Here is a 56,658-nt window from a genome sequence, read left to right on the forward strand (position 1 = left end):
TCCTGTACGGCAACGACCCGGACGCCGAGACGCTCTCGCGCGGCCACGAGGTCGTGCGGAGCTGGACCCGCGAGGCCATCGGCACCCTGCGGGCGGCCCATCCTCAGTACCGCTACACGCTGTCCGTCTGCACCGAGACCACCGGAGCCGACGGCGAGGACCTGTCCGAGCTGGATCTGCTCGAGCCGCACGTGTGGATGACCCCCCAAGCCACCACCGACTTCTACGCCCGGATCGGCTACGACCTGCACCACTCGCAGTTCGACCCGCGCGCCTACGAGCCGCTGTCAGGCCCGGCCGAGCGCCTGTACCGGGCGGAGCCCGAGCAGTGGTCCGCCGTCCTGACGGAGCACATCGGGAAGGTCGCCGAGTGGTCGCGATCGGCCGGCAAGCCGCTGGTGACCACCGAGTGCTGGGGGATCGTCAACTACAAGGACGGCCCCGGCCGCGACTGGGGCTGGGTCAAGGAGCTGTGCGAGATCGGGGTACGCGCCGCGCTCGCCACCGGCCGCTGGGAGGCGCTGGCCACCAGCAACTTCTGCGGCCCCCAGTTCACCGGCATGTGGCGCGACATCGCCTGGCACCGCCGCATGACCGACGCCATCCACGCGGGGGTAACCGAGTTCGCGCCCGTCTCCTGAGAGGAACCGGACACATGACTGCAATCCCCCGCCGAGACCTTCTGCGCGGCGCCGCCCTGCTGGGGCTGGCGAGCCCGCTGGCCGCCTGCGGATCGGGCGGCGAGCCGGTCGGCTCCAAGGAGGCCGGGCCGCAGGGCCCGGTCATCGCCTGGATGCACCATGAGGAGGCGAACGACAAGTATTTCAACGCCAAGATCGCCGAGTATCAGCGCCAGTTCCCGAAGGTGACGATCAAACCGCTGTACGTCCCGATCGCCAACCTCGACACCAAGCTCTCCACCGCGTTCACCACGGGCTCGCCGCCAGACCTCATCAAGGTCGGCGCCTGGACCCTCGCGGAGCGGGCCTCGAAGGGACAGGTCGCGCCGCTGCCGCCGGCGGAGTTCGGGGCGGGCTCCCTCGACGAGCTCAAGAGCAGGTTCGACACCAACGCCTTCGCCGCCCTGACCTACAAGGACCAGGTCTACGGAGTTCCGATCGACTTCAACTCGGTCCACCTGTGGTACCGCCGCGACCGCTTCGAACAGGCCGGGCTCGACCCCGACAAGCCCCCGGCCACCTGGGAGGAGGTCGAGGAGTACGGCCGCAAGCTCACCACGGGCTCCCAGGTCGGCCTCCAGTGGCAGCTCGCCGACAACATCTGGGCGATGCTGAACTTCATCCCGCTGATCAACGGCCTGGGCGGGCGGATCGTCGACGAGACCTCGGGACGTGGCGGCCTGAACACCCCGGAGGGCATCCAGGCCCTGGAGTACTACGGCCGCCAGGGCAACCCGAGGCTGAGCGACCCGGTCGGCGCGTTCGGCCTGTTCGCCAAGGGCACCTCGGCCATGCTGGTGTCCGGCCGGTTCACCTCCAGCCTCATCCCGGAGCTCAATCCCAAGGCCAAGCTGGGCGAGACCTTCGACAGCGCCGTGGTGCCCTCCTGGGCGGGCAAGGAGAAGGTGGCCTCCGGCTACTCGTGGGGATGGATGGTCGCCAAAAAGGCGAAAAATCCGTACACGGCTTGGCATTTCGTCAACTGGTTGTCCAGCTCCGCCAACGTCGATCAGCAGCTCGCCACCACCGGCCTGGTCACACCGACGGCCGGCTGGCAGAAGCTGCCCAGCGCCCGTGACCAGGCCAGCCAGCAGCTGGAGGAGCAGCTCGCGTACACCGACTTCGGCCCGGTGCTGCCGCAGTGGACCGAGACGATCAAGGCGCTGCTCGACGCGCTCGAGTCCGTGATCCACAAGCAGCGGCCGGCCAGGGACGCCGCGGCCGCCTTCGACGCCGCCGTGGGGCGGATACTCAAATGACTCGCACTGGGGCCCGCACCATGGCCGGGAGCGAGGCCCGCGCGGGCGCGGGCCTCGCCGCCCCGGCGATCGTGTACTTCGTCCTGTTCTGGGCGCTGCCCGCGCTGGCCGCGCTCTACCTGAGCTTCACCTCGTACGACCTGTCGGGCACCCCGCAGTGGGTGGGCATGGAGAACTACCGCCAGATGTGGGCGAACGACGAGTTCTGGGCCAGCGTGCGGGTGACCCTGCTCTACACGGTCTTCGCCGTGGGCCCGACGATCATGATCGCCCTGGTCGTGGCCGTGCCGCTGGCCAAGCCAGGGCGGCTCCGCGCCTGGCTGCGCGCCCTCGTCTTCATCCCCGCGGTGATGCCGCTGGTCGGCGCCACGGTGCTGTGGCAGGTCATCTACTCGACCGGCGGTCTCGCCGACACCCTGGCCGGGGCCCACCCGTGGCTCACCGACTCCGGCTACGCCATCTGGGCGCTGCTCGTGATGGTCATCTGGAAGTACGTCGGCCTCTACGTGATCATCTTCGTGGCCGGGCTGCAGGCTCTGCCGGCGAACGTGTTCGAGGCCGCGGCCATCGACGGCGCCCGCGCGCTGCGTACGTTCTTCCTCGTCACCGTGCCGCTGCTGCGCCGCACGTTCACCTTCGTGATCGTGGTGGCCGTCACCGGGGCCATGCAGTCCTTCGTCCCCGCCTACCTGCTGACCAAGGGCGGGCCGGTCAACGCCACCCAGGTGCTGCCCCTCTACCTGTACAACAACGCGTTCTCCTACTCCCGGTTCGGCTACGCGTCGGCGATCGCGATCGTCCTGCTGGTGGCGCTGCTGGTCTTCGCCTTCACCCAGTTCAAGCTGATCAGGAGTGACGAGGAATGAGAATCAGCCGCGCGCTCACCACCGTGGCCCTCATCGGCTTCGTGGCGCTGATGTTGCTGCCGCTCTACTCCATGATCGTGCTCGCGTCGGCGCCGGACGACAGCGACCTGTCCGGGCTGCGTCTCCACGGGTTCGCGCTGTTCGACAACATCGGCCAGATCATGACCGACGGCCGGTTCCCGCGCTACCTGCTGAACAGCATCCTGATCGCCTCCGCGGTCTCGGTGCTCGACGTGGCGATCTCGGCCGCCGCCGGGTACGCGCTGGCCCGGCTGCGCTTCCTCGGCAGGGCAGCCCTGCTCAACCTGGTGGTCATCGCGCTGTCCCTCACCCCGGCGGTCGTCATGATCCCGGTGTTCGTGGCGCTCAGCGAGATCGGCTGGCTCAACAGCTATCAGGGCCTCATCGCGCCGTTCCTGGCCAGCGCGCTCGGTGTCTTCCTGGTCCGCCAGTTCGCGCTGGGCATCCCGGCGCAGATGCTGCACGCCGCGCGCGTGGACGGCGCGGGCGAGCTGCGCATCTTCTTCCTCATCGCGGTCCCGCTGCTGCGCCCCGCCCTGCTCACCGTGCTGCTGCTGCAGTTCCTGGCGCAGTGGGACAACCTGATCTGGCCGCTGATCGCCGCCAGCGAGCAGGAGCTGTGGACGTTGCCGCTCGCGCTGTCGTCGTTCGAGGGCGAGCACGGGATCGTCTACCACCTGCAGACCGCGGCCGCGCTGCTGTCGATCCTGCCGCCGCTGGCCCTGTTCGCTCTGCTGCAGCGCTACTACGTCTCGGGCCTCACCCTCGGAGGAATCAAGCGATGACCGACGGCATCCGCATCGAGCGGGTCACCAAGCGTTACGGCAGCCAGGTGCTGTTCACCGACATCGACCTGCACGTGCGCGACGGGGAGTTCCTGGTGATCGTCGGCCCGTCCGGGTGCGGGAAGTCCACGCTGATGCGCATCGTCGCCGGGATCGAGCCGGTCAGCGCCGGGCGGGTGACGGTCGGCGGCCGTGACGTCACCCACGCCCACCCGGGCGACCGCGGAATCGGCATGGTGTTCCAGGACTACGCCCTCTACCCGCACCTCAGCGTCGAGGGCAACCTGGCGTTCGGGCTTCGCGCCCACCGCGTGCCGAAGGACGTCATCCGGCAGCGGATCGCCGACACCAGCCGCGCGCTCGGGCTCGCCGACCAGCTCAGGAAGAAGCCGGGACAGCTCTCCGGCGGCCAGCGCCAGCGGGTCGCGCTGGGCCGGGCCATGATCCGGGAGCCGGCCGCGTACCTCATGGACGAGCCGCTGTCCAACCTGGACGCGGCGCTGCGCGTGCAGATGCGTGCCGAGCTGATCGAGTTCCACCGCCGCACCGAGGGGACCGTCCTGTACGTGACCCATGACCAGGTCGAGGCCATGACCATGGGTCACCGGGTCGCGGTGCTCAATGAGGGTGAGTTCGCGCAGATCGGCACCCCGGCCGAGATCTACGAGCAGCCGGCCGACGAGTTCGTCGCCACGTTCCTCGGCAGCCCGCGGATGAACCTGCTCGACGCCACCGCGCGTGCGGACGCGGACCGGTTCGAGCTGTCCAGCGGCGACGTGCGCTGGCTGCTGCCGCGCGAGGTGTTGCCGGACGACCTGCCCGAGTCGGTGCGGATCGGCTTCAGGCCCGAGTCTGTACGTGTGCGTGCCGACGCCGCATCGCCGTCCTTCGAGCTCGAGGCGACGGTGTCGTACGGGGAGAATCTCGGCAACGAGCGCATACTCCATCTCCGCGACCGCAGCGGACGGGCGCTCGTCGCCCGCGTCCCGCCGCGGACCGGGCCGCGGGACGGGGAGCACGCGACCTTCCACGTGCCGCTCACCGATCTCCATCTCTTCGGGCCGGACGGGCGGGCGTGCTGGCACGGCACCGGGCTCGTCACCGGCGACGAGCCGCTACCGTGGTCGGCATGACCGCTGATGGCGGGAAGAAGCCGTCGCCCGAGAGCATGACCGCCGATGCCGGGAAGAGACCGTCACCCGAGAGCATGACCGCGGAGACTGGTAAGACCACGCCGGGAGCGTTGATCGCCGTCCTGGAGAACCGGATCCTGATGGGCCACTGGGCCGCCGGCGTGCGGCTGCCATCCGAGCGCGACCTGGCGACCGAGTTCGCGGTCAGCCGCCCGGTCATCAGGGAGGTGCTCCGGGCTCTGCAGGAGCGGGGGCTGATCGAGGTCTCGCCGCAGCGCGGCAGCTTCGTGCGCCGCTACACGGCGGAGAATTTGATGCGGCCGATGTACCTCGCGGCCCGCGCCGCCGGTGTGACCGCCCGACAGCTCATGCGGGCGCGCGTCATGCTGGAGACCGAGGCCGCGGGCCTGGCCGCCGTCAACGCCACCAAGCGGGACCGCACCGATCTGCTCCGCGTCCACCAGCTCTTCGCCCTGTCGGGCGACGTGCACGCCAGGGCGCGGGTGGACCTCACCTTCCACGAGACCATCGCCAGGGCCTCGGGCAACCCGGTCATCCACATGATGTTCACCTCGATCCAAGACCTCACGTACGGGCTGATGCTGCGCAGCCTCAGCGACCGCGAGGTGCGGGAGGCCGGCGAGCCCCTGCACACCGTGATCCTGGAGCACATCCTCGACCGCGACCCCGACGGGGCGCGCGAGGCGATGCGACGCCACCTCGGCCTCGCCGAGGAGTTCTACGGGCCCGATATGGACGCCAACCTCGCCGAGGTCATCGAGCACCGGCTCGCCTCGCCCGCCACGCCGTCCGCCGACGACCTCATGGCGGATCTGCGCTCCCCCTCGTGATGCCGCACGGCCCTGCTCGGGGCCGGTCGGCACCAGCATGACGGCGGTCAGCCGGCGGCGCGGGAGGTGTCCTCCCAGTCGGCCCAGGTCTGCAGCCGCTGGGCGTACACGCCCTTGGCGATGTCGAAGGCGGTGCCCGACAGCAGCAGGCGCAGCGGCGGCTCGGCGGCGTCGGCGGCGGCGAGCACGGCCGGGACGGTGACATCCGGCCCCGGCGCGGTCATGCCGGCGCGCGCCCTGGCCCTGGCCTCGCGGATGGGCTCGTAGACGGGGTTGGGCTCGGAGCGGACGGCCGAGTCGCCGGCCCAGTCGGTGGCGTACCCGCCCGGCTCGATGATGGTCACCTTGATCCCGGCGGGGGCGACCTCCTGGGCGAGCGATTCGGAGAAGGCCTCCAGCGCCCACTTGGAGGCGTGGTAGATGCCCAGCCCGGCGAACGCGGCGACGCCGCCGATGCTGGAGACCTGCATGATGTGCCCGCCACCCTGCTCGCGCAGCAGCGGGATGGCCGCCTGGGTGACCCACAGCGCGCCGAACACGTTGGTCTCGAGCTGGGCGCGGGCCTCGGCCTCGGTGAGCTCCTCGACCATGCCGAAGTGGCCGTAGCCCGCGTTGTTGACGACGACGTCCAGGCGGCCGAAGTGGTCGTGGGCCTGCCGTACGGCGGCGAAGGCGGCCTCGCGGTCGGTGACGTCCAGGGCGATCGGCAGGATCGCCTCGCCGTGCTTCTCGACGAGGTCCTTGAGGGTCGCGGTGTCACGGGCCGTGGCGGCGACCTTGTCGCCGCGCTCCAGCGCGGCGATGGCCCAGCTGCGGCCGAAGCCGCGCGAGGTGCCGGTGATGAACCAGACCTTGCTCATGGTGAATTGTCCTTCTGATGATCAGTGGGATTGGTCCGGGGCCAGTCCTCGGCCGGCCCGGTCGAAGCATTCGCGGGCGAGCTGCATGAACCGCTCGAATCCGTCCTCGGGCGACCAGGCGCCGTACGCGGTCCTCAGCACGGCGAGCGCGGTGTTGGTCTGCAGGGCGGCCTGCATCTCCGCGCCGGGCGGCGTACGGGAGGCGACCCACTCGCCAAGCTCGGCGTGGAACCGGTCGGAGTAGTCACGCTTGGACTCCGCCAGGGCCGGCGAGGCGGCCTTGAGCCGCTTCTGCACCGCCAGGCGGTCGGCCAGCAGCGACATGTAACCCAGCTGGATCTCCTGCAGCGAGACCCACAGCGGCTCGTCGTCCGGCCGGTCGTTCATGAGCTTGCGCCACGCGTCCGTCTCCATGGGGTCGGGGTCGAACACGGTGGCTTCCTTGGTGACGAAGTAGTTGAAGAAGGTGCTGCGCGAGACGTTGGCCGCGGCGGCGATGTCGTCGACGTTGACCGCCTCGTAGCCCCGCTCGTTGATCAGCCTTAGCGCGGCGGCCCTGATGGACCGCCAGGTCTCCAGCTTCTTGCGCTCGCGCAGCCCCAGCTTCTGTTCCTCGGTCACACCTTGACCATAGAACAAACTTGGACGGAGTTCAACTTTAACCACCGTCCAAGTCAGCCCTCACCACACCTCAAGCGTGCCCAGTTCGTCGCTGACGAGTTCGCCGAGCGTGGCGAAGAAGGCGGCGATGCCAGGAAGATTGGCGCCCTTGGCGCGCGAGGCGGCGAAGTCCTCCGGGGATCGCCACTCCACCACGTCCAGCCATTCGTCGCCGGGCAACCGCACCAACCGGGCATCCAGGAAGCCCTCCCGGTCAGCGCGGAAATCCGCCACCATCCCGGGCCGGGCGGCCAACATCTCATCGACCTTGTCCGGCGCCACCCTGAACCGGGTCAACTCCACCGCGGTCATCTCTACCTCCATTGCCTCGCGCTCCAACACGGGCAACCATATAGTCACCAATTAATACAGTCAAATCTAGTGACTATCCCTGACGTTCATAAGAGCCGCCGTGACGGCGGTGGCGACGATGAGGGCCGCGGCGGTCCAGAACGCCACCTCGGCCCCGTCGAGGGCCGCCACCCCCGGCGTGATGCCCGCACGACTGAAGAAGTGCAAGAACGCCGTGCCGAGCAGAGCGGTGCCGAGCGTGCCGCCGAACTGCTGCACGGCGTTGAGCAGACCCGCTGCCGAGCCTGTCTCGTGAAGGCGGACCCGCGACAGGGCCGTGGTGAAGAACGGGACGGTGAACAGCCCGTTCCCGAGCCCGCCCAGCGCCAGCGCAACCGGCAGGCCCCAGCCGTGGGAGCCGGTACGGGCGGCGTGGTAGGCGGCGATGGCGCAGATCACCCCGGCCAGCAGGGCGGCCAGTCCCGCGAACATGACCCTGGCTCCGTACCTGGGGAACAGGCGGGTGCCGCAGACCCAGGAGCCGGCGGCCATCGCGGCCGACCACGGCAGCAGGGTCAGGCCCGCCGCGAGGACGTCGGCGCCCAGGCCGAGCTGCACCTGCAGGACGATCACCACCGTCAGGCCGTTCATCGCCGCGAAGAAGAGCGTGGAGGTCGCCAGCGCGGCGGGAAAGGCCCGGCCGCGGAACAGGCTCGGCTCGATCAGCGCACTGCGGCCCCGGCCGGCACGGCGGCGCTGCTGGTGGCCGAACGCCACCAGGGCCACGACGCCGGCGCCCAGCGCGGCCCAGCTCCAGGCCGGCCAGCCGGCCGTGTTGCCCTGGATGAGGGGGTAGACGACCAGGCCGGTCCCGAGCATGGCCAGGGCGGTGCCGCTCAGGTCCAGGCGTACCGGCCGGGACGATCTGCTCTCCCGCAGCGCCGGAACGACGGCCAGGACGACGGCGGCGAGCGGGACGTTGACCAGGAACGCCGCCCGCCACGACGCGCCGAACAGGTCGGCGTGGGTGAGCACCGCCCCCAGCACCGGCCCGCAGATGGCGGCCAGGCCCATCACCGGCCCTATGCTGCCCATCGCCTTGGCCAGCTCGGCCCCGTCGAACATGGACCGGATCAGTCCGATGGTCTGCGGAATGATCAGCGCGGCCGCGGCGCCCTGGATCGCGCGCGTGCCGATCAGCATCCCCGGCCCGGTGGCGCACGCGCACGCCACGGATGCCAGCGCGAAGGCCGCGACTCCCGCCGCGAACATCCGCCTGCGACCGGCCAGGTCCCCGAGACGCCCGCCGGGGATCAGCAGGACGGCGAACGGAAGCGTGTAGGCGGCGCTGAACCACTGGATATCGGATCCGGCGCCGCCGAAATCGTTGTGGATCACCGGTGCGGCCACCGTCACGATCGTGGCGTCCAGCAGGTTCATCGCCTCGGCGATCAACAGCGCGACCAGGGCGAGCCACCGCCACCGATACGCCACCGCGGTCGCGGCTGCCTCTTGTACGAGCATCGCTGACTCCTTTGCCGGCTCGTGTTTTCAGGCAGCAGCGTGCGGCCGGGAGGCACCGGCGTTCCAGCCACCGGGCTCTGTTGGAGGATTTCTTCCATCGGAGCCCGTCAGACGAGAGAATGCGACCATGCTCGATGATCTGGACCGGGGTCTGGTCCATGCCCTGCACATCGACGGGCGGGCCCCGTTCAGCCGGATCGCGGAGGTGCTCGGCGTGTCCACGCAGACCGTGGCGCGCCGCTACCGGCGGCTGCGCGCCGAGGCCGGGCTGCGCGTCGTCGGCCTCCCCGCACAGGACCACACCGGCCAGGCGCAATGGGCGGTCCGGCTCACCGCCGCACCCGCCGCCGCGCAGACACTGGCCCACGCGCTGGCCCGGCGGCCCGACACCTCCTGGGTCAAGCTGGCCTCCGGAGGCACGGAGATCTTCGCGATCGTCCAGGCGCCGCACGACAGCCGGCCGTCACGGTCGCTGCTGCTGCACGACATCCCCCGTACGTCCGGGATCACCGCGGTCTCCGCGCAGCTGCTGCTCCACACGTACCTGGGTGGACCGACCGCGTGGCACGGACGCCTCCAGGCACTCGACGAGCGGCAGAGAGAGCAGCTGGCCCCACAGGCTCACACCGCGGCCGGCCCCACCTCACTCACCGCCGCGGACCACGGCCTCATCGACGCCCTGCGCCACGACGGCCGGGCCGGCTACGCCGAGCTGGCCGCCGCGACCGGCTGGTCCCAGGCCACCGTGGCCCGCCGCCTGGCCGACCTGCGCGCCCGGGAGCTGGTCTTCTTCGACGTGGAGGTCCACGTCGCCGCGTACGGCGTCACCACCCAGGCCCTGCTGTGGATGACCGTCGCACCGGCGCACCTCGACGAGGTCGCGACCGCCCTCGCCACCCACCACGAGCTCGCCGTCGTCGCCGCCACGACCGGCCAGACCAACCTGCTCGCCAACGCGCTCTGCTCCACCCCCGCCGGCCTGCACCGCTATCTCACCCGCCGGCTCGGCGCGCTGGACCGGATCAGCGCCCTGGAGACCGCGCCCGTCCTGCACACCCTCAAGGCGGCCGGCCACTCGCCCCGGCACCCCACGCCGTACTGAGGCCCCGGCTGCTTTCAGTCGCGGCGGAACGCCCGTACGGCCAGCACGAACGGAATCGGCCGGCGCTCGGGCTGGGGCTCGTACACGCGCTCGATGGCCAGCCCCGCGTCGATGAAGGCGTTGATCAGGTCGGCCAGCGGCACATGACTCATCCCGACCCGGTCCCGGACCCCGCCCTTGCGCCACCACGGCGAGCTCTTGTGCCAGCCCTTGATCCGGTACGTGGGGTGGATGATCACCGCCTCGTCCGCGCGGGTCTCGATGTGCGGGCCGTTGAAGCACGGGTGCACGCCGTAGAACAGCAGCAGCCCGCCCGGGCGCAGGACTCGCGCCGCCTCCTTCAGCAGCCCGGCGAAGTCGCCGATGTCGGTGGAGATCCAGAGCGCGGTGACGGCGTCGAACGTGGCGCCGGCGAAGGGCAACTCCGTCGCGTCGCCCTGGAGGAGGGGGGCGCCGTCCCTGCTGCGGGCGAGACGCAGCTGGTCGCCGGAGCGGTCCAGGCCGACCACGGTCCGGCCGGTGGCGCGGATGGCCTCGAGGTAGAGGCCGGTGCCGCAGCCCAGGTCCAGACAGAGCCCTTCTCCGGCGCCGAGAAGGTCGCCCAGGTCGGCGATGGTGGCGCCGGCGTTGGACCCGATGTACTCGTCGTACCACTCGGCCTGGCCGTCATACCGTGCGGTCATGATCTATTCATACCCGCTGATTCCGCGGCGTGAGGCGCCGCTGTCCGGATCTAGACAGGAACCGCCAGCACCCAGGTGCGGTCCTCGGTGACGAAGCGCTCCAGCCTCAGCCCCTCGGCGGCCAGGTCGGCTGACAGGTCGTCGTCGGTGAGCCGTTTGGAGGCGAACGACTGCGTCCACACCTTGTCGTCACCGTACGTGTAGCGCATCGTGGCGTGGAAGAGGCCGGGGGCGACCTCGTCCACGGCCGCCATCGTGATCGTGATGTCGCCGTCCTGCCTGCCCCTGCCCACCTGCCACCGGTCGTGCGCCTCGGCGGGCATCCACTGGATCAGCACCGCGCCGCCGGGCCTGACGTGCCGCGCGCAGGCCGCGATCAGCTCGCGCCTGGCCGCGTCGTCCACCGTGTTGACGAGCTGGGAGGCCAGCGTGACCGTGTCGAACCGCCGGTCCAGCCGGAGCTCCTGCACCCGCGCCAGGACCGTCGTGGCCCCGCGCACGTGGGCGAGCATCTCGGCGGACTCGTCCACGGCCACGACCTCGAAGCCGAGCCCGATGAGCGGGTGCGTCACCCTGCCGACGCCCGCGCCCAGCTCCAGCACGGATCCGCCGGGCGGTGTCACCTGGGCGACGATCTCGGCCTCGCGGCCGGGGCTCAGGAGCGTGTAGAACTCGACCGGGGATCCGTCGGGGGTGATGGGGCCGGGGCCCGTGCCGGAATTTTCCATGATCCGAAGCTACCTCGCGGCAGCCGGGGCCGTGCTGCCCGAGGGTTCCCGATCAGCGCCCATAGGCACGATCCGTCGTCTATGTGGTACGTGATACGCCGCTCTTCACCGCCGGCCCCGCGGCGGCACGCTCGAAGGACGGCTTCGGCGGGGCCAGCTCAGGCGCGCCCGAGTCCGTCACGGCCGGCCGCTCCTCCGGCTTCCGCTCCGAGGGACCGGCGGCCTGCTCACCGGCCTGGGCGGCCCCTCCTGAACGTTCGAAGAAGCGCAGCAGCTCCACGGGCAGCGGCATGACCAGCGTGGACGTCTTCTCCGCCGCCACCTCCACCACGGTCTGCAGCAGGCGCAGCTGGAGCGCGCCAGGAGTCTCGGTCATGATGGCCGAGGCGTCGGCGAGCTTCCGCGCCGCCTGGAACTCTCCCTCCGCGGTGATCACCCGGGCCCTGCGCTCCCGTTCGGCCTCGGCCTGGCGGGCGATGGATCGCTTCATGGGGTCGGGAAGATGGACATCCTTGATCTCCACGCGGTCGATGTGGATGCCCCAGCCCAGCGCGGGGCTGTCGATCATCAGGGCCAGGCCCCTGTTCAGCTCCTCGCGGTTGGAGAGCAGGTCGTCCAGATCGCTCTTGCCGATGATCGAGCGCAGTGAGGTCTGCGCCACCTGTTCGATCGCGAACAGATAGTTCTGCACCGCGATGGCCGCCCGCAGCGGCTCCTCGACCCGGAAGTAGGCGACGGCGTCGACCTGTACGGAGACGTTGTCGCGGGTGATGCCCTCCTGCGTGGGCACCGGCATAGTGATGATCTGCACGTTCACCTTCTTCATCCGGTCCACGACCGGGATGAGGAAGGTGAGCCCTGGCTGACGGATCTCCCGCTGGACCTTGCCGAAGCGGAAGACCACGCCACGTTCGACCTGGTTGACGACCCTGACGCTGGCGACCGCCAGCCAGATGGTGATCAAGACGATCAGTCCGAGCACGATATTGATGATCATGGTCTTGTCCCTCCATTCAAGGCTAGATCCGGGTCCGCACGGGCGTCGGTAAGGAACTGGTCAAGTCCTGACCAGCAGGCGGGCGGCTTCCCATCTGTCTAGATCCAGCCGCGTTCCCGGGCGGCCAACCCCGCCTGGAAGCGGGTGACGGCGTTCAGGTCGTGCATGACGGCGTGGATGCGGCGCTGCACCGTACGCAGCCCGAGCCCCAGCGCCCGCGCGATTGCCTCGTCCGTCAGGCCGCCCGCGAGCAGCACCAGCAGATCCCTGGTCAGCTCGTCGGGCTCATCGGGGGCGGCGGCGGGCCGGGCTGCCGCGCGTAACGGGAACCCCCGCCGCCACTCCAGCTCGAACAGCGCGATCAGCGCGTCGAGCAGGGCGGACTGGTGCAGGATGAACGCCGCGTCGATGGAGTACGCCCCGTTGCGAATGGGGATCAGCGCGAGCGAGTCGTCGGCGATCCACATCTTGGCCGCCGCCCCGGCGACCACGCGGGCCTTCTCGCCGCGTGCCATGGCGTCCTGGATGAGCCGCATCTTGCCGGGGATCGCCAGGGACTCGAGGTCGTACACGCTGCGGTAGTCGATGCCCGACTTGAGCATCCGCCGCTCGCGCTCGACGTTGTCGGCGTGACCGTGCATGACGTACGGGGGCTTGTCGATGTTGCGGAACATGGTCTGCGCGCTGTCCTGCAGCGCGTACGCCCTGCTGATGATGTTGTCCGTCCCCGTGACGACCTCGACCTGCTCGGCCGGATGCGTCGCGTAGCGGGAGGCCAGGTGGAACGACGTGGTGAGCTCGTGGATCGCCTGCCGCACCTGGTGGAGCTCCTCCTCCTGGCGGGTGAGCAGCGGCCTGATGGCGATGTCGGGGGCGACGGCGACGTAACGGGCGCGGCGGCCCGGCAGCCTGCTGGCCAGTCCGCGCCGCGCGAAGGCCGCGAGCGTGCGGGCCGCCAGGAGCGCGGAGACGCCGCAGTGCGTGGCGAGTTCGGCGGCGGACGAGCGCGGGTTCTCGACGAGCGTCGCATACAGACGGCTCTCGGCCGGTGACAGGCCGATCGCTTCGAGCATCGGCGACAGCCTTTCTCCCGGTGACGGGGATGGCGGGTTACCGCCACCTGGCGGGTTTTGGCCCGTTCGGCGGACTTGTGCCCTGACTCAATCCCAGATTAGGTCAGCGAGGAAACGATCTCATCGCGCGCGCGACGATGACGGGCGTTTCCCCTGTCTGAAGAAAGGTGTGTGCATGCTGTCCACCCCCCGGCGCCGCAGACTGGTCGCGTTATTCGCGGCCGTGCTCGCCGTACCGCTCGCCGCGGTCCCAGAAGCGGCCACAGCGACGACCACGGTGACGGCCGCGACGACGACGGCCACCAAGGCGAACGCGCCGGTAACCGGTACTCCGCCGGTCAGGATCACGCTGATCACCGGGGACACCGTCACGTACGCGAAGGACGGCGCGGGCCGCGCGTCGGTCACCCTGGAGCCCGGCGACGGCCGGGAGGCGCGGACGTACCAGGCCGAGCAGGACGAGCACGGCTACTACGTGATCCCCGCTGACGCCGGGCCTTACGTCAGCAAGGGCCTGCTGGACAAGGAGCTGTTCAACGTCGACTACCTGGCGGCCAACGGGTACGGCGACGCCAAGGCCGCGCAGATCCCGCTCATCGTCCAGTACCAGTCCCAGACCAAGGCCGCCGACCTGGCGGGCAAGGCCAGGTCGCTGAAGGGCGGCGCGGAGCCGACGGTGCTGGAGAGCATCGACGGCGCCGCGATCAAGGTGGACAAGAAGCAGGCCGGCACGTTCTGGCAGTCACTCGGCGGAGGCCGGCAGAGCGCCAAGGCGCTGACGGGCGACGTGCGCAAGGTGTGGCTCGACGGCAAGGTCAAGGCGCTCGACGACGTCAGCAACCCGCAGGTCGGCGCCCCCACGGCCTGGGCTGCCGGGTACGACGGCACGGGCGCCACGGTGGGCGTCATCGACACCGGCATCGACAGCGCGCACCCCGACCTGCAGGGCAGGGTCACCGCGGCCCGTAACTTCGTCCCGGCGGGCAGCCCGGGCGGCGGCAACCCCGACGAGGTCACCGACCGCGTCGGTCACGGCACCCACGTGGCCTCCACCATCGCGGGCAGCGGCGCCGCCTCGAACGGCAAGTACAAGGGCGTCGCCCCCGGCGCCCGGCTGACCATCGCCAAGGCGCTGGACGACACGGGCAGCGGCAGCAACTCCGAGATCATCGCGGCGATGCAGTGGCAGGCGGCCACCGAGCACGCCCGGGTGGTCAACATGAGCCTGGGCAGCAGCACCCCGACCGACGGCACCGACCCGCTGAGCCAGGCGGCCAACGAGCTGACCGCCGCCTACGGCACGCTCTTCGTGGTCGCGGCGGGCAACGCGGGCCCCGGCCGGTACACCGTCGCCTCCCCCGGCGCGGCTACCTCGGCGCTCACCGTCGGCGCGGTCGACTCGTCCGACAAGATCGCTTCGTTCTCCAGCCGCGGCCCGCGCCTGAGCGACGACTTCGCGATCAAGCCGGAGATCACCGCGCCCGGCGTGAACATCATCGCGGCCCGCGCGGCGGGCACCTCCCTGGGAGCCGGCAGCAGCGTCCCGGGCGGCGGACCGATCGACGACCACTACACCGCGGCGTCCGGCACCTCGATGGCCACGCCGCACGTGGCGGCCGCCGCGGGCATCCTCGCCGCACAGCACCCCGACTGGACGCCCGAGCAGCTCAAGACCGCGCTGACGGGCACCGCGCAGCCGGGCGACGCCGCGGCCTACGACCAGGGCGCGGGCCGTCTCGACATCGGGCGGGCCGTCACCCAGCAGGTCTTCGCCGACCTGGCGACGGTGTACGCGGGGTTCAGCGACCCGTACACCGGCCAGACGCTGGCCAGGAAGGTGACCTTCCGCAACACCGGCAAGGAGCCCGTCACGCTGGCCCTGTCCTTGACGCTGAAGCGCGGCGACGCCCAGCCGCCGGCGGGGATGGCCACGCTCACCCCGTCGTCGCTGACGGTCCCCGCGGGCGGCACGGCGAGCGCCGACCTCACCATCGAGCCCACGCTCGGCGACCCCGGCTGGTACGAGGGCCGCGTAACGGCCACCGCGGGCACGGCCCGGCTGACGGCGCCCATCGCCCTGCACAAGGGGGCCAAGATGGACACCGTGCGCGTCAGGCTCATCGGCAAGCCGGAATGGACCATCAATCCGGGCATCCTGTCCTCCGTCCGGGTCAGCGACACCGACTCGCTCCTCGAGGGCGAGCCGATGGCCGTGTCCACCGAGAACTGGCGGACCACTGACACGCCCGGCACGCTGGAGACCGAGCTCAAGCTCGCCCACGGCGGCGTCTACTCCATCGGCGACATGCCCTGGTGGTTCACCAAGCCCGACCGGCAGATCCAGGACGCCCTGCTGCTCGCCCCCGAGATCAAGCTCGACGGCGACACCACGGTGACCTTGGACGCGACCGATGTCGAGCCGATCCAGGTGAGCACGCCGCGCAGGTCGGAGCCGGTGTTCATGAACGTGATGACCGCCCGCACGACCGCCTCGGGCCGGCTGTACGCCGGCGCGTCGCTGCTCAGCTACGAGCCGGTCAACACGGGCAGATACTGGGTCTCACGGGTGCGGAAGGCGCCCACGGTGGGCACCTCCACGATGCTGTTCGACCAGATCCGCCGCGCGCCCGAGGTCGAGCTGACCGTGCCGGGGCTCCAGCTCAACCCCCACTACGTCAGCGATCACGACCCGCTGGTGCCGAAGTTCACCGCCGACAGGCGCCTGAGCCTGACCACGGGCGACGACATGCGTGGCGGCGCGGACACGCGTGGCAAGCTCGTCTACCTCCCGGCCAGGGACTCGCTCCAGCTCTTCCTGGCCGACATGGAGCTGGCCATCAAGGCCGGAGCCGCGGGCGTGGTCACCAGTGACCGGTTCGCCTGGCTGCTCAGCGACTCGCACTACACGGCACAGAACAAGATCCCAGTGCTGTGGATCGACAGCGGCGAGGCCGACCTGCTCGGCAAGGCCCTGGCCCGCAAGCCGTACCCGAGCGCCGCTCTGCACGCTACGCCTGACACCCCGTTCGAGTACAAGCTGGCCTATTACGTGAAGGGCACCACGGCGGGCCGCCTGAACTTCGCTCCGAAGGCCCGCGACCTCACCGAGATCGACACCACCTACCACGCGCAGTTCCCGCCGGAGGCGGGCACGTGGGGGCCGAAGACGAACTTCACCGAGGTCAACCACACCTACACGAACGAGCAGCGCCTCAGTGTCCGCGGTTCGCACGGCTTCGCCGGGCCCGTGGCGAGGACCGAGTACTACAACTCGCCCGGCCGGGACGTGCTGTGGGAGCGCGAGTACGTGTTCCTCGACCCCGCCACCTACGGCTCGCGCTACGCGACCTCCTCCCGGAGGTTCACCCGCGCCACCCACGAGCGGGAGGACTGGAACGAGGCCATCGTGCCCGCGCAGCTGACGACCGGCTCGGTCCTGCCGGACTGGTTCAGCCCGACCCTCTACTGCGACGGCTGCCGCCAGGGTGACCGGCTGCGGCTGCGCGCGCTCAGCCCGGTCGGCTTCGGGTACTACTCCGACGCCTCCGACCCGAGCCACGTGTACCAGGGCGCCCCGGGGACCGAGGAGATCCGCCTGTTCAGCGGCTCCGCCGAGGTCAAGCCGGAGTACGACGACCTGGGCGTGCCCTACTACACCGTCCCCGCCGGGTCGGGCACGTACCGGCTGACGGACTCGTGGAAGGACGCGTTCCCCGGGAAGCACTCCGGCTCCAGCGTCGAGACCGCCTGGACGTTCCGCTCTGCCCGCCCGACGGGCGACAATTCCCCTTACGCCTGCCTGGACACCGTGCTGTGGGAGGACAAGCAGCCCTGCGCCCAGGTACCGCTGATCCGGCCGAGGTACGAGCTCGGACTGCCGGAGAACGACACGGTCCAGGGCGGCAGGCCGTTCGCCTTCACCGTCGACCTCGAGGGCGGCAGGTCTCCGTCGCTCCGGGGCGTCTGGATCTCGGGTGACAAGGGCGCGCACTGGACGCAGGCCGCCGTGCTGCCCGGCGGCAAGGTGCTCGTGCTCAACCCCAAGGGCCCGGGCAGCATCTCGATCAAGGTCGAGGCGAAGGACAGGGACGGCAACTCCGTCCAGCAGACCTTCTCCGACGCCTATCTCGTGAAGTGACCGCCGAAGCGGGGGCAGGACACCCTGCCCCCGCTTCGCGGGTGAGCGGATGTAAATTTCACCTCTACATCCGAAACTTTCGGCGCATCCGGTTCTGCTCTTTACCTGCATAACCTGCGGAAATCAGCTAAGAGCCGACCGTCAAGGGCGACGAATATTTCGGAGCAATATTGACTCCTTTCGGGGGGTTTTCCAGACTTGGCCCTCCTGGAAAAGGAGGTCACGTTGGGCAGGCTGCACCTCCCTGCCGTCATCGCTGCCCGCCTCCGGATCGCTCCCGGAGCTGCCCGATCCGTTCAAGGCATGGGACGGCACCACGCTGACCGTGACCGTGCAGGCCAACGGCCGCTCAGCCGCGTTCGACGCGACCCTGCGGCTGTCCGCCGGCGGCTCGGCGATCAACGGCTGGACGGTCACCTGGAGCTGGCCAGGATCTCAGAGCATCACCAGCGATAACAGCTTGCTGGGCCCGTCATGCCCCATTGCTCAGGGCGTACCCGACGAAAAGGAGCGACCAATGCGCCTACCCTGGCGATCTCGTGCGACCGCCTCCCGGCCGCCCGAAGCGTCCTCACCCGGTCGGCGGGCCCTCCGCCGGCGGCTCGCGATCACCGCGGTTCCCCTCATGCTGATCGCGGCGGCCGGGCTGCTGAACGCGCAGGGCGCGCAGGCCGCCCTCGCGTGCCGGGTCGACTACGCCGTCGGCTCCCAGTGGAACAGCGGCTTCAGCGCCAACGTCACCATCAACAACCTGGGCGACGCGGTCAACGGCTGGCGGCTGTCCTGGTCCTTCGGCGCCGGCCAGCAGATCACCCAGCTCTGGAACGGCACCGTCTCCCAGTCGGGTTCGTCGGTGACGGTGAGCAATGTCAGCTACAACGCCGCCATCCCCTCCGGCGGCACCGTCTCCTTCGGCTTCAACGGCTCCTGGAGCGGCTCCAACCCGGCGCCCACCGCGTTCTCGCTGAACGGCGTGGCCTGCACCGGCAGCCCCGGCGAGCCCACCCCGACTCCCACGCCGACGCCGACCCCGACTCCGACTCCGACGGGTGGCACCGGGACGCTTCCTTCGAGCTTCCGGTGGAGCTCCAGCGGCCAGCTGATCGCCCCGAAGTCGGACGCCACCCATAACGTCGCGGGCATCAAGGACCCGTCGGTGGTCTACTACAACGGCAAGTGGCACGTGTTCGCCAGCACCGCCAACTCCTCGGGCTACAACCTGGTCTACACGAACTTCACCGACTGGTCACAGGCGGCCTCGGCCCCGCAGTACTACCTCGACCAGAGCGGCATCGGGACCGGCTACCGGGCGGCGCCGGAGGTGTTCTACTTCGCTCCGCAGAACAAGTGGTACCTGGTCTACCAGACCGGCAACGCGTCGTACTCCACCACCACCGACATCAGCAACCCCCGCTCCTGGAGCGCGCCGCAGCACTTCTACTCCGGCATGCCCGACATCATCCGGCAGAACATCGGCAACGGCTACTGGGTCGACATGTGGGTGATCTGCGACAACGTCAACTGCTACCTGTTCTCCTCCGACGACAACGGCCACCTGTACCGCTCGCAGACGACCGTGGCGAACTTCCCCAACGGCTTCTCCCAGCCGGTCATCGCCATGCAGGACTCCAACAAGAACAACCTGTTCGAGGCGTCCAACGTCTACAAGGTCAAGGGCACGAACCAGTACCTCATGCTGGTGGAGGCGATCGGCGGCGACGGCAGGCGCTACTTCCGCTCCTGGACGTCGACCGGCATCGGCGGGTCGTGGACGCCGCTGGCGGCCACCGAGAGCAACCCGTTCGCCCGGGCCGGCAACGTCACCTTCGACGGCACCGCGTGGACCAAGGACATCAGCCACGGCGAGATGATCCGCGACGGCTATGACCAGACCCTGACCATCAGCCCCTGCAACATGCGCTACCTCTACCAGGGCCTGAACCCCAGCGCCGGCGGCGACTACAACTCCCTGCCCTGGCGCCTGGGCCTGCTGACGCAGACGAACTCCACCTGCTGACTCCTTCACGGCCACGGCGGGCGCATCGCATGCGCCCGCCGTATGCCCGGCTCAGTGCAGGCAACCGGCGGCATGACATCCGGCCGCCGAATCGACCAGCGTGTTGATCATGGGAGCCATCCGCTGGAGCTCCTCCAGATGGGCGGCGCCGAGCAGGGCCAGCTTCGCGTGGCCCGCCTCGGTCAGGGTCAGGCGTACTTCCCGCCGGTCCCTGACCCCTCCGCGGTTGCGGCTGATCAGCCCGAGCCGTTCCACGCGATCGACCAGCTGTACGGCGCTGTGATGCCGGGTGCACAGGTAGTCGGCGACCTCTCCGATAGTGGGCCCGCGCGGGTCGGCATGTCCGCGGATGGCCAGCAGGAGCTGGTGCTGAGTCGAGGTGAGGCCCACTTCGGCCGCCCGCTCTTCGCTCCACCGCAGGAAGCGGCGCAGCCCGACCCGGAACGAGAGGAGGTTCGCGTAGTCGCGCGCGGTCAGCCGTTCGGATCGTCGCCCCATACCAAAAACCTCTTAATGTGATAATATCACAGTAAGTGGTATATATCGGGCGGCCGGACGAGAGAGTACGGTTCTGGGGCCGCCACCATCCACGGCCGCCGATGTCACAACCTCAGGGACGCATGCCCGCGCATGCGCGAAGGTGGTGGAAGACATGGCTGGCGAGACAATGGGGATGCACCCCGACATCATGGAGCTGCGGGCCAAATACGAGCTCGCCGCGGAGGCCCCGACGCTCAGGGCGGTCACCGGTCTGACGTTCCTGGCCGGGCTCTATCTCGCGATCTCTCCGTGGGTCGTCGGGTTCAACGGCTTCACGACACTGGCCGCGAACAATCTGATCGTCGGAATCGCGGTCGCGATGCTGGCACTCGGGCTCGCCTCGGCATCGGAGCGGACTCACGGCATCGCCTGGATCACGCCTCTGATCGGCGTGTGGACGATCATCTCTCCCTGGGTCGTCAGCGGCAACGTGGCCACCACGGGGACGATCTGGAGCAACGTGGTGACCGGCGTGATCACCTTGCTCCTCGGGCTCGGCGCGATGTTCGGGATGAACCGATCCCCGGTTCGCCCGGTCCGCTCGGCGAACCGGCCACGCTGACTCCCGGAGCGGCGCCCGCCATGGCTCCGGAGGGGCGCCCTCCACGGGCGGAAGCCGTTCCCGGCAGTGTCGGCTTCCGCCCGCCCGGGCCTGCCCACCGCCCCCGCGCGGCTGGGAGCCATCGCGCTGACCTGGCTGTACTGACCATGGACGCTGGTGACGGGAGAACGGGATCCGTGACTCGCTGTCGAGGATCTTGAAGGGAGCCGCTCCTGGAAACCGGCTTCGCCCGCGCGCCGCCGCCGACGGCCCGCTGCCCCTGTGCGACCTGCGGTGAGCCGTACGGCTACCGCTCCGAGTCGGCGGGCGGGAGGGCGAGCCTGTCCCGGATGGAGGTTTGGACCTCCTCCACGGACCGGCTGGCGTCGATGGTGAAGACGTACTCCTTGCGGCGGAGCAGGTCGAGGATGGGGTCGGTCTTGTCGTGGTAGGTGCGCAGGCGCTCGGCCAGGGCCTCCTCGGTGTCGTCGGCCCGCCGTACGAGCTGGTGGCCGCAGACCTCGCAGATGCCCTCCTCGGCGGGGCGGTCGTAGATGAGGTTGTAGTCCATGCCGCAGTTGGGGCACAGCCGCCTGGCCAGCACGCGGCGCCGGACCTCGTCGTCCGGCAGGTCCAGGTGGATGACGCCGTCGATGTCGTAGGACTCCAGGAAGAACTCGGCCTGGCGGCGGTTGCGGGGGAAACCGTCGATGATGAAGCCGTAATTCCAGTCGTGCTGGTCCAACCGGTCGCGTACGACCTTCTCCACGAGGTCGTCGCCGATCAGCTCGCCCGCCGCCATGGTGCGCCGGACCAGGGCGCCCAGCTTCGTGTGCTGCTGCACGTGCCAGCGGAAGATGTCGCCCACGTTGATGTGGACGAGCTCGTATGCACGGGCCAGCAAGGCGCTCTGAGTGCCTTTGCCGCTGCCCTGGACGCCGATGATGAGGTATTTCCGCATGATCAGATGAAATCATCACCGGAGCGCTAGGCGAGGTCGACGACTTCCTGCATGCGGAGCCGGCGGTTGAACTCGCCGGTGACAGCAGGGGTTGGGATATCGAAGGATGATCGTTACCATCGACAGAAGCGGAGCGGCCCGTACGCTGGACGACTATGCCCGGCGGCGTGCGGTGTCCTACCCGGGCCGGGCCATGAACCGAGAGGCGTTCGGTCATCACCTTCATCGAGGGCCGCGGCTCGGCCGGGTCGACATCCAGCCGAGGCCGTGCTGTCAGAACTCTCCAGCCCTCAAGTATGAGGATCCGCACTGACGCGCAATTGAATGGAAGACTGTGGACCGCGACGCTCTTGAGCTCATCCGCTATTTCATCAAGAACCAATATTTCTACACGCTTGACAACAATTTATCGGACGCCGGGAGACTGTTCAGGGAGAGCACGGTCATAACCTTCAACGGTGAGACGCTCGTAGGAAAAGACGCTCTTCCAGATTACCTGACCAGCCTCGCTGACGAATTCAACTGGAGCTATTCTGCCCACACTGTGCACGTCGACGCGCATCCCCTGGCAGACGGCACCATACTCGCTTTGGTGAAAGGACACTGCATGGTGAGTGGCCAGAACCAGCGTTTCGCTCAGACGTTCATCCTGGTAAAGGATGGCGACTCATACTACGTGGCCCATGGCATCTATCAAGATATTTCCAATGATGAGTAACAGGGAAGCCTGCGGGCCGGTCGGGAAAGAGTGCACCTTCCCGGATCATCGATGACACGTTCGGCATAAGGCGGATCTTGCGACGTCCGCCGGCTCTTCGCTGCGAAGATCGGCTTCAATTCCATCACAACGTGCGACAGACCTTACCGTGCACGCCGCCGTGGTCCTCTATACCTTCTATACCTTCGTCGCTTGCGACAGAAGGGCGGCCCCGGCCAGGGCTGTGCGCCGGGGTCCGCGCTCAGTTCGGGTCAGCGCAGCGCCAGGGCGAGCTCGCTGTCCGGTCCGGTTCCCCTGCTTTCGGGATTGGGGATGAGGCGGAGTCGGATACCTCCGGACGGCTGACGCTGTCGCTGCGAGGCCCATGCGGCCAGCGCCTCGATGGCGAGCTCGGCCTGGGTTCCGCCGACCCACTGCGCGGGTGTCTCCGGGTGGACGCATGCCTCCTGGTGCGCGGGCTCCGTACGCAGGGTGAGGTCGGGAAACCTGGCTGCGATCGCGTCGGCCTGGTCGTCGGGGACGGGCCAGCACCACTCGACCGGGCCGTCGCTGTCGCCGCTCACCTCGCCGTGGTAGATCATGAACGGCGCTCCGGCGACTCCCTCGATCCGTGGGACGCCACCGCGCCGCAGGCGGTGGATGAACAGTTCCCGGCCCATGGGCACCAGTTCGTCCTGGTGCACCCGGCGGACGACGCTGAGCAGGCTGCGTGCGGGCAGGTCGCGGACGGTGACCTCGTACATGGCGGACTTCTCTCCGTGAAGGCGGTCAACGAGGTGGCCGACCAGTTCGCGCCGGGCGGCGTGCTCGGCCTCGGTTCCGGCCCAGTAGGTGCGGATCTCCTCGGCGGCCGACGCCGCGTCCATGGCCAGGATGTCCCGGATCCGGGCCAAGGGGACGCGGATCCGGCGTAGCGCGGCCACCATGCGGGCCTGATCGAGTTGCGTCGCCGCGTACCAGCGGTATCCGGTGTCCGGGTCGACGCGGGCCGGCACCAGCAGCCCGAGTTCGTCGTACAGACGCAGCGCCTTGGGCGACAGACGAGACATACGCGCGAACTCACCGATGCTGACCAAGCCCATGGACGGCTCCCTCGTTCCGGGCGATCGCCCGGTCACGACCACTGTGCGGCTTCCCCGAAGGTGAAGGTCAAGCGCGCACGACCGCGGACGGGTGTCGCGCATATCCCAGGACCGCCTGACCTGCGCACACTCACCATGCTGCCGTACGGAAACAGGATGCAATGTGCGGCATCGGAGGTCCGGCGCACAACCTCGGACAGCTCTTCGTGACCGTCCTGCAATCTCACAGTAACGGCTCGATAACGTCCCATCTACTCGTGTTGCTATGCGGAATCCGCAGCCGAATACTGCTGCAACACGAGTAGATGGGACTTGCGCAGTGGTCACACGCCGCGATGTGGCGCGGCTGGCCGGCACTTCGGATGCCGTCGTCAGCTACGTGCTCAACAACGGGCCGAGGAACGTCGCCCCGCACACCCGCGAGCGGGTGCTGCGCGCGATCGAGGAGCTCGGCTATCGGCCGAACGCCGTGGCCCGCTCGCTGCGCACCAACCGCACGCACACGATCGGGCTCGTCGTCCCCGACAACGCCAACCCCTTCTTCGCCGAGCTGGCCCGAGAGATCGAGGACGTCGCCTTCGAGCACGGCCTGACGCTGCTGCTCGGCAACGCGATGGACGACGAGGACCGCGAGGCCACCTACGTGCGGACCCTGATCGACCGCCAGGTGGACGGGCTGATCCTGATCCCCGCCCACGGCCCGCGCGCCTGGCGGTCCCAGCTGGCCGCCTCCGGGGTGCCGTGCATCGTGCTCGACCGCAAGCTCGACGACATCCCCGCCAGCCACCTGCTCGTCGACAACGAGGGCGGCGCGCACGAGGCGACCGGCCACCTGCTCGCGCACGGGCATCGGCGCATCGGCTGTGTGGCGGGGCCGAAGGACATCCACCCGACCGTCGACCGTGTCGCCGGCTGGTCGCGGGCGCTGACCGAGGCCGGTCTCGACCCGGCCGCGATGCCGCTGGTCCACGGCCCGTTCGGGCGGCGGCAGGGTTACCTCAGCGGCCGGCAGATTCTCTCGCGGGAGGCCCGGCCCACCGCGCTCTTCGTGACCAGCGACGAGCAGGCGATCGGCGTCATGCGCGCCGCGGCCGAGCTGGGGCTGAGCGTGCCCGGCGACGTCGCGCTGTGCTCGTTCGACGGCATCGCCGCCTCCTCCTACACCGTGCCCGCGCTCACCACCATGCGCCAGCCGATCGAGGAGCTGGGCAGGGGGGCCGTGGAGCTGCTGGCGGCGCAGATCGGTGAATCGTCGGGAGGCGAGCGCGTGGTCCTGCCCGCCACGCTGATCAGGCGGGGTTCCTGCGGCTGCCCTGACCCGGTGGGCGGGCTCGACGATGCGTGAGCTGGAGCTGTTCGTCGTCGGCAGCCTCAACATGGATCTCACGGTCCAGGTGACGCGCCTGCCCGGCAGGGGCGAGACGGTCGCGGGCGCCGCCGTGGTGCGGGCCGCCGGAGGCAAGGGCGCCAACCAGGCGGTGGCCGCCGCCCGGCTGGGCGCGCGGGTCCGCCTGGTGGGCCAGGTCGGCGACGACGCGCTGGGCCGCGAGCTGCTCGCCGCCGTGGCGCGCGAGGGCGTGGACGTCTCAGGCGTACGTCAGGCACCCGCCGACACCGGGGTGGCGATGATCGTGGTCGAGGACGGCGGCGAGAACATGATCACCATCGCCAGGGGCGCCAACGGGCTGGTGCGTCCCACCGACCTCGACCTCACCGGTGCCGACGCGCTCCTGCTGCAGCTGGAGATCCCGGTGGACGCCTGTCTCTCCGCCGCCCGGCAGGCCAGGGCGCACGGCGTGCCGGTGATCCTCAACGCCGCCCCGTACGCGCACGGTCTTGACGAGCTGCTCCCCCTGGTCGACCTGCTGATCGTCAATGAGGGCGAGGCCGCCGCCCTGTGCGGCGGCACCGACACCGCCGCGCTGATCGCGCTCGGACCGCGTGCCGCGGTGGTGACGCTGGGCGAGCGCGGGGCGCGCGGCCAGGACGCCGCCGGCGCCTGCCAGGTGCCCTCGTTCCCGGTGCCCGCGGTGGACGCGGTCGGCGCCGGGGACACCTTCTGCGCGCAGCTCGCACTCTCCTACGCGGCCGGCCTGCCCCTCGTCCAGGCCGTACGGCGGGCCTGCGCGGCCGGTGCGCTGGCCACCACCGGCCACGGAGCCCAGACCGCCATGCCCACCGGCGACCAAGTGGAAAGGCTCTTCGCCCGTGCGTCATGACGGCCTCTGGCATCCCCGCCTGCTGCAGATCCTGTCCTCAGCGGGACACACCGACCTCATCGTGGTGGCCGACCCTGGCCTGCCCGTCCCACCCGGCGTCGAGACGGTCGACCTCGTCTGGCGCAGAGGTGAACCTGCCTTCCTGCCCGTACTCGAAGCGGTGCTCGGCGAACTCGTCGTCGAGACCGCCTATGTCGCCGAGGAGTCACCCCCTGGCTTCCTCGACGACCTGCTGCCGAAAACCGAACGAATCCCCCATACCCAGCTCAAGGAACTCACCGGCCGGGCCCGCGCGGTCGTGCGGACCGGTGAGGCGACGCCGTACGCGAACGTCGTCCTCCGAGCGGGTGTTCCTTTCTGAAGGAGAAACACCGAATGAACAAGAAGATCGTCGTCGTGGCTGGTCTGGCCCTCGCGCTGACCGCCTGCGGCAAGGAGGGCGGCACCACCGCCGCGCCCGCCGCCGCCCCCAAGGCGGGCGAGAAGCCGGGCGTCTGCCTGGTGATGAAGTCGCTGGCCAACGAGTTCTTCCAGCAGATGCAGAAGGGCGCCGAGGAGCACGCCGCCAAGCGCGGCGACCTCACGCTCAGCGTCGTCGGCATCCAGAACGAGACCGACATCGACAACCAGGTCGCCGCCGTCGAGAAGTGCGTCACCCAGCAGGCCAAGGCCATCGTGATCGCCCCCGCCGACTCCCGCGCGCTGATCGCGCCGATCAAGCGCGCCGTCGACGCGGGCGTGAAGGTCGTCAACATCGACGTCCAGCTCGACGAGGGCGCGATGAAGGCCGCCGGAATCGGCGACAAGGTGCCGTTCGTCGGCCCCGACAACCGCGAGGGCGCCAAGCAGTCGGGCATGGAGCTGGTCAAGGCCATCGGCAAGGATGCCGAGGTCGTCATCCTGGAGGGCAACCCCGGCGCGGCCAACGCCGCCCAGCGCAAGGCCGGCTTCGAGGACGCGATCAAGGAGGGCGGGCTCAAGCTCGTCGACTCCAAGACCGCGCACTGGGAGACCGACGAGGCCCACACCGTCTTCGGCAACATGCTCAGCGCGCACCCGAACATCAAGGGCGTGCTGGCCGGCAACGACAACATGGCGCTCGGCGCTCTGAAGGCGATCGAGGAGCAGGGCAAGAAGGCCCAGATCAAGGTCGCCGCGTTCGACAACATCCCGGCCATCGCCCAGTACGTCAAGGACGGCTCCGTCGTGGCGACCCTCGACCAGTACGGCGCGCAGCAGGCCGCCAACGGCATCGACTACGCCATGAAGATGATCGCCGGCGAGAACATCAGCGGCTGGCAGAAGACCGAGATCAAGCTCATCACCAAGGACAACGTCGGATGATGAAAGTCAGCGGCCTCGTCAAGCGCTTCCCCGGCGTGGTGGCGCTTGACGGGGTCGACCTCGACATCCGCGCGGGCGAGATCCACGCGCTCGTGGGCGAGAACGGCGCGGGCAAGTCCACGCTGGTCAAGGCCCTGGCCGGGATCCACGTGCCGGACGGCGGCACCATGACCATCGACGGCGCGCCGTACACCCCCGCCAGTGCGGCCGACGGTCTGGCCGCCGGGATCTCGGTGGTCCACCAGGAGCTGGCGCTGCTGCCGTACCTCACCGTGGCGGAGAACCTGTTCCTGCGCGCGCTGCCGCGCACGGCGGGCGTCGTCGACAGGAAGCGGCTGCGCGCGGACGCCGCGCGGCTGCTGGCCGAGATCGGTCTGGACGTCTCGCCTGACACCCTGGTCGAGCGGCTCGGCATCGCGCAGATGCAGCTGGTGGAGATCGCGAAGGCGATCTCCACCGACTGCAAGCTGCTGATCATGGACGAGCCGACGGCCACGCTCACCTCGCGCGAGGCGGGGCGCCTGTTCGGCATCCTGAGGGCGTTGCGCGAGCGCGGCGTGGCCATCGTCTACATCTCCCACCACCTGCAGGAGGTGCTGGAGCTGGCCGACAGGGTCACCGTGCTGCGCAACGGGCGCAGCGTCGAGACCCGCGAGATGGCCGGCGTGACCGCGCCCGACCTGGTCAGGCTGATGGTGGGGCGCGACCTTGCGCAGGAGTTCCCCGCCAAGCCGCCGACGGAGCTGGGCGAGGTGGCGCTGAAGGTGCGCGATCTCAAGGTCGCGGGCTTCGAGGGGCCGCTCTCCTTCTCGGTACGGCGCGGCGAGGTCGTGGGGCTCGCCGGGCTGGTCGGCTCCGGCCGTACCGAGGCGATGCGCGCGATCTTCGGGGCCGACCCCGCTTTGTCTGGAAATATCGAGCTTTACGGCGAGAAGGTGCACATTCGGCACCCCAAGGACGCGGTGCGGCACGGCATCAGCCTGCTCACCGAGGACCGCAAGTCGCAGGGCCTGGTCCTCGACCTGCCGATCAGCGCCAACGTCACGCTCGCCAAGCTGCGCGGATTCCTGGTGCCCTTCGGCCAGGAGCGCTCGCTCTCCGAGGACCTCGGGCGGCGTCTGCACCTGCGCTCCGCGGGCGTCGGTCAGCACGTGCGCACCCTGTCGGGTGGCAACCAGCAGAAGGTCGTGCTGGCCAAGTGGCTCAACGCCGGATCCGACATCCTGATCGTGGACGAGCCCACCCGCGGCATCGACGTCGGCGCCAAGTACGAGATCCACGAGTTGCTGCTCGGCCTGGCCGCGGAGGGCAAGGCCCTGCTCGTGGTCTCCTCGGACCTGCCGGAGCTGATGGGCATCTGCGACCGCATCCTCGTCTTCTCCCGCGGCAAGATCGCCGGCGAGGTCACCCGGGCGGACTTCGACGCCGAGCACATCCTCACTCTGGCCTACTCGGGCTACCTCAAGAACGGTGAAACACAATGATCAAAAGGCTCGTGCTCGGCGAGGCCGGCATCGGCGTCGCCCTGGTGCTGCTCGCGGGCTTCTTCGTCATCGCCGCGCCGAACTTCGCGACCGAGCAGAACCTGCGCAACATCATGACCCAGATCACCCTGAACACCGTGCTCGCCGTGGGCATGACGTTCGTGATCCTGGTCGGTGGCATCGACCTGTCGGTCGGCTCGGCGATGGCGCTGTGCGCGGTCGTGTCGGGCACCATGATGGCCGGATCCGGCTCCGTCGTGACGCTGATCGGCGCGATCCTGGTGAGCGTGCTCGTCGGCGGCGTGGTCGGCTGGATCAACGGGTTCGTGTCAGAACAATGGCGGGTGCCGTCGTTCATCGTCACCCTGGCCATGCTCAACGTCGCGCGCGGCGCCGCCGAGCGGTACACCGACGCGGCCACCATCTACGACCTGCCCGCCGCGCTCAACGACTTCGGCACCATCACGCTGCTGGGCATCCCCGCGGTGTTCTGGGTGGCGCTGCTGCTGGCGGGGGCCGGCTGGTTCGTGCTGTCGCGCACGGTCTTCGGGCGGCTGATCTACGCCACCGGCAACAACGAGGAAGCCGTCCGCCTGTCCGGCCACAAGACCTCCCGCATCAAGATCGCCGCCTTCATGATCGCCGGACTGACCGTCGGCATCGCGGCCATTCTCTACATGGCCAGGCTCAACATCGCCAGCCCGATCCTGGGCCAGGGCTACGAGCTCAACGCGATCGCCGCCGTGGTCATCGGCGGAGCCAGCCTGATGGGCGGGCGCGGCTCCATGGCCGGCACGTTCCTCGGGGCATGTCTGCTCGGCGTGCTCACCAACGGGCTGCTGCTCATGGGCGTCTCCGACTTCGAACGGCAGATCATCACCGGTCTGGTGATCCTGGTCGCCGTGGTGCTGGACGCGTACCGGCTCCGCCTGGCCCGCAAGCTGGCCGTCACCCAGCCCGCGCAGGCACCCGCACCGGCGATGATCCCCTCCTGACCACATCTCAGGCGCTCCTGCCGGACCTGACCGACAGGCTTTCAGCGGCGGGCCGGGGCGGCGGGCACGAAGTCTCCATGGCCGAGCACGCGGAGCAGGCTCAGGTGGTCGATCGCGGAGGTTCCCGGCGCGGGGGTGAAGATGATGAGCCGCTGGTCCTCGGCGGGGCTGAGCAGAGTCTCGCAGAGCAGGTCGATGGGGCCGACAGCGGAATGGGCCAGCCGCATCCGGCTGGAGCGCCGGACCGCCACCTCGTGCAGGTCCCACAGCCTGTCGAACTCCTCGCTCGCGGTCCGGAGCCGGTCGACCAGGCGGGTGGAGGGTTCGTCGCCACCGCGGCGGGCGTAGGAGGCACGTAGGTCGGCGACGTAGCCCCGGCTGAGCACGTCGCGCTCGTCCGGGTGGAACGCCTGGCGTATCGCAGGATCGGTGAACCACCGCCAGATGAAGTTGCGGTCCTGTTCACGGATCGAGCAGATGCATCCGAGCAGCGCCTCGGCCATCGGGTTGCGGGCGAGCAGGTCACCGATGTCGTTGGTGATGTGCGCCGGAGTCTCGGTGAGCTGGTCGAGGAGGTAGAGCAGGCCGGGACTGACGTGGTCGTGGGCCAGCAGGCCGGTCGGCGGACGGTGCCCGGACAGCAGGTACAGGTGATCGCGCTCGTCATCGGTCAGCCGGAGCGCGCGGGCCAGCGCGGCGAGGATCTGTGGTGAAGGCTGCGGGCTGCGTGCCTGTTCCAGGCGCATGTAGTAGTCGGCCGACATACCCGCGAGCTGCGAGACCTCCTCTCGGCGCAGGCCGGGTGTGCGACGGCGGGGCCCGGCCGACAGCCCCGCTTCCTGGGGGCGCAGCCGTTCCCGGGAGCGGCGCAGGAAATCGGCGAGCTGGGCGCGGTCCATGTCCATACGTCCATGATTGCCCAGCTCCAGGCCTGGCAGCGACCCTCAGTCTAGGATCGCTGGTCCTAGGGAGACCCGTCCGATTCCGCCTTCTGCCAACCGTCGGCAACATGATCCGCGTACCGGGAACTCACCACGAGACCCGGTGTTGAGAAAGGGTCAGGGAGGCCGAGATGGCGACTGAGACGATGAGAGCGGTGCGGTTCGACGGGTACGGCGGGATCGAGGTGCTGCGGGTCGCGGAAGTGGAGCGACCGGTCCCCGGTCCGGGGCAGGTTCTGGTGAAGGTGGTGGCCGCCTCGATCAACCCGGGCGAGGCGATGATCCGCATGGGGGTGCTCCATGACAGATGGCCTGCCACCTTCCCCTCCGGTCAGGGCAGCGACCTGGCCGGAGTGGTGCTCACGGTCGGCGACGGGGTCGAGGGCTTCGCGGCGGGCGATGAGGTGTTCGGGTTCACCGACAACCGCGCGAGCCATGCCGAGTACGTCGTGGTGGAGGCTGCCGCCCTGGTCCGACGGCCACCGGAGGTGCCGTGGGAGCAGGCGGCCTCGCTGCACGTCGCGGGCTCGACGGCGTATGGGGAAACCCGGGCGGTCGGCCTGCGCCCCGGTGACACGGTAGTGATCGCCGGAGCCGCCGGCGGGGTCGGGACGATCGCGACACAGCTCGCCGTCAACGCCGGTGCCACGGTGGTCGGGCTGGCGAGCGAGCCGAACCACCAGTGGCTCCGCGACCACGGGGCCATCCCGATCGCCTACGGCGAGGGCGTCGCCGAGCGGATCAAGGCCGCGGCCGGCCACGTCGACGCCTTCATCGACAATTTCGGCGGCGGCTATGTGGAGCTCGCGCTCGAACTCGGCGTGGACACCGACCGGATCAACACCATCATCGACTTCGCCGCGGTCGAGCGGTACGGGGTGAAGTCCGAAGGCAACACCGCCGCGGCCACGGTCGAGGTGCTGGCCGAGTTGGCCGACCTGATCCGTACCGGGCGACTGGAGGTCCCGATCGCCGCCACTTATCCCCTGGACCGGGTCCAGGACGCCTTCCGCGAGCTGGAGAAGCGCCACACCCGCGGCAAGATCGTCCTCAAGCCGTGACCGTGCTCGCCGCGCGCTGGACGTAAGCCCAGCGACTCCGGCCATCAGCGGTAGAAACCCTCGACCGGAACGCGCGCCTCCTCGAACAGCGCCGGGCCCTCCTGGGGGACGCGCGGCCAGCCGCCGCCCGGTTTGAGCATGGCGAGCTGTTCGTTGGACAGCGCGTACACCACGCGCCCGAGCCCGGAGCGTTCGATCGCACCCCTGCACATGTCGCAGGGCTGGCAGCTGGTGTACATGGTGGTGCCCGCCGCGGTGGCCGGGTCCAGGCGGCGGGCCGCCCACCGGGCCAGCTTCAGCTCGGGATGCGCCGAGATGTCGCCGTCTCTGGTGACCGTGTTGTGCTCCTCGGCCAGCACGTCGCCGTCCGGTCCCACCAGCAGCGATCCGAAGGGGGCGTCCCCGGTCGCGCGGGCCTTGGCGGCCAGCTCGATGGCCCTGCGCAGGAAGTTCTCGTCTTCAGGTGTCACTGTCACTCCTTGGGTGAGTCGTGCGTGCCCCAGGTCCACCGGTCGGCCACGGTCGCGAGCGCGCGCCAGGCCGGCTGCGGATGAAGCGTCTCGGCGGGGTCCTCGTCGAACGGGTCGAGCACGACGGTCTCGGCGCCGAGCAGCCGAAGCTCCTCGATGTCCTCGAGGACCTGGCCGATGGTGCCCTCTCCGGCGCGCCGCTCAGGGCCGGTGACCGGCACGTCGGTCAGCCGCAGAACGATGCGCGGGGCCAGGGCGGGTACCGGCCGTTCCAGCTCGTCGGCGACGGCCTTCATCCGGTGCGCCGTGTCTCGCAGCCACGGCAGGGTCATGCGCAGCGGATGCCACGCCTCGCCGAGCCGTACGGCGCGGCGCAGTCCGGCGTCACCGTTCCCGCCGACCCAGATCGGTATCTGCCCGCTGCGGTAGTCGTCCTCGTCCGCCCACGCGGCGCGCATCGTCCTCAGGTGGTCGTCGGTCAGCCGTCCGCGCTGCTCGAACGGCACCCCGAGCGCGTCGAACTCCTGCCGTGCCCAGCCGACGCCCACGCCGAGGACCAGCCGGCCGCCGCTGAAGCGGTTGAGGTTCGCCGCCATCCGGGCCACGAGGAGGGGATGCCGGTACGGCACGATGAGCACCGACGTGCCGAGCCTGACTCGCTCGGTGACGCCGGCCAGCCACGCGAGCGTGGTGAACGGCTCGTAGAACGGAGCCGGATACTGCTCGGCGACGTCCGGCGTCACCACGACGTGATCAGAGATCATCAACAGGTCGTAGCCGAGGGACTCCACGATCTGCGCCCAGCGCCGCAGCACGGCCGGATCCGTCCCCGGTCCGAAGTTCGGCACATTCACCCCGATTTGCATAGGACGGACGCTATCGCGGCGATCATTCAGATCTGAAGGCATTGCTCACGGCGTTCGACGGGGCTTGCCGTGAATATGCCGGTATATTCGGCGGATGACCGAGGATCTTGACGAGACCGACTGGTCGATCCTGATAGAGCTCCAGCGAGACGGCCGCACCCCCCTCACCGAGCTGGGCCGCCGGGTGAATCTCAGCGCCTCGGCGACCACCGAGCGGGTCAGGCGGCTGGAGGCGCTGGGCGTCATCGCCGGCTACCGAGCCGACGTCGACCTGGCGAAGGTCGGATTCACCGTGCTGGCCGTCGTGCGCCTGAAGTACCCCGGCAACCGGCACGAGCCGCTGCGCCGCCTGCTCGGCGAGCGCCTGGAGATTCTCGAATGCCTGCGCACCACCGGGGAGGACTGCTACACGCTGAAGGTGGCGGCGGGCTCCATGGCCCACCTCGAACGGATCGTCGACGAGCTCGCCCAGTTCGGCAGCACCACGACCAACGTCGTCTACAGCCAGACGCTGCCCTACCGTGGACCGCGGACCCCGCCCGATCCGCATTGACGTAACACGAAGGCAGAAGATGACCACACAGATCAACCACGTCGACCATGAACTGATCCAGGCTGCGGCGCAGGTCGCGGCCACCCGCTGCCGGGGCGACAACCACACCATGGCGGCCGCGGCCCGCGACCACGACGGCCGGATCGTCACGGCGGTGAACGCCTACCACTTCACCGGCGGCCCCTGTGCGGAGCTCGTCCTCATCGGCACGGCTGCCGCGCAGGGCGCCTACGACCTGAAGACCATCGTCGCCGTGGGCGACCGCGACCGAGGCGTCGTGCCCCCATGCGGCCGCTGCCGCCAGGTCCTCCTCGACTACTTCCCGGCCCTCAAGGTCATCGTCGGCTCAGGTGACAGACTCCGCACCGTCCCCATCACCGACCTGCTTCCGGAGAGCTACGTCTGGGCCGACCACCAGCTCGACGCCGAGGAAGACGCACCGCTCAGCACGAGCTGACACCCCGGCCCGTGGTAGCCGCCGGAGTCCCGTTCACCCCGTCACGAAGGTCATCACACTCCGAGCGGGAAGCGTGACGGTGAAGGAGCCGTTCGACACGCCTGTCGTGCCCTGGGACGCGACGTTCCTGCCCGCGTCGGTCAGCCAGGACGAGACCCTGGACGCGGTGGCGTTCCTCAGGGTGAACTGCTGGCTCACCGCGGAGGTCCCCTTGTTGATGGCGACGATGACGACCGTCGAGTCACCGCCCCGGTACGCCGATACGTAGACGTTCGACGCCGGGTTCGCCGTGGCCTCGACGCGCACATATCCGGGGCGGACGAACCTGGCGAAGTGCGCCATGTTGGCGCCGCGCTTGCTGATCTGGCCATCCTCCCGCATGGGGCCGTAGCCGCGCCGGATGTACCACCAGATGTACGCCTGGAACTCGGCGTCCACCATGGCGCGGTGGATGTGCTCCCCCACGTCGAGCGCCTGGGGCCAGAGGTCCGCCGAATCGGTGCTGTTGGGGTAGTAGACCTCGGTCATCCAGAGTTCTTTGCCCGCGCCCTTCTGCTTGAAGAGGGGGTAGGGGAAGTTCGCGAACGACGTGCCGTAGAGGTGCGCCCCGATGATGTCCACGTTGGCGAGCGCCGCGGAGTCGTTGAGGATCGGGTCCGACATGTTCTTCAGGTACTGGAAGGACTCGGGCGCGATGACCCTGGTGCCGATCGAGCCGGCGTTCTCCCGCAGGAACCGCACCATTTCGGTGGGAGTCCACCACGTCCAGTCATGCGCGTAATCGGGCTCGTTCTGCACCGATATGCCGTACAGGTTCACCCCGTTGTTCCGCAGGTACGCGTTGAAGTCGTTCAGGTGCTGGGCATAGGCGCCGTACATGTCGTACCTGAGCCGCCGCGCGTTGGTCTGACTGCCGCGCACGAAGGTCTCGACCATGCGGGCGGGGGGATTCCACGGCGACGCGATGACGGTCGCCCCGAGCTCGATCGCGCGCCTCGCCGTCGCCACATCACGGCTCCAGTCCGCCGAGTTCTCGGGTACGGGGATCCTCAGCACGGAGAACCCCAGGCGGCCCTCGCCGGTGCCGAACGCCGTTTCCCGCTGGGCAGCCGTCAGGTCGCCGATCCAGGCCGTATGGGTCATGCCGCCGAAGCCTCGGATCGTCTGCCGCTGCGCCGACGGATCAATGACCACCCCGGCGGCAGCCGTCGCGGCCGTGAGGACCGGCAGGGACCCCATCGCCGCCAGGACGGTTCTCCGGCTCAGCGATCTCGGCTCGGTGCTCACGGGCTCGTTCCGACCTTGCGTCATGTCTCCTCCTTTGGCCGGCGGTGCCGAACCGCGCCTATGTGGGAGCGCTCCCAACAATGGGAATGACTACGCACTTGTCGTTTAAGGCCCCTACGGGAGCTCGTCAACCGTTCATAAGGCAGTAACTTAATCAAGATCAAGATGGCTCTCGGCCATGCCGCAGAGCGGCCGTACTCTGGCGGACCACCAGTTCCGTCCCCAACTCCACCCTCTTCTGCTGGAGTTGCTCCCCTTCAGCCAAGCTGATCAGCATGGTCGCGGCCATGGCACCCATCTCGCGCAGAGGCTGGTGAATGGTGGTGAGCGGCGGCAGCGCCCAGCGCGAGACCGGCATGTCGTCGAAGCCGATCACGCTCAGATCGTCGGGTACGCGTAGCCGCAGCTCATGAGCCGCATGGTAGACACCGATGGCCTGCCCGTCATTGGCGGCGAAAATCGCGGTGGGCGGCTCGGAGAGTTTCATCAGGTGATGGGTGTGGGCTATCCCGTCTTCGATCTGAAAGTTTCCTTCGCGGATGAGAGCGGGATCCACTGACATACCCGCGGCCTCGAGAGCGGCGCGATAACCGTCCAGCCGGGCCCGGCTGGAGAGCGCGAACGCCGGTCCGGTGATCATCGCAATGCGCTGGTGACCCAGTTCGAGCAGGTGACGGGTGGCCTCCAGGCCGCCGCTCCAGTTCGTGGCCGCCACAGATGGCACGCCGAGGCCCGGATTGCCCGCGGGATCCAGCACCACCAGGGGAATCTCCTGGGTTGCCAGCCGTACGCGCTGATCGTCCTCCGGCCCCGAGAACACGGTGATCACGCCTGTAGGACGGCGGGTGAGCAGGTCCCCGATCCATCTGGGCCCGGGAGTGTGCCGGCCGCCGAACTCGGAGATCACCACGCTCAGGCCATGGGCCCATGCGACCTGCTGGACTCCCTTGACGATCTCCGTCGGGTAGTCTCCGGCGAGCTCGTGGAAGACGACTTCGATGAGGCTTGCCGGCTTGATGCGGCGACGCTGCCGGCGATAGCCGTGCTCCTCGATGAGCCTCTCGACGAGTGCGCGGGTCGCCGGCCCGACCTCCGACCGACCGTTGATGACCTTGGAGACCGTGGCGGTGGACACTCCTGCGAGTTCGGCCAGCTGAGTCAGGGTCAGTGGCACCGAAGGTGGCGATCCGCCCGTGAGGGGTTCTTCGGTCGAGGTCATATCGGGAGTTTATCCAGGTGCATTTCGGTCTCCGGCCGAAGCCGTTTCTGCCGCTCCCCCTTGGGCGCGGAGTCAGCAAGTTAACGCTTCGTCGAACCGGATTCCCCTGGTGCCGACGGATAATTCTGTGAAACTTTCACCCGCGCGGGCAATGCGGCACGATCGCCCTTACGGACGAATGCCCAGGCGGGGCAGCGTTTCGGCAGTAATGCCCAGGTGGCCGAGGTCGCCGCTCATTGACGCCGACTCGGACAGTCGGATGTACTCCGCGACAATGTCATCACCGGAGAAGGCCGTGTAACCCTGCAGGACCGAACGTTAGCGCTAACAAATTTCGTGGCAGCCATCCTCGATCCAGCAGCCAAGGAGCTTTTGGATGTCACCCGTCATCCCCGGCGACCGCGCACGACGGACCGTGCTCGCAGCTCTCTCGTCTCTGCTTCTGCTGGGCGTGTTCCTCACACCCCAGGCGTCGGCCGCCACGGTCGACACGAACGCGTGGTACGTCCTGGTCAACCGCAACAGCGGCAAGGTCCTGGACGTCTACAACTCCTCCACCGCCGACGGCGGCCGCATCACCCAGTGGACCCGCAACAACGGCAACCAGCAGCAATGGCAGTTCGTCGACTCCGGCGACGGCTATTACCGCATCAAGTCCCGCAACAGCGGCAAGGTCCTGGACGTCAGCAACTCCTCCACCGCCAACGGCGGCAGCATCGTCCAATGGGCCGACCACAACGGCGCCAACCAGCAATGGCGCCTCGCCGACTCGACGGGCGGCTATGTACGAATGATCAACCGCAACAGCAACAAGGCCCTGGAAGTCCAGAACGCCGCCACCACCGACAACGCCGCCATCGTCCAGTACGACGACTGGGGCGGCAACAACCAGCAATGGCAGCTCGTCCCGGTCGGCAGCGAGCCGACCCCGGGCGGCGACTACACCAACCCGGTCGTCTGGCAGGACTTCGCCGACGGCGACATCATCCGGGTCGGCGACACCTACTACTACTCGGCCTCGACGATGCACTACTCGCCGGGCGCGCCGATCCTGCGCTCCTACAACCTGGTCGACTGGGAGTACGCCGGGCATTCGGTCCCGAAGCTCGACTTCAACTCAGGCGCCTATGACCTCAACGGCGGCCGGGCGTACGTGAAGGGCATCTGGGCCTCGGCCTTCAACTACCGCGCCGCCAACAGCACCTACTACTGGATCGGCTGCGTCGAGTTCAACCGGACCTACGTCTACACCGCCTCCGCGGTCGACGGCACGTGGACCAAGCGCTCGCAGATCAACAACTGCTACTACGACGCCGGCCTGCTGATCGACACCAACGACACCATGTACGTCGCCTACGGCAACAGCACCATCAGTGTGGCCCAGCTCTCGGCCGACGGGCTCAGCCAGGTGCGCTCCCAACAGGTGTTCCAGACCCCCAGCGACGTCGGCACGCTGGAGGGTTCCCGCTTCTACAAGCGGAACGGCTACTACTACATCTGGCTGACCCGCCCCGCCAACGGCCAGTACGTGCTCCGCTCCACGTCGCCGTGGGGTCCGTACGAGATGCGCCAGGTCCTGCTCAACATGCCCGGGCCTATCTCCGGCGGCGGCGTGCCCCACCAGGGCGGGCTCGTCCAGACCCAGAACGGCGCCTGGTACTACATGTCGTTCGTCGACGCCTACCCCGGCGGCCGGGTGCCGGCGCTCGCGCCGATCACCTGGACCAACGACTGGCCGACCGTGCAGACCGTCAACGGCGGCTGGGGCGTCAACTACCCGAAGCCGAACATCCAGACCAGCCAGACCGTGGCGTCCATGATCGGCCCCGACACCTTCACCTCGGGCAGCCTCGGGCACCGCTGGGAGTGGAACCACAACCCCGACACCAGCCGCTTCTCCACCGGCAACGGCCTGCGCCTGCAGACCGCGACCGTCACCAACGACCTCTACAACGCCCGCAACACGCTGACCCACCGCATCCAGGGCCCGTCGTCGACGGCGACGATCGAGCTCGACTACTCGCAGATGGCCAACGGCGACCGCGCCGGGCTGGCGATGCTGCGCGACCAGTCGGCCTGGATCGGCGTCAAACGCGACAACGGCGTCAACCGGGTCGTGATGACCAACGGGCTGACCATGAACAGCTCGTGGCAGACCACCGGCACCGGCACCGAGGCAGCGGGCGCGAACATCTCGGGCGACCGGATCTGGTTGCGGGTCAACGCCGACATCAGGCCCGGTTCCGGCAGGCAGGCGCGCTTCTCCTACAGCACCGACGGCAGCACCTTCGTGAGCCTCGGCCCGGCCTTCACCCTGAACAACGCCTGGCAGTTCTTCATGGGCTACCGCTTCGGGATCTTCAACTACGCCACCCAGTCCCTCGGCGGCGCGGTCACCGTGCGCCGCTTCGACCTCACCACTCCCTGATCGGATCAATCGGAGCACATCGTGAAATTGAGACCCCTGACCGTCCTCGCGACGGTGGCCACCTTACTGGCGAGCCTGTTCGTCGCCATTCAGCCCGCCCAGGCGGCCACCGTCGACACCAACGCCTGGTACGTCCTGGTCAACCGCAACAGCGGCAAGGCGCTCGACGTCTACAACCTCTCGACCGCCGACGGCGGCCGCATCACCCAGTGGACCAGGAACAACCAGAACCAGCAGCAGTGGCAGTTCGTCGATTCCGGCGGCGGCTACTACCGCATCAAGTCCCGCCACTCCGGCAAGGTCCTGGACGTCTCCAACTTCTCCACCGCCAACGGCGGCGCGATCGTCCAGTGGGCCGACGGCAACGGCACCAACCAGCAGTGGCGGCTGGCCGACAGCTCGGACGGCTACGTGCGGTTCATCTCGCGCCACAGCAGCAAGGCCCTGGAGGTGCAGGGCGCCTCCACCGCCGACGGCGCCAACATCGTCCAGTACGACGACTGGGGCGGCACCAACCAGCAGTGGCAGCTCGTCCGGGTGGACGGCGGCGGCACCCCCGGTCAGTGCGACCTTCCCTCGACGTACCGCTGGACCTCGACGGGCCCGCTGGCGAACCCGAAGTCGGGGTGGGTCTCGCTCAAGGACTTCACCGTCGCCCCCTACAACGGCGGGCATCTCGTCTACGCCACGACCCACGACACGGGGACGAGATGGGGTTCGATGAACTTCGGCCTCTTCACCAACTGGTCCGACATGGCCTCGGCCAGCCAGAACACGATGTCCTCCTCCACCGTCGCGCCCACGCTGTTCTACTTCGCCCCGAAGAACATCTGGGTGCTCGCCTACCAGTGGGGCGGGACCGCCTTCTCCTACAGGACCTCCAGCGACCCCACCAACCCGAATGGCTGGTCAGCGCAGCAGGTGCTCTTCTCCGGAAGCATCTCCGGCTCCGGAACAGGACCCATCGACCAGACGCTCATCGGTGACGGCACGAACATGTACCTGTTCTTCGCCGGGGACAACGGCAAGATCTACCGGGCCAGCATGCCCATCGGGAACTTCCCGGGCAGTTTCGGCTCGACATCGACGGTGATCATGAGCGACTCGACGAACAACCTGTTCGAAGCCGTTCAGGTCTACAAGCTCAAGGACCAGAACAAATACCTCATGCTCGTCGAAGCGATCGGCTCGCAGGGCCGCTACTTCCGATCGTTCACCGCCACCAGCCTGGGCGGTTCCTGGACCCCCCAGGCCGCGACCGAGAGCAATCCCTTCGCGGGCAAGGCCAACAGCGGCGCCACCTGGACCAACGACATCAGCCACGGCGAACTGGTCCGCGCCGGCGCCGACCAGACCATGACCGTCGATCCCTGCAACCTGCAGCTGCTCTACCAGGGACGCAACCCCAACTCCGGCGGCGACTACGGCCTCCTGCCCTACCGGCCCGGTCTGCTGACACTGCAACGCTGACGGCACAACACGGGACCGGCTCGGATGTCCACCAGGGCCAGGCGATGGTCCCGTCCTGGACACTGATGCGTGCGGCACACGGACCGGGTGTGCCGCACGGCGCCTGCCTCAGGACGCGGGCACGCCGGTGGCGCGGCGCATGAGCGAGCATCAGCAGCCTGTGGAACGGCACGCGGACCGTCTCCGGCTCCGCCGTGACGGTCCGCAACACCTCCTACAACGGCTCCATCGCGGCAGGCTCGTCCACCACCTTCGGCTTCACCGCCAACGGCACCGCGGCCACCCCCGCCGTCACCTGCACCAGCCCCTGACCTTCTGCTCATCCGGGGCGGCCGATACCCCTCGCCGAGGTCGGCCGTCCCCATGCAGTAACCCGCTCACCTTTAGGAGCATCCTTGCGCAAGGTCGGAACTCTTCTCGCCGCCGGCATTCTCGTAGGCGGGCTGATCGCCCTGGAGGGCCAGGCCGGCGCCCTGGAGAACGGGGTGGCCCGCACGCCCCCCATGGGTTGGAACAGCTGGAACACGTTCGGCTGCAACATCAGCGAGACGTTGATCAAGCAGATGGCCGACGCGATCGTCAACTCCGGCCTGCGCGACCTGGGCTACAAGTACGTCGTGGTCGACGACTGCTGGTTCGACCCCACCCGCGACTCCGCGGGGAACCTGCAAGGCAATCCGTCGCGGTTCCCCGGCGGGATGAAGGCCCTCGGCGACTACCTGCACGCCAGAGGGCTGAAGTTCGGCATCTACCAGGTGCCGGTGGACAAGACCTGCGCCCAGTACTTCGGCGGGTACCCGGGCGCGACCGGGAGCCAAGGGCACGAGGTCCAGGACGCCAAGCAGTTCGCCGCCTGGGGCGTGGACTACCTGAAGTACGACTGGTGCTCACCCAGCGGCACCATCGACGACCAGGTCCGTACGTTCGCGAAGATGCGTGACGCGCTGGCGGCGACCGGACGGCCGATCGTCTACAGCATCAACCCGAACAGCATCCATGCGAAGACCGGCCCACAGCGCAACTGGGGCGATGTCGCCAACCTGTGGCGGACGACCGAGGACATCACCAACAAGTGGGACACCGGCCAGACCAACGGGTACCCGATGGGCATCCAGAACATCGTCAACGTCACCGTCCCACTCGCCTCGTACGCCAGGCCGGGCGCGTTCAACGACCCCGACATGATGGAGGTCGGCCGAGGCGGCATGACCGACACCGAGATGCGCAGCCACTTCGCTCTCTGGGCGATCATGGCGTCACCTCTCATCGCCGGGAACGACCTGCGCACCATGGACCCGGCGACGACGACCATCCTGAAGAACCAGAACCTGATCGCCATCAACCAGGACCCGCTCGGCCTGCAGGCGCGCCAGGTGAGCAACGACGGAACCCGGCGTGTGCTGGCCAAGAAGCTCAGCAACGGCGACGTCGCGGTCGCCCTGTTCAACCAGGGCGGCAGTACGACCATGATCAGCACCACCGCGTCCGCGATCGGGCTGGAGGGCGGTTCGTTCACCCTGCGCGACGCGTGGACGAACGCCGTCAGCAGTAGCACCGGCACCATCTCGGCCGGTGTGCCGTCGCACGGCACCGTCGTCTTCCGGGTCAGCGGCGGCACCTCCTCGTCGCCGACACCCACGCCGACACCTACACCGACACCCACGCCGAGCGGCCAACCAGGCGGTTGCACGGCGACGTACCGGCTGGTCAACGACTGGGGCACCGGCTTCCAGAGCGAGGTGACCGTCAGCAACAACGGGTCGTCCCCGATCGACGGCTGGACCGTGAAGATGACGCTGGCCGGTGGCCAGACCATCACCAGCGTGTGGAACGGCGTGAACACCGGCACCAGCGGCGCAGTCACCGTCAAGAACGCCTCCTACAACGGCGCCATCGCCGGGAACGGGGCGACGACGTTCGGATTCACCGCCAACGGCAGCGGCTCGGCCACCCCCACCGGCGTCACCTGCACGAGCCCGTGATCCACCGCAAACGTCACAGCTCGAAGAAGGGAAAGCACCTGTGCCACACATCAGTTCTTTTCGCCGTCGGTTGAGACTGTCTGCCGCGGCCGTCGCCGCGCTGTCGACGGCCGGTGTCGGTATCGCCGCGACACATGTCGCATCGGCGGCCACAGCCGGATGCCAGGTCACTTACACGGTGACCAACCAATGGTCCGGAGGCTTCGGCGCCAATGTTAGCGTTAACAATCTCGGCGACCCGATCAACGGCTGGAAGCTGTCCTGGTCGTTCGGCGCCGGGCAGACGATCACCCAGCTGTGGAACGGCTCGTACACCCAGTCCGGCTCCCAGGTGACGGTGTCCAACGTCAGCTACAACGGCACCATCCCCAGCGGGGGCAGTACCAGCTTCGGGTTCAACGGGAGCTGGAACGGCTCCAACCCGGTGCCGTCGAGCTTCGTCCTGAACGGCGTCACCTGCAGCGGCGACGTCTCCACCCCCACTCCCACCGTCACGCCGCCGCCCCCGCCGTCCCAGCAGCCGTGTGACATCTACGCCGCGGGCGGCACGCCGTGCGTGGCGGCGCACAGCACGACCCGTGCCCTGTACGCCTCCTACAACGGCCCGCTGTACCAGGTGCGCCGTGCTTCGGACAACGCCACCCGGGACATCGGGGCGCTGAGCGCGGGCGGGGGCGCCGACGCCGCGGCGCAGGACGCGTTCTGTGCCGGCACGACATGCCTGATCACCATCATTTACGACCAGTCAGGCCGTAACAACCGCCTCACCCAGGCGCCTCCCGGCGGGTTCTCCGGCCCGGCCCCGGGCGGATACGACAACCTCGCGAACGCCACCAAGGCACCGACCACCGTCTACGGCCGCAAGGCCTACGGCGTCTACGTGGATCCCGGCGTCGGCTACCGCAACAACACCACCAACGGCGTCGCCAAGGGGGACCAGCCGGAGGGGATGTACGCCATCTTCGACGGCACGCACTACAACGGCGGCTGCTGCTTCGACTACGGCAACGCCGAGACCAACAGCCGTGACAACGGCAACGGCACCATGGAGGCCATCTACTTCGGCAACATCAAGGTCTGGGGCTACGGCGCCGGCAACGGCCCCTGGATCATGGCCGACCTGGAGAACGGCCTCTTCTCCGGGGTCAACCAGAAGTACAACGCCAACGACCCGAGCATCAGCCACCGGTATCTGACGGCCATCATCAAGGGCGAGCCGAACCACTGGTCGATCCGCGGCGGCAACGCGCAGTCGGGCAGCCTGTCGACCTTCTACAACGGACCGCGCCCCAATGTCGCCGGTTACAACCCGATGAAGAAGGAAGGGGCCATCATCCTCGGCATCGGCGGCGACAACAGCCACGGCTCCGCCGGCACCTTCTACGAGGGCGTGATGACCTCCGGCTATCCGACGGATGCCACCGAGAACGCGGTCCAGGCCAACATCGTCGCCGCCGGATACAGGTGAGTCAGTCAGGTGGACCAGCTACCGGAGAGCCCTGCAGCCGCGGCGCGCGCCGCGTAGAAGAGCAGTGGGTGCGGCAGCCGGAGAAGTGACCGGGTCGGCGACCGGTCAGGCCGCTGGAGCCGGCCGCAGAAGGGCGGCCGGCTCCAGGGTTCGGACGTCACATGGGGATCAGACGCGGGTCCACTTCTGGTTGTTCTGGCCGTTGCACGTCCAGATCTGCACCTTGGTGCCGTTGGCGGTGCCGGCGCCGCTGACGTCCAGGCACTTGTTCGCTCCGACGGCGGTGATGGTGCCGTCAGCGTTGAGTCGCCACTTCTGGTTGTTCTGGCCGTTGCAGTCCCAGATGATCGCGCTGGTGCCGTCCGCCGTCCCGGCCCCGTTCACGTCCAGGCACTTGTTGCCGTACACCCGCAGCTCACCCGCGGCAGTCGACGTCCACTGCTGGCCGGTCTGCCCGTTGCAGTCGTAGATCTGCACCTGGGTGCCGTTCGTCGACGAGGCTCCGTTGAGGCACCGGTTCGACCCGACACCCCGCAGCGCACTCGTGCTGCCGCCCGGGGGCTGGCCGTCGCCCTGCCCGACCCCCTTGCCGTTGAAGGTGATCGAGTCCACGTCGAACGCGTTCGCGGACGGCGCCTTGAACACGACGTAGACGTTGTGGGTGCCGCCGGGATCGGTGACCTGCGCCGCGGGCAAGGACGCGTACGTGTTCCAGCCCCCGGTCGCCGTCACCGGGCTGGAGGCGATGAGCGCCCCGGTCGGCGAGTCGGCGTGCAGCTCGATGGACGCCCCGGTACTGGACGGCGCCGAGACCCGGAAGGACACCGAGTCGATCCCGGACAGGCTGACCGGGGTGAAGGAGATCCAGTCGTTGTTGGAGATGTCGCCGATGCGCCTGCCGCCTTCGGCTCCGGGCTCATCGACGATCCGGACTCCGGACGAGCCGGTGAAGTGCTCGGCCTGCTTGTGCTTGGGCTGCAGGGTGATGCCGGTGCTGCCCTTCAGGCCGCCCTTGTCGGTGTAGTCGGCGGACAGGACGTAGTAGACGTTGGAGGCCTCGTCGTGGCCCGAGGCGGTGGTCGTGACCGTGCCGGAGCAACCGGTGTACTGGCCGGTGTCGTGGGCGTGCTGGTCATGCCCGAGCGCCGTGATCACGTTGACCTTGGCGCAGTCGACGGTGCCGTCCTCGGGGTCGGTGACGTTCACCGTGTAGGCCACCTGGTCGCCGAAGTTGATGAACCCGCCGTCGGGCGGAGCCGAGAAGACGACCTTGGGTCTGCTGTTGCCGATGACGATGGACAACGTGACGCTGCCCGTCTTCCCGCCGGAGTCCCGTACGGTCAGCGTGGCCGTGTAGGTGCCGTTGGCGTTGTAGGTGTGGGACGGGTTGGCGCTGGTGGAGGTCCCGCCGTCGCCGAAGTCCCACGCGTAGGTGATCGCGTCGCCGTCGGGGTCGGACGAGCCGGCCGAGGAGAACGCCACCGTCAGCGGCGCCGCGCCCGAGTCCGGGTTGGCGCTCGCCTTGGCCAGGGGTGCGCGGTTTCCGGCGACGTAGTCGACCCGGTAGATGCTGTCATCGGTGTTCGTGTGGCCGAAGCCGTTGCCCCAGTCGGCCATGTACAGGGCGCCGTCCGGACCGAACTTCATGTCGATCGGCGCATGCGGGGCGAGCTGTGCCACAAAGGGGTTGATCTTCAGCAGGTTGCCCGAGGAGTCCAGGCGGAACTCCTTGACGAAGTTGCGGCTCCATTCGTAGACGAACGGCGTGCCCTCGAAATACTCGGGGAACTTGCGGTCGGAGGCGGCCGGGTCGTAGTGGTAGAACGGGCCGCCCATCGGAGCGGCACCGCCGCAGCAGTCGATCTCGGGGAACTCTGCCGAGGCGTGGTAGTTGTACCAGACGGTCGCGGGCTTGGCCGCGGGCAGATTGGTCAGGCCGGTGTTGTTCGGCGAGTCGTTGACCGGTGCCGAGCAGTTGAACTTCGCGCCGGAGGTGTTGGTGGCGAAGTTGAAGTCGTTGAACGGGATGTTGTTGCCGACGCAGTACGGCCAGCCGTAGTAGCCCGGCTGCTTGATCAGGTTCCACTCGACGGTGCCCTCGGGACCGCGGCTGGAGTTCGCGGCGCCCGCGTCGGGGCCGTAGTCACCCAGCGAGATCCAGCCCGTCACCTTGTCGACGGAGAAGCGGAACGGGTTGCGGAAGCCCATCGCGTAGATCTCCGGCCGCGTCTTGGCGGTGCCGGGCGCGAACAGGTTGCCGGACGGAACCGTGTAGGTGCCGTCGGACTCGGGGTGGATGCGCAGGATCTTGCCGCGCAGGTCGTTGGTGTTGGCCGCGGAGCGCTGGGCGTCGAAATGCTCCCGGCCCGGCCGCTCGTCGATCGGGGCGTAGCCGCTGGACCCGTTGGGGTTGGTGTCGTCACCCGGGCCGATGTACAGGTTCCCGCCCGGTCCGAACGCGAGGTAGCCGCCGGTGTGGCCGGGCTCGTCGACGTTGCGGTACGCCGGCACCTCGATGATCTTCTTCTCGCTCGCCAGGTCGAGGCTGGTGCCGTTGAAGGTGAACCGCGACACCCGGTTCACCTCACCGCCGTTGGACGGCGAATAGTTGACGTAGATCCAGCCGTTGGTGGCGAAGTTCGGGTCCAGCGCCAGTCCGATGCCGCCGTCCTCGCCGCCGTCGTACACCGACAGGGTGGCGATGACGCGCGTGCCGCCGCCATTGGCGGGGATCAGGTTCACCTTGCCCGAGCGCGAGATGTAGAAGACCCGGCCGTCGGCGGCCACGTCCAGCTCCATCGGCTGGTCCGGTGCGCCGTCGAGGGTCACCTTCTGGAACCGGGCCCCGACCGTGCCGCCGCAGTCGCCCGCGGCCGCGCCCGCCGCCCACTTCACCCCACCCAGCAGGTGCTGCTTGAAGAGCGGCTCCGAGTAGGAGGATGCCTGGTGGCCCATCGCGGTGGCCCACACCCGGCCGCCCTCCGGGTTGTGACACCAGGAGATCGGGTGGTCGGCGCCCATCTTGTTCGGCCCCGCGTCGTAGGTGGTCTCGTCCGCGGTCACCAGGACGTGCACCGAGCCGCGCATGTTCTTGTCGAAGTTGTACCACTCCTCCGTGCGCACCCAGCGATCCGGCAGCCCCTTCGTGGAGGGGTGAACCTTGTCGGCCACCTTGGCGGTGCCCTGCAGGATCGACGAATGCGCGGTCATGTGCGCGCCGGCCAGGGCGACCTGGTCCCACCAGGGGAACAGCGACTCGATGTTCATGTCGGTGGCGTTGTGGATCGCGACGACGCCGTGACCGCCGCGCACGTACGCCTGGAAGGCCTGACGCTGGGCGTCGTTGTCCCACACCATGCCGCTGGTCTGGAGCATGATCACCGCGTCGTAGGTGTTCAGGGTCGCGGACGTGAAGACGGCGGAGTCCTCGCTCTGGTCGAGCTGGAAGTTGTTGTCGGCCGCCAGCTGCTGGAACATCGCGATACCGGCGGGGATGGAGTCGTGCCGGTAGGCGCCGCTCGCTGTCTTGGTGAACAGCAGCACCTTGAACTGCGGAGCGGCCGCGTGCGCCATGAGCGGCACCGCGGACAGCCACAGCCCCAATAAGGCTGCGACAAGGGCGGATAACAGGCGTGATGTTCGCATGAAGGATCTCCTGGGGGGGTTACCGGCGACGGTCGGAGTTGAAGGTCGAGGAAGGCCTGCGTCGTCTCGCCGATGCCGGTCGTCTTCAGCGTCGAATCGATTCGGAACGAAAGTAGGTCGGGCAAAACTGAGGTGTCAAGCATGCTTATCCAGCGGAGCCCGGACCGGCTTGGCTCTTCTACCAGGCGAGAGTCTCGCGGCCGTTCCCAATACCGCTCGATAAGTCTGAAACTTTCACAGGGTGCGCAAGTAGGCGAGGCCGTCCACGGCGAGCGCGTCCTGGCTCTGCGCGAGGGGCCGCCAGATGGAGGCCGCGGTGGCGATGGTCCGGTTGTGGGCGGTGAAGGACTCGATGACGAGCGGCCCTTGATAGCCGACGTCGTGCAGGGCCCGGGTGAAGCCGGGCCAGTCGAAGCGGTCGGCCCCCGGCGTGCCGCGATCGGTGCCGCACACCTGCACGTGCGCGATCCGGTCCGCCGCGGCCCGCACCGCCTGGGCGGGGTCCTTCTCCTCGATGTTCATGTGGTAGATGTCGAGTGCCAGGTGGCAGTCCTCGGGCAGCGCCTCCAGCGCCTGCTCGACGGTGTTGACGAGGCTGGTCTCATACCGGTTGAGCGGCTCGACCGCGAGCTTCACCCCGCGCTCGGCCGCATGGTCCAGGACGGGCCGCAGCGACTCACGCAGCTCGGCGTAGATTTCCCGGCGCTCGTCCGGTGACAGCCGCCACGTACGGCCGACCGAGGCGTACGCCGGTCCCCCGATCACCGGGGAGCCGACGGTCGCCGCCACGTCGACGCAGTGCCGCAGATAGTCCTGGGTGTCGCGGACGGTTTCCGGGGAGGCGGCCACGAGCTCGCGACCCGGCGGCATGACCAGCACCACGGATGCCGCCAGCCCCTGCTCGGCCAGCACCGCCGCGGCCTTGTCCGGGTTCCAGTCGCCGGGCTGCTCGACGGGCAGCTCGATGACGTCGAAGCCCCACCCGGCGATGCGGGGCGCGAGCCGCGCCAGGTCGTCGTCGGTCAGCGGGGAGACCCAGACCCAGGTGTTCACTCCGATCGAGAACATGGCGTCCCCTCTTCGTCGTCGGTCCGCGGAAGGGGCCGATCAGCTCTTCTTCCCGCCCCAGGTCTCCGGGAACCCGGGCAGGTCCTCGCACCCGCACAGCGCGTAGTGCAGCGGCGGCATGTTGGGCTTGAGGTAGGTGGACAGGTTCTCGCTGGTGACCTTCGGCTGCGGCAGGTTCCACATCTTGGGCACCTCCTCACCCTTGAGGATCTTCAGCGCGGCGATGATAGGGGTGCGCCACTGGTAGGTCGGGTACGTGGGCGCGACGGCGGTGAGGCCCGCGTCCTTCCACTTCTGGAGGAAGTCCTGCTGGTCCTCGCCGTTGATCGGCGGCACCGGCACGCCCGCGTCCTCGAACGCCTCGATCGCCGCCACCGCCGTGGCGCCCGAGTCCATCCAGACGCCGTCGATCTTGCCGTACCGCTGGATGTAGTCGCTGACGATGCTCTTGGTCTTGGCGGCGTCGCCGTCGGTGAACTCCACCCCCACCACCTTGAGCTGGCTCTTGTCGAAGACCACCTTCGCCGCCGACCAGCGGGTCTCCAGCACGTCCACGCCGGGCAGGATGCGCAGCGCCAGCACCTTCCCGCCCGCCGGCACCTTCTCGACCAGAAACTCGGCGGCGTCGGCGCCGAAGGCGTAGCCGCCGATGGGCTTGATGAACGTCACCGGGCAGTCCGTCTGCACGCCCCGGTCGAACACGATGACGGGCACCTTCCCGCAGGCGGCCGTCACGGCGGGGGTGAGCGTGGCCGTGGTGTTCGGCGAGACGATCAGCGCGTCGCAGCCCTTGGCCTGCAGCTCGGCGATGTCGGAGATCTGCTTGTCGTCCTTGCCCTCGGCGTCCAGGGCGGTGAACTTCCCGATCTCCTTGTGCAGGCCGACCTCGGCCTGCATCGTCTTCCACCCGACCTGGCGCCAGGGGTTGTCGACCGCCGCGTTGGAGAAGCACAGGTGGTACGGCCCGTCCTTCTTGTACTTCGCCGTGTCGGTCATCTTCGGGGCGATGGCCTGCTCCCAGGGCTTGTCCGTGGGGCCCTGCGGCGTCTGGGAGCGCATGGCCAGCTGGGCGTCGAAGTCCGCCTGCACGAAGAACTTCGACTGCGTGCCGGTGCCCGAACCCTGAGCGCTGGTGGCAGGCGCCGCGGGCCGGGTGGTGGCCGCCGGTTTGTCGGTGGTGCAGCCGGCGAGGACGAGCGCGGCGAACACGGCGACTGCGGCCTTATGACGCGGCATGTGCGTCTCCTCTTCGGGGGGTGAACTTCCGGGGAAGTCGGATGGCTCCCGCCGCGACCGCGGCGATGATGATGACGCCCTGCACGGTGAACTCCAGCGCCCCCGAGATGCCGTACAGGTTGAGCAGGGTGAACAGCGCCTCCAGCGTGAAGGCCCCGGCCATGGCGGCCGGCACGGAGCCGCGGCCGCCGCCGACCACCACGCCGCCGAGGACGACCGCGGTGATGGCGGAGAACTCCAGTCCCTGGCCGGCCTGCGCCGAGACCCCGGCGAAACCGCCAAGCAGGATCGCCGCGACGGCGGCGGCCAGACCGGAGAGCATGAAGGCGAAGATCTTGGCCCGGCCGACCCGGACCCCGGACAGTGCCGCGGCACGCTCGTTGTCACCGGTGGCGATGAGGGTCCTGCCGAAATCGGCGCGCATGAGCCAGATCGCCGCCGCGCCCACGGCCAGCAGGATCAGCACCGACCACGGCATCGGCCCGAGGCCGCCGCGGCCGAACACCCGGAAGCCCTCCGACAGCGCGCCACGCGGCGCGCCGCCGGTCCAGAGGAAGACCGCCCCTCTGAGGACGAGCAGCATGCCGAGCGTCACGATGAACGAGGGCACCCGCAGCTTGGTGGTGACCACGCCGTTGACCAGTCCGACGAACAGCCCGACGACGATCAGCAGGGCGAGGACCGGCCAGGTGGCGGACTCGTCACCGTCGATGAGCCGCGCGGCGATCACCACTTCGGCCGTCACCAGCGAGCCGACCGACAGGTCGAACTCGCCGGAGACGATGACGAAATACTGTCCCGCGGCGAGGATCACCAGCGGCGCGGCCCGTTTGAGAAATGCCAGGAACCCGGCGGGCTCCAGGAACAAGGGGTTGGCGACCGCGATCGCGGCCAGCAGCACCACGAGGACCGCGAGGATGGGAAGTGCCCGCTTCATGCCGCCCACCTCATTGTGACCGCCTTGTTCCGCGCCGGGCGTAGACGGCCACCGCGATGACGATGACCACGCCGCGGACCACGTCCTTGACGAAGGAGTTGACCTCGAGCTGGTTGAAGATGGTGTCCAGGACGGCCAGCAGCAGGACGCCGCCCACGGTTCCGGCGACCCCGCCCTTGCCTCCGGCCAGCGCGGTCCCGCCGAGCACGACCGCGGCGACGGACTCCAGGTCGTAGCCGCCGTCGGTGCCCACCGTGGGCGCCCCCGCCCCGAGCCTGCCGGCCAGCAGCAGGCCGGCGATGCCGGCGCAGACGGAGCAGAGCACGTGGGTGACCACGATGACCCGGCCCGTACGGATCCCGGACAGCCGGGCGACCTCCTCGTTCCCGCCCACCGCGTAGATCCGGTATCCCAGCCGGGTCCTGCTCAGCAGGAACCAGGCCACGACGGCCACGCCCGCCCAGAGCATGGCCGAGACCGGGACCGGCCCGATGCGGGAGTAGCCGAGGAGCTGGAACGACTCGGGCACCTTGCCCGCCGGGCCGTCGTACAGATGGTCGACGATGCCCTTGATGATCAGTGCGACGCCGAGCGTGGCGATGAAGGCGTGGACCTGGAGCCGGGTGATGATCAGCCCGTTGACCAGCCCTACGAGCGCGCTGACGGCCAGCACCGCGGCGACCGCGGGCACGATGTTCCCGTCCTGGCCCGCCATGATCTCCGCCGCGACCAGTGAGGCCAGACTGATCAGGTACGCCACGGACAGGTCGAGCGATCCGGCCAGGATCGCCAGCGTCTGCCCGACCGCCACGATGCCGAGGGCAGCCGAACGCTGCTGGATCCCGACGACGCTCTCCATGGTGAAGAACTGCTCGCCATTGAGCGCGACGAGGGCCCAGCCGACCGCGACCAGGCCGAGCAGCGCGAGGAACACCACCTGCGTGGGTTCGCGCAACCGCGCCGCCAGGCCGCCGTGCGGCTCGCCGCGGCGGGCGGGACGGCGCACGCGTACGAGCAGGTTCATTCAGGCCGCCTCTCCCGCGGCCAGGCGCATGACGGCCTCCTCGGAGGGGCCGGCCGGCAGCGTGCCCGCGATGCGGCCGTCCCGCAGGACGACGACGCGATCGCTCATGCCGATGAGCTCGGGCAGCTCGGAGGAGATCATCATGATGGCCATGCCGTCATTCGCCAGTTCGCGCATCAGGTCGTGGATCGCGGCCTTGGCCCCGACGTCGACGCCCCGGGTCGGTTCGTCGAACAGCAGCACCCGTGGCGCCATCGTCATCCATTTGGCGAGCACGACCTTCTGCTGGTTGCCTCCGGACAGGTAGCGGACCTCCTGTTCCTGGCGCGGAGGCGAGAGGCGTACCCGTTGGAGCAGATCGCGCAGGCTGTGGCGGTCCTTGGCACCCACCGCGCGGGCGACGAGCAGGGCGTTGTCGCGCACGGACTGGCGCAGGGCGAGCCCTTCGGCCTTGCGGTCCTCGGTCACCAGCCCGATGCCCATGGCCACGCCTTCACGGACCGAGCGCGGGCGCGACGGGGTCATCTCGCCCGTGGTGAACGGCTCCGCGCCGAAGATCGCTTTGGCGAGTTCCGATCTGCCGGATCCCTGCAGGCCCGCGATGCCGACGATCTCCCCGGCACGCAGCTCCAGATCGATGTCGTGCAGCTTGTGGTTGCCCGCTCCGCGCAGGCTGAGCCGTACCTCTCCGGCGCCCGCGGAGCGGGGCGGGAAGTAGGTGCCGAGGTCGCGCCCCACCATCAGGCGGATCAGCTCGTCGGGGGTCACCTCGCCGATCGGGAGCGTGGTGACGCGCGAGCCGTCCTTGAGCACGGTGACCCGGTCGGCGAGGTCGAACACCTCGCGTAATCGGTGGGAGATGTACACGACGGCGACGCCGCGTTCCCTCAGCCGCCCGATCAGCCGGTGGAGCAGCTCGACCTCGTGCTCGGCGAGCGCCGCGCTGGGCTCGTCCATGACGACGAGCCGGGCGTTCACCGACAGCGCCTTGACGATCTCGACGATCTGCTGCTGGGCCACCGACAGGCGCTTGACGGCGTCGCGGGGGCCGAAGGGGTCCTCGCCCAGCTCGTCGAGGAGCCGCGCGGTCGCCTCCTCCATGGCGGCCCGATCGACCAACCCGCCGACCGGTCCGCGCCTGACGGGCTCGCGTCCGAGGAAGACGTTCTCGGCGACGGTGCGCTCGGGCAGCAGATTGAACTCCTGGTGGATGATCGCGATGCCGGCGCGCTGCGCGTCGAGCGGATGGCGGAAGGAGACGGGCCGGCCGTCGATCTCGATCGTGCCCTCGTCCGGCGCGTGAACACCGGAGATGATCTTCATCAGGGTGGATTTGCCGGCGCCGTTCTCGCCGACGACGGCGTGGACCTCGCCGGCCGTCACGTCCAGGTCCACTCCGGACAGCACCCGCATGCCCAGGAAGCTCTTGCCGATGCCGCGCATGCTCACCACGAGCCTGGGGCTGTCGACCAGATCCGGACTTATCTCCCTCATGCTGCGGGATGCTAAGCGGGCTTATGTCGACGGTCAACCAAAAGTTTGCACCGGTACGACATAACCCGGCCGGGGCCGCGAAAGATGTCGTCCTGACGAACTGAGCAGGCATCCTGCTGACACTCGAGGCGATGGGCCAGGCGGCGACGGCCGTAAGCGGTGAACAATAAGACAGCCATTAGCCTACTTATGGTTGACCATCGACGAAAATAGCTCTTACCATCACGGAGACTTACATACCGGATGCCTTCCGCATGCGGGTGTTAGTCCCGACGCGATGGAGCTTTCATGGACAAGCTCGGTGTGTGGCTTATCGGGGCACGAGGATCCGTGACGACCACTGCCGGCGTCATGAGGGCGCTGCTCGAGCTGGTCCGCGCACCGGCGGCGCTGTCGGTGCCTGGAGACACCATGGCGGGGGCCGCCGCCTCGGGGCGGCGTCCGGCACCCGGCCTGGCCCTGGCGTCGGTGCTCATGTACTGGTCGGGAATGGCGCTCAACGACTGGGCGGACCGTGAGGCGGACGCCGTCGAGCGCCCTGAACGCCCGATCCCGTCAGGCCGGGTCCGCCCGGGCGCCGCGCTCGGGCTCGCGGCCGCGCTGACCGGAGCGGGCCTGGCCACCGCCGCCGCCGCCGGCGGCCGTCGCGCTCTCACCGTCGCCGGCCTGCTGGCCGGCGCGGTGTGGGCCTACGACCTGGGACTCAAACGGACGGCGGCGGGACCGGCGTCGATGGCGGCCTGCCGCGTGCTGGACGTGCTCCTGGGCGCCGGCGAGCAGGCCAGGGCCGCCGTGCCGGCGGCGCTCGCGATAGGCGCGCACACCTACGGGATCAGCGTCCTGGGCCGGGCCGAGGTGACGGGGGCGGCACGCGGGACCGCCGAGCGCGCGCTCCTGGCCAGCACCGCGGCGGCCGGGCTCGCGGCCTGCTCCTGCCTGCGCAACGATGCCGCCGCCCGGGCCGGAGCATGCGTCCTCATCGCCGGCTATCTCGCCTCCACCCTCCCGGTCCAGGCCGGCTTACGGGCCCGTCCCGACCCCGAGAACGTCCGGCAGGCCGTCCGCCTGAGCATCCTCGCCCTGATCCCGCTCCAGGCCGCGGCGGTGGCCGGTGGCGGGCGGATCGCGACGGCGGGCGCGCTGCTGTGTTCGCTGCCCCTGGGAAGGTGGCTCTCGTCCCGGCTGGCGACATCGTGAAGTGGGCCTACTGCACCAACGGCTTCGCCGGTCACCGGCTTCCCGAGGCACTCGCGGTCCTGGCCGATCTGGGATACACCGGTGCGGCGATCACGCTCGACCACGGTCATCTCGACCCCCACTCCCCCGGCCTGGCCGCGGAGGTCTCGCGCATCGCCGGGCTCCTCGAACGCCTCGGCCTCGCCGCCGTCGTCGAGACGGGCGGGCAGTACACCCTCGATCCCCTGCGCAACCACCATCCGACCCTCATCAGCGACGACGCCGAACGCAGGGTGGAGTTCCTGATCACCGCGATGCGGGTCGCCGCCGACCTGGGCGCTCCCGTGGTGCATCTGTGGAGCGGGGTCCGGCCCGACGGCATGCCGGAGGCGGAGGCGTACACGCGGCTGGCCGGCCAGTGCGCGCGGCTGCTCGACCAGGCCGACCAGCTGGGCGTCACGCTGGGATTCGAAACCGAACCCGGGATGCTCGTCGCCGACCTGGACGGGTTCGAGCGGCTGCGTGCGATACTCGGCGCCCATCCCCGGTTCGGTCTCACCCTCGACATCGGGCACTGCTACTGCGTGGAGCGGGAGGACCTGGAGAGCTGTGTCCGCCGGGCGCTGCCGTACACCGTGCACGTGCAGATCGAGGACATGCGCCGGGGGGTCCACGAGCACCTGGAATTCGGCGAAGGTGAGATCGACTTCGCGCCGGTGCTCGCGGCCCTGCACGGCTACCCGGGCCTGGTGGCCGTGGAGCTGTCCGCGCACAGCCATGCGGCTCCGCAGGTCGCCCGCCGCTCGATCGACTTCCTGAGGAGGGCACATGACGGAGCCGGCACAGGAGTGGCTGGCACAGGCCGTCCGCCAGGTCGAGGCTGACCCGTATGCGATCAACCGGCTCTTCCCGCAGGCCGAACGGCGGGGCGGCCCCGGCGCCCGGCGCGCGCTGCTCGGCGCGCTGCACGGCCACCACGCGGTGATCCGCGGCCTGTACGAGGCGGGCGACAGCGGCGAGCGGCTGGCGATCCTGACCGCCCTGCATGAGCTCGGCCTGGACGGGGCGGCGGTCGGGCTGGTGGAGGACGCGCTGCGCACCAATGACGCGCGGCTGGTCGCCGCGGCCCTCGGCCCGTACGGCTCGGCGTGGCTGGACGACCACTCCTTCCGTCAAGGGGTGCTCAAGTGCGTCTTCATGTCGATCCCGCTGGCGGCGGTGGCGGGGCTGGACCGCCGCTTCGACGCCGAACTGGCCAGGATGCTGTCGGACTACGCGGCGGAGCTGCGGGCGGCCGGCCGGCCCGTCCCGCGCGACGTCCTGGAGAGGAGCTGAATGCGCATCTTCGACCCCCACGTCCACATGACCTCCCGGACCACCGACGACTACCAGCGCATGCACGCCGTGGGGGTTCGGGCCGTCGTCGAACCCGCCTTCTGGCTGGGGCAGCCCCGTACCAACGTGGGCAGCTTCCTCGACTACTTCGACGCGCTGCTCGGCTGGGAGCCGTACCGCGCCGCCCAGTACGGCATCCACCACCACTGCGCACTCGCGCTCAACCCGAAGGAGGCGAACGATCCGCGGTGCGCGGGGGTGCTGGCCGAGTTGCCGCGATACCTGCTGAAGGACTCCGTCGTCGCGGTCGGCGAGGTCGGATACGACTCGATGACGGCAGAGGAGGAACGGGCCTTCGAGGCCCAGCTCGCCCTGGCACAGGAGAATGATCTTCCGGTGCTCGTGCACACTCCGCATCGGGACAAGGCCGCGGGCACCCGCCGGAGCCTCCACGTGGTACGGGACGCCGGGATACCCCCCGAACGGGTGCTCATCGACCACCTCAACGAGATGACCGTCGGCATGGTCGTGGACTCGGGCTGCTGGATGGGATTTTCGATCTACCCCGACACCAAGATGGACCCGGGCCGGATGGTGGCCCTGCTCAAGGAGTACGGCACGGACAGGATGCTGGTGAACTCGGCCGCCGACTGGGGACGGAGCGACCCGCTCAAGACACGTGAGGTGGCCGACGTCATGCTCGCGGCCGGCTTCGGCGAGGACGACGTGGACCGGGTGCTGTGGCGCAACCCGGTCGACTTCTACGGGCAGAGCGGCCGGCTTGACCTCGGGACCGGCTCGGAAGCCGGCCCTGACTACGCCGGCAACACGATCAGGCGGGGCTGACCATGCGGCTGCGCCGTCCGGGCGGCTCAACCGTGCACCTGTCCTACTGCACCAACGTCCACGCCGCCGAGGATCTCCCCGGCATCCACGCTCAGCTGTCCGGCGTCGCCGCGCGGGTCAGGCGCCTGCTCGGCGTCGAACGG

General features: G+C 69.1%; 52 protein-coding genes (2 of these 52 running past the window's edge). 30 read left to right on the forward strand and 22 right to left on the reverse strand.

The annotated features are described in order from the left end of the window. The 6 genes in view from ABD830_RS02270 to ABD830_RS02295 are tightly spaced (at most 14 nt apart) and all read left to right on the forward strand, a layout consistent with a single transcriptional unit that may run on beyond the window. Window positions 1-641 carry the 3' portion of a cellulase-like family protein gene (locus ABD830_RS02270; RefSeq protein ID WP_344984573.1) on the forward strand. 481 nt of this gene lie to the left of the window's left edge, so the window shows 641 of its 1,122 coding nt (coding positions 482-1,122); the start codon falls outside the window, past its left edge; it ends in the stop codon at window positions 639-641. 14 nt (window positions 642-655) lie between these two features. Further along, window positions 656-1,939, forward strand: coding sequence for an extracellular solute-binding protein (locus ABD830_RS02275; protein ID WP_344984575.1), 1,284 nt, complete (start codon window positions 656-658; stop codon window positions 1,937-1,939). Then, complete coding sequence (locus tag ABD830_RS02280) at window positions 1,936-2,805, forward strand: carbohydrate ABC transporter permease (RefSeq protein ID WP_344984576.1); 870 nt, start codon at window positions 1,936-1,938, stop codon at window positions 2,803-2,805. Before ABD830_RS02275 ends, ABD830_RS02280 begins: the two co-directional genes overlap by 4 nt. Continuing rightward, window positions 2,802-3,611: a carbohydrate ABC transporter permease gene (locus tag ABD830_RS02285; protein ID WP_344984577.1), complete on the forward strand. Its 810-nt coding sequence runs from the start codon at window positions 2,802-2,804 to the stop codon at window positions 3,609-3,611. The genes ABD830_RS02280 and ABD830_RS02285 overlap by 4 nt, the downstream gene beginning before the upstream one ends. After that, entirely contained in the window at window positions 3,608-4,744 is a 1,137-nt protein-coding gene (locus tag ABD830_RS02290; RefSeq protein ID WP_344984578.1) for an ABC transporter ATP-binding protein, read from the forward strand. Before ABD830_RS02285 ends, ABD830_RS02290 begins: the two co-directional genes overlap by 4 nt. After that, entirely contained in the window at window positions 4,741-5,595 is an 855-nt protein-coding gene (locus tag ABD830_RS02295; RefSeq protein WP_344984579.1) for a FadR/GntR family transcriptional regulator, read from the forward strand. Before ABD830_RS02290 ends, ABD830_RS02295 begins: the two co-directional genes overlap by 4 nt. A gap of 47 nt (window positions 5,596-5,642) precedes the next feature. On the opposite strand, the gene ABD830_RS02300 is transcribed toward ABD830_RS02295, so the two are convergent. From ABD830_RS02300 to ABD830_RS02315, 4 genes are all read right to left on the reverse strand, one after another. After that, window positions 5,643-6,455, reverse strand: a complete 813-nt coding sequence (locus tag ABD830_RS02300) for an SDR family NAD(P)-dependent oxidoreductase (protein WP_344984580.1) — start codon at window positions 6,453-6,455, stop codon at window positions 5,643-5,645. A gap of 21 nt (window positions 6,456-6,476) precedes the next feature. Beyond that, a complete protein-coding gene (locus tag ABD830_RS02305; RefSeq protein ID WP_344984581.1) occupies window positions 6,477-7,076 on the reverse strand; it encodes a TetR/AcrR family transcriptional regulator in 600 nt (199 codons plus the stop codon). 60 nt (window positions 7,077-7,136) lie between these two features. Then, on the reverse strand, window positions 7,137-7,427 hold the full coding sequence (locus tag ABD830_RS02310) for an antibiotic biosynthesis monooxygenase family protein (RefSeq protein WP_344984582.1): 291 nt from the start codon (window positions 7,425-7,427) through the stop codon (window positions 7,137-7,139). Window positions 7,428-7,493: 66 nt separating this feature from the next. Further along, window positions 7,494-8,930 carry an MFS transporter gene (locus ABD830_RS02315; protein WP_344984583.1) on the reverse strand — a complete coding sequence of 479 codons (1,437 nt, stop codon included), beginning with the start codon at window positions 8,928-8,930 and terminating at the stop codon, window positions 7,494-7,496. Between the two features lie 127 nt (window positions 8,931-9,057). On the opposite strand from ABD830_RS02315, the gene ABD830_RS02320 reads away from it, so the two are divergent. After that, a complete protein-coding gene (locus ABD830_RS02320; protein WP_344984584.1) occupies window positions 9,058-10,032 on the forward strand; it encodes an Lrp/AsnC family transcriptional regulator in 975 nt (324 codons plus the stop codon). Window positions 10,033-10,046: 14 nt separating this feature from the next. On the opposite strand, the gene ABD830_RS02325 is transcribed toward ABD830_RS02320, so the two are convergent. The 4 genes from ABD830_RS02325 to ABD830_RS02340 form a co-directional block, all read right to left on the reverse strand. Continuing rightward, complete coding sequence (locus ABD830_RS02325; protein WP_344984585.1) at window positions 10,047-10,715, reverse strand: class I SAM-dependent methyltransferase; 669 nt, start codon at window positions 10,713-10,715, stop codon at window positions 10,047-10,049. A 50-nt stretch (window positions 10,716-10,765) separates the two neighbouring features. After that, the gene (locus ABD830_RS02330; RefSeq protein WP_344984586.1) at window positions 10,766-11,443 is read right to left on the reverse strand and encodes a class I SAM-dependent methyltransferase; all 678 of its coding nucleotides are present in this window, start codon (window positions 11,441-11,443) and stop codon (window positions 10,766-10,768) included. A 79-nt stretch (window positions 11,444-11,522) separates the two neighbouring features. Continuing rightward, window positions 11,523-12,440: an SPFH domain-containing protein gene (locus ABD830_RS02335; protein ID WP_344984587.1), complete on the reverse strand. Its 918-nt coding sequence runs from the start codon at window positions 12,438-12,440 to the stop codon at window positions 11,523-11,525. A gap of 98 nt (window positions 12,441-12,538) precedes the next feature. Next, window positions 12,539-13,513 carry a helix-turn-helix domain-containing protein gene (locus tag ABD830_RS02340; protein WP_344984588.1) on the reverse strand — a complete coding sequence of 325 codons (975 nt, stop codon included), beginning with the start codon at window positions 13,511-13,513 and terminating at the stop codon, window positions 12,539-12,541. 175 nt (window positions 13,514-13,688) lie between these two features. On the opposite strand from ABD830_RS02340, the gene ABD830_RS02345 reads away from it, so the two are divergent. After that, on the forward strand, window positions 13,689-17,651 hold the full coding sequence (locus ABD830_RS02345) for a S8 family peptidase (protein WP_344984589.1): 3,963 nt from the start codon (window positions 13,689-13,691) through the stop codon (window positions 17,649-17,651). 517 nt (window positions 17,652-18,168) lie between these two features. Continuing rightward, window positions 18,169-19,668, forward strand: coding sequence for a glycoside hydrolase family 62 protein (locus tag ABD830_RS02350; RefSeq protein WP_344984590.1), 1,500 nt, complete (start codon window positions 18,169-18,171; stop codon window positions 19,666-19,668). Window positions 19,669-19,719: 51 nt separating this feature from the next. On the opposite strand, the gene ABD830_RS02355 is transcribed toward ABD830_RS02350, so the two are convergent. Further along, window positions 19,720-20,166 (reverse strand): MarR family winged helix-turn-helix transcriptional regulator, encoded by a 447-nt coding sequence (locus tag ABD830_RS02355; protein ID WP_344984591.1) that lies wholly within the window; start codon window positions 20,164-20,166, stop codon window positions 19,720-19,722. A 154-nt stretch (window positions 20,167-20,320) separates the two neighbouring features. On the opposite strand from ABD830_RS02355, the gene ABD830_RS02360 reads away from it, so the two are divergent. Then, the gene (locus ABD830_RS02360) at window positions 20,321-20,770 is read left to right on the forward strand and encodes an SPW repeat protein (RefSeq protein ID WP_344984592.1); all 450 of its coding nucleotides are present in this window, start codon (window positions 20,321-20,323) and stop codon (window positions 20,768-20,770) included. Between the two features lie 286 nt (window positions 20,771-21,056). On the opposite strand, the gene ABD830_RS02365 is transcribed toward ABD830_RS02360, so the two are convergent. Then, entirely contained in the window at window positions 21,057-21,710 is a 654-nt protein-coding gene (locus ABD830_RS02365; protein WP_344984593.1) for an adenylate kinase family protein, read from the reverse strand. A 334-nt stretch (window positions 21,711-22,044) separates the two neighbouring features. On the opposite strand from ABD830_RS02365, the gene ABD830_RS02370 reads away from it, so the two are divergent. Further along, window positions 22,045-22,428, forward strand: coding sequence for a ketosteroid isomerase family protein (locus tag ABD830_RS02370; protein ID WP_344984594.1), 384 nt, complete (start codon window positions 22,045-22,047; stop codon window positions 22,426-22,428). A 251-nt stretch (window positions 22,429-22,679) separates the two neighbouring features. Here ABD830_RS02370 and ABD830_RS02375 read toward each other — a convergent pair whose 3' ends face one another. Then, window positions 22,680-23,510: a MerR family transcriptional regulator gene (locus tag ABD830_RS02375; protein WP_344984595.1), complete on the reverse strand. Its 831-nt coding sequence runs from the start codon at window positions 23,508-23,510 to the stop codon at window positions 22,680-22,682. A 319-nt stretch (window positions 23,511-23,829) separates the two neighbouring features. On the opposite strand from ABD830_RS02375, the gene ABD830_RS02380 reads away from it, so the two are divergent. The 6 genes from ABD830_RS02380 to ABD830_RS02405 are packed head-to-tail and all read left to right on the forward strand — an operon-like array spanning window position 23,830 to window position 29,552. Beyond that, window positions 23,830-24,855 (forward strand): LacI family DNA-binding transcriptional regulator, encoded by a 1,026-nt coding sequence (locus ABD830_RS02380; RefSeq protein ID WP_344984596.1) that lies wholly within the window; start codon window positions 23,830-23,832, stop codon window positions 24,853-24,855. After that, the gene (locus ABD830_RS02385) at window positions 24,848-25,729 is read left to right on the forward strand and encodes a ribokinase (protein WP_344984597.1); all 882 of its coding nucleotides are present in this window, start codon (window positions 24,848-24,850) and stop codon (window positions 25,727-25,729) included. Before ABD830_RS02380 ends, ABD830_RS02385 begins: the two co-directional genes overlap by 8 nt. After that, window positions 25,719-26,090: an RbsD/FucU domain-containing protein gene (locus ABD830_RS02390; RefSeq protein ID WP_344984601.1), complete on the forward strand. Its 372-nt coding sequence runs from the start codon at window positions 25,719-25,721 to the stop codon at window positions 26,088-26,090. Before ABD830_RS02385 ends, ABD830_RS02390 begins: the two co-directional genes overlap by 11 nt. 14 nt (window positions 26,091-26,104) lie before the next feature. Next, window positions 26,105-27,073 (forward strand): sugar ABC transporter substrate-binding protein, encoded by a 969-nt coding sequence (locus tag ABD830_RS02395; RefSeq protein ID WP_344984602.1) that lies wholly within the window; start codon window positions 26,105-26,107, stop codon window positions 27,071-27,073. Next, window positions 27,070-28,557, forward strand: a complete 1,488-nt coding sequence (locus ABD830_RS02400) for a sugar ABC transporter ATP-binding protein (RefSeq protein WP_344984603.1) — start codon at window positions 27,070-27,072, stop codon at window positions 28,555-28,557. The genes ABD830_RS02395 and ABD830_RS02400 overlap by 4 nt, the downstream gene beginning before the upstream one ends. Further along, the gene (locus ABD830_RS02405; RefSeq protein ID WP_344984604.1) at window positions 28,554-29,552 is read left to right on the forward strand and encodes an ABC transporter permease; all 999 of its coding nucleotides are present in this window, start codon (window positions 28,554-28,556) and stop codon (window positions 29,550-29,552) included. Before ABD830_RS02400 ends, ABD830_RS02405 begins: the two co-directional genes overlap by 4 nt. Before the next feature lie 41 nt (window positions 29,553-29,593). On the opposite strand, the gene ABD830_RS02410 is transcribed toward ABD830_RS02405, so the two are convergent. After that, the gene (locus ABD830_RS02410) at window positions 29,594-30,457 is read right to left on the reverse strand and encodes a helix-turn-helix transcriptional regulator (RefSeq protein WP_344984605.1); all 864 of its coding nucleotides are present in this window, start codon (window positions 30,455-30,457) and stop codon (window positions 29,594-29,596) included. Window positions 30,458-30,624: 167 nt separating this feature from the next. Between ABD830_RS02410 and ABD830_RS02415 the strand changes: the two genes are divergently transcribed. Next, window positions 30,625-31,554 carry an NADP-dependent oxidoreductase gene (locus ABD830_RS02415; protein WP_344984606.1) on the forward strand — a complete coding sequence of 310 codons (930 nt, stop codon included), beginning with the start codon at window positions 30,625-30,627 and terminating at the stop codon, window positions 31,552-31,554. A 44-nt stretch (window positions 31,555-31,598) separates the two neighbouring features. Here ABD830_RS02415 and ABD830_RS02420 read toward each other — a convergent pair whose 3' ends face one another. Beyond that, window positions 31,599-32,024 carry a nucleoside deaminase gene (locus ABD830_RS02420; protein WP_344984607.1) on the reverse strand — a complete coding sequence of 142 codons (426 nt, stop codon included), beginning with the start codon at window positions 32,022-32,024 and terminating at the stop codon, window positions 31,599-31,601. A gap of 2 nt (window positions 32,025-32,026) precedes the next feature. After that, window positions 32,027-32,890: an LLM class flavin-dependent oxidoreductase gene (locus ABD830_RS02425; protein WP_344984608.1), complete on the reverse strand. Its 864-nt coding sequence runs from the start codon at window positions 32,888-32,890 to the stop codon at window positions 32,027-32,029. A gap of 94 nt (window positions 32,891-32,984) precedes the next feature. On the opposite strand from ABD830_RS02425, the gene ABD830_RS02430 reads away from it, so the two are divergent. Both ABD830_RS02430 and ABD830_RS02435 read left to right on the forward strand, forming a co-directional pair. Next, window positions 32,985-33,443 carry an Lrp/AsnC family transcriptional regulator gene (locus ABD830_RS02430; protein WP_344984609.1) on the forward strand — a complete coding sequence of 153 codons (459 nt, stop codon included), beginning with the start codon at window positions 32,985-32,987 and terminating at the stop codon, window positions 33,441-33,443. Window positions 33,444-33,462: 19 nt separating this feature from the next. After that, window positions 33,463-33,900 carry a cytidine deaminase family protein gene (locus ABD830_RS02435; protein ID WP_344984610.1) on the forward strand — a complete coding sequence of 146 codons (438 nt, stop codon included), beginning with the start codon at window positions 33,463-33,465 and terminating at the stop codon, window positions 33,898-33,900. Window positions 33,901-33,933: 33 nt separating this feature from the next. Here ABD830_RS02435 and xynC read toward each other — a convergent pair whose 3' ends face one another. Continuing rightward, entirely contained in the window at window positions 33,934-35,211 is a 1,278-nt protein-coding gene (xynC, locus tag ABD830_RS02440) for a glucuronoarabinoxylan endo-1,4-beta-xylanase XynC (protein ID WP_344984611.1), read from the reverse strand. A 136-nt stretch (window positions 35,212-35,347) separates the two neighbouring features. Next, entirely contained in the window at window positions 35,348-36,406 is a 1,059-nt protein-coding gene (locus ABD830_RS02445; protein WP_344984612.1) for a LacI family DNA-binding transcriptional regulator, read from the reverse strand. Between the two features lie 376 nt (window positions 36,407-36,782). On the opposite strand from ABD830_RS02445, the gene ABD830_RS02450 reads away from it, so the two are divergent. The 5 genes from ABD830_RS02450 to ABD830_RS02470 all read left to right on the forward strand — a co-directional run bounded on the left by ABD830_RS02450 (window position 36,783) and on the right by ABD830_RS02470 (window position 43,754). Then, the gene (locus tag ABD830_RS02450; RefSeq protein ID WP_344984613.1) at window positions 36,783-38,834 is read left to right on the forward strand and encodes a family 43 glycosylhydrolase; all 2,052 of its coding nucleotides are present in this window, start codon (window positions 36,783-36,785) and stop codon (window positions 38,832-38,834) included. A gap of 21 nt (window positions 38,835-38,855) precedes the next feature. Then, the gene (locus ABD830_RS02455) at window positions 38,856-40,304 is read left to right on the forward strand and encodes a non-reducing end alpha-L-arabinofuranosidase family hydrolase (protein WP_425567062.1); all 1,449 of its coding nucleotides are present in this window, start codon (window positions 38,856-38,858) and stop codon (window positions 40,302-40,304) included. 158 nt (window positions 40,305-40,462) lie between these two features. Further along, on the forward strand, window positions 40,463-40,615 hold the full coding sequence (locus ABD830_RS02460) for a cellulose binding domain-containing protein (RefSeq protein WP_344987605.1): 153 nt from the start codon (window positions 40,463-40,465) through the stop codon (window positions 40,613-40,615). An 84-nt stretch (window positions 40,616-40,699) separates the two neighbouring features. After that, window positions 40,700-42,286, forward strand: a complete 1,587-nt coding sequence (locus ABD830_RS02465; RefSeq protein WP_344984614.1) for a cellulose binding domain-containing protein — start codon at window positions 40,700-40,702, stop codon at window positions 42,284-42,286. Window positions 42,287-42,326: 40 nt separating this feature from the next. Continuing rightward, a complete protein-coding gene (locus ABD830_RS02470) occupies window positions 42,327-43,754 on the forward strand; it encodes an arabinofuranosidase catalytic domain-containing protein (protein WP_344984615.1) in 1,428 nt (475 codons plus the stop codon). A 168-nt stretch (window positions 43,755-43,922) separates the two neighbouring features. Here the strand turns inward: ABD830_RS02470 and ABD830_RS02475 are convergent, their stop codons facing one another. From ABD830_RS02475 to ABD830_RS02500, 6 genes are all read right to left on the reverse strand, one after another. After that, window positions 43,923-47,399 (reverse strand): ThuA domain-containing protein, encoded by a 3,477-nt coding sequence (locus ABD830_RS02475; protein ID WP_344984616.1) that lies wholly within the window; start codon window positions 47,397-47,399, stop codon window positions 43,923-43,925. A gap of 234 nt (window positions 47,400-47,633) precedes the next feature. After that, window positions 47,634-48,467, reverse strand: coding sequence for a sugar phosphate isomerase/epimerase family protein (locus ABD830_RS02480; protein ID WP_344984617.1), 834 nt, complete (start codon window positions 48,465-48,467; stop codon window positions 47,634-47,636). A gap of 39 nt (window positions 48,468-48,506) precedes the next feature. Continuing rightward, on the reverse strand, window positions 48,507-49,703 hold the full coding sequence (locus tag ABD830_RS02485) for an ABC transporter substrate-binding protein (RefSeq protein WP_344984618.1): 1,197 nt from the start codon (window positions 49,701-49,703) through the stop codon (window positions 48,507-48,509). Further along, a complete protein-coding gene (locus tag ABD830_RS02490) occupies window positions 49,690-50,640 on the reverse strand; it encodes an ABC transporter permease (RefSeq protein WP_344984619.1) in 951 nt (316 codons plus the stop codon). Before ABD830_RS02490 ends, ABD830_RS02485 begins: the two co-directional genes overlap by 14 nt. 10 nt (window positions 50,641-50,650) lie before the next feature. After that, window positions 50,651-51,664: an ABC transporter permease gene (locus ABD830_RS02495; RefSeq protein ID WP_344984620.1), complete on the reverse strand. Its 1,014-nt coding sequence runs from the start codon at window positions 51,662-51,664 to the stop codon at window positions 50,651-50,653. Beyond that, window positions 51,665-53,158 carry a sugar ABC transporter ATP-binding protein gene (locus ABD830_RS02500; RefSeq protein ID WP_344984621.1) on the reverse strand — a complete coding sequence of 498 codons (1,494 nt, stop codon included), beginning with the start codon at window positions 53,156-53,158 and terminating at the stop codon, window positions 51,665-51,667. A gap of 330 nt (window positions 53,159-53,488) precedes the next feature. Here ABD830_RS02500 and ABD830_RS02505 point away from each other — a divergent pair, with 330 nt between their 5' ends. The 5 genes in view from ABD830_RS02505 to eboE are tightly spaced (at most 2 nt apart) and all read left to right on the forward strand, a layout consistent with a single transcriptional unit that may run on beyond the window. Then, entirely contained in the window at window positions 53,489-54,355 is an 867-nt protein-coding gene (locus tag ABD830_RS02505) for an SCO3242 family prenyltransferase (protein WP_344984622.1), read from the forward strand. Continuing rightward, window positions 54,325-55,218: a sugar phosphate isomerase/epimerase family protein gene (locus tag ABD830_RS02510; protein ID WP_344984623.1), complete on the forward strand. Its 894-nt coding sequence runs from the start codon at window positions 54,325-54,327 to the stop codon at window positions 55,216-55,218. The genes ABD830_RS02505 and ABD830_RS02510 overlap by 31 nt, the downstream gene beginning before the upstream one ends. Further along, entirely contained in the window at window positions 55,163-55,669 is a 507-nt protein-coding gene (locus tag ABD830_RS02515; RefSeq protein ID WP_344984624.1) for an EboA domain-containing protein, read from the forward strand. Before ABD830_RS02510 ends, ABD830_RS02515 begins: the two co-directional genes overlap by 56 nt. Next, window positions 55,670-56,515: a TatD family hydrolase gene (locus ABD830_RS02520; protein WP_344984625.1), complete on the forward strand. Its 846-nt coding sequence runs from the start codon at window positions 55,670-55,672 to the stop codon at window positions 56,513-56,515. A gap of 2 nt (window positions 56,516-56,517) precedes the next feature. Beyond that, a protein-coding gene (gene eboE / locus ABD830_RS02525) for a metabolite traffic protein EboE (protein ID WP_344984626.1) crosses the window boundary here: on the forward strand, window positions 56,518-56,658 show its beginning. The gene runs 972 nt beyond the window's last position; only the first 141 of its 1,113 coding nucleotides appear in the window; its start codon is at window positions 56,518-56,520; its stop codon lies beyond the right edge, outside the window.

Source organism: Nonomuraea helvata, from assembly GCF_039535785.1.
GTDB classification, from domain to species: domain Bacteria; phylum Actinomycetota; class Actinomycetes; order Streptosporangiales; family Streptosporangiaceae; genus Nonomuraea; species Nonomuraea helvata.

Bases quoted from the DNA above. Each gene is read 5' to 3' on its own strand.
- ABD830_RS02275 (WP_344984575.1), top strand. From the start codon at position 656: ATGACTGCAATCCCCCGCCGAGACCTTCTGCGCGGCGCCGCCCTGCTG.
- ABD830_RS02280 (WP_344984576.1), top strand. From the start codon at position 1,936: ATGACTCGCACTGGGGCCCGCACCATGGCCGGGAGCGAGGCCCGCGCG.
- ABD830_RS02285 (WP_344984577.1), top strand. From the start codon at position 2,802: ATGAGAATCAGCCGCGCGCTCACCACCGTGGCCCTCATCGGCTTCGTG.
- ABD830_RS02290 (WP_344984578.1), top strand. From the start codon at position 3,608: ATGACCGACGGCATCCGCATCGAGCGGGTCACCAAGCGTTACGGCAGC.
- ABD830_RS02295 (WP_344984579.1), top strand. From the start codon at position 4,741: ATGACCGCTGATGGCGGGAAGAAGCCGTCGCCCGAGAGCATGACCGCC.
- ABD830_RS02300 (WP_344984580.1), bottom strand. From the start codon at position 6,455: ATGAGCAAGGTCTGGTTCATCACCGGCACCTCGCGCGGCTTCGGCCGC.
- ABD830_RS02310 (WP_344984582.1), bottom strand. From the start codon at position 7,427: ATGACCGCGGTGGAGTTGACCCGGTTCAGGGTGGCGCCGGACAAGGTC.
- ABD830_RS02315 (WP_344984583.1), bottom strand. From the start codon at position 8,930: ATGCTCGTACAAGAGGCAGCCGCGACCGCGGTGGCGTATCGGTGGCGG.
- ABD830_RS02320 (WP_344984584.1), top strand. From the start codon at position 9,058: ATGCTCGATGATCTGGACCGGGGTCTGGTCCATGCCCTGCACATCGAC.
- ABD830_RS02325 (WP_344984585.1), bottom strand. From the start codon at position 10,715: ATGACCGCACGGTATGACGGCCAGGCCGAGTGGTACGACGAGTACATC.
- ABD830_RS02330 (WP_344984586.1), bottom strand. From the start codon at position 11,443: ATGGAAAATTCCGGCACGGGCCCCGGCCCCATCACCCCCGACGGATCC.
- ABD830_RS02335 (WP_344984587.1), bottom strand. From the start codon at position 12,440: ATGATCATCAATATCGTGCTCGGACTGATCGTCTTGATCACCATCTGG.
- ABD830_RS02340 (WP_344984588.1), bottom strand. From the start codon at position 13,513: ATGCTCGAAGCGATCGGCCTGTCACCGGCCGAGAGCCGTCTGTATGCG.
- ABD830_RS02345 (WP_344984589.1), top strand. From the start codon at position 13,689: ATGCTGTCCACCCCCCGGCGCCGCAGACTGGTCGCGTTATTCGCGGCC.
- ABD830_RS02350 (WP_344984590.1), top strand. From the start codon at position 18,169: ATGCGCCTACCCTGGCGATCTCGTGCGACCGCCTCCCGGCCGCCCGAA.
- ABD830_RS02355 (WP_344984591.1), bottom strand. From the start codon at position 20,166: ATGGGGCGACGATCCGAACGGCTGACCGCGCGCGACTACGCGAACCTC.
- ABD830_RS02360 (WP_344984592.1), top strand. From the start codon at position 20,321: ATGGCTGGCGAGACAATGGGGATGCACCCCGACATCATGGAGCTGCGG.
- ABD830_RS02365 (WP_344984593.1), bottom strand. From the start codon at position 21,710: ATGCGGAAATACCTCATCATCGGCGTCCAGGGCAGCGGCAAAGGCACT.
- ABD830_RS02375 (WP_344984595.1), bottom strand. From the start codon at position 23,510: ATGGGCTTGGTCAGCATCGGTGAGTTCGCGCGTATGTCTCGTCTGTCG.
- ABD830_RS02385 (WP_344984597.1), top strand. From the start codon at position 24,848: ATGCGTGAGCTGGAGCTGTTCGTCGTCGGCAGCCTCAACATGGATCTC.
- ABD830_RS02395 (WP_344984602.1), top strand. From the start codon at position 26,105: ATGAACAAGAAGATCGTCGTCGTGGCTGGTCTGGCCCTCGCGCTGACC.
- ABD830_RS02400 (WP_344984603.1), top strand. From the start codon at position 27,070: ATGATGAAAGTCAGCGGCCTCGTCAAGCGCTTCCCCGGCGTGGTGGCG.
- ABD830_RS02405 (WP_344984604.1), top strand. From the start codon at position 28,554: ATGATCAAAAGGCTCGTGCTCGGCGAGGCCGGCATCGGCGTCGCCCTG.
- ABD830_RS02410 (WP_344984605.1), bottom strand. From the start codon at position 30,457: ATGGACATGGACCGCGCCCAGCTCGCCGATTTCCTGCGCCGCTCCCGG.
- ABD830_RS02415 (WP_344984606.1), top strand. From the start codon at position 30,625: ATGGCGACTGAGACGATGAGAGCGGTGCGGTTCGACGGGTACGGCGGG.
- ABD830_RS02425 (WP_344984608.1), bottom strand. From the start codon at position 32,890: ATGCAAATCGGGGTGAATGTGCCGAACTTCGGACCGGGGACGGATCCG.
- ABD830_RS02430 (WP_344984609.1), top strand. From the start codon at position 32,985: ATGACCGAGGATCTTGACGAGACCGACTGGTCGATCCTGATAGAGCTC.
- ABD830_RS02435 (WP_344984610.1), top strand. From the start codon at position 33,463: ATGACCACACAGATCAACCACGTCGACCATGAACTGATCCAGGCTGCG.
- xynC (WP_344984611.1), bottom strand. From the start codon at position 35,211: ATGACGCAAGGTCGGAACGAGCCCGTGAGCACCGAGCCGAGATCGCTG.
- ABD830_RS02445 (WP_344984612.1), bottom strand. From the start codon at position 36,406: ATGACCTCGACCGAAGAACCCCTCACGGGCGGATCGCCACCTTCGGTG.
- ABD830_RS02450 (WP_344984613.1), top strand. From the start codon at position 36,783: ATGTCACCCGTCATCCCCGGCGACCGCGCACGACGGACCGTGCTCGCA.
- ABD830_RS02475 (WP_344984616.1), bottom strand. From the start codon at position 47,399: ATGCGAACATCACGCCTGTTATCCGCCCTTGTCGCAGCCTTATTGGGG.
- ABD830_RS02480 (WP_344984617.1), bottom strand. From the start codon at position 48,467: ATGTTCTCGATCGGAGTGAACACCTGGGTCTGGGTCTCCCCGCTGACC.
- ABD830_RS02485 (WP_344984618.1), bottom strand. From the start codon at position 49,703: ATGCCGCGTCATAAGGCCGCAGTCGCCGTGTTCGCCGCGCTCGTCCTC.
- ABD830_RS02490 (WP_344984619.1), bottom strand. From the start codon at position 50,640: ATGAAGCGGGCACTTCCCATCCTCGCGGTCCTCGTGGTGCTGCTGGCC.
- ABD830_RS02495 (WP_344984620.1), bottom strand. From the start codon at position 51,664: ATGAACCTGCTCGTACGCGTGCGCCGTCCCGCCCGCCGCGGCGAGCCG.
- ABD830_RS02500 (WP_344984621.1), bottom strand. From the start codon at position 53,158: ATGAGGGAGATAAGTCCGGATCTGGTCGACAGCCCCAGGCTCGTGGTG.
- ABD830_RS02515 (WP_344984624.1), top strand. From the start codon at position 55,163: ATGACGGAGCCGGCACAGGAGTGGCTGGCACAGGCCGTCCGCCAGGTC.
- ABD830_RS02520 (WP_344984625.1), top strand. From the start codon at position 55,670: ATGCGCATCTTCGACCCCCACGTCCACATGACCTCCCGGACCACCGAC.